General features: G+C 61.3%; 52 protein-coding genes, 1 tRNA gene and 1 pseudogene (2 of these 54 only partly in view). 27 read left to right on the top strand and 27 right to left on the bottom strand.

Annotated features, from left to right (window positions below):
* Window positions 1-279, bottom strand: partial view of an FKBP-type peptidyl-prolyl cis-trans isomerase gene (locus tag GM658_RS10055; RefSeq protein ID WP_155453876.1) — the 5' portion only. Its footprint begins 165 nt before the window's first position; the window shows 279 of its 444 coding nt (coding positions 1-279); its start codon is at window positions 277-279; its stop codon lies beyond the left edge, outside the window.
* Window positions 280-417: 138 nt separating this feature from the next.
* Here GM658_RS10055 and radC point away from each other — a divergent pair, with 138 nt between their 5' ends.
* From radC to rpmG, 3 genes are all read left to right on the top strand, one after another.
* A complete protein-coding gene (radC, locus tag GM658_RS10050) occupies window positions 418-1092 on the top strand; it encodes a RadC family protein (protein WP_155453875.1) in 675 nt (224 codons plus the stop codon).
* 117 nt (window positions 1093-1209) lie between these two features.
* Complete coding sequence (rpmB, locus tag GM658_RS10045) at window positions 1210-1446, top strand: 50S ribosomal protein L28 (RefSeq protein ID WP_008451488.1); 237 nt, start codon at window positions 1210-1212, stop codon at window positions 1444-1446.
* An 11-nt stretch (window positions 1447-1457) separates the two neighbouring features.
* Window positions 1458-1628, top strand: a complete 171-nt coding sequence (gene rpmG, locus GM658_RS10040) for a 50S ribosomal protein L33 (protein WP_028101815.1) — start codon at window positions 1458-1460, stop codon at window positions 1626-1628.
* A 45-nt stretch (window positions 1629-1673) separates the two neighbouring features.
* Here the strand turns inward: rpmG and GM658_RS10035 are convergent, their stop codons facing one another.
* Window positions 1674-2156 (bottom strand): hypothetical protein, encoded by a 483-nt coding sequence (locus GM658_RS10035; RefSeq protein WP_155453874.1) that lies wholly within the window; start codon window positions 2154-2156, stop codon window positions 1674-1676.
* Between the two features lie 25 nt (window positions 2157-2181).
* Here GM658_RS10035 and GM658_RS10030 point away from each other — a divergent pair, with 25 nt between their 5' ends.
* Window positions 2182-3192 carry a creatininase family protein gene (locus tag GM658_RS10030; RefSeq protein ID WP_155453873.1) on the top strand — a complete coding sequence of 337 codons (1011 nt, stop codon included), beginning with the start codon at window positions 2182-2184 and terminating at the stop codon, window positions 3190-3192.
* A gap of 41 nt (window positions 3193-3233) precedes the next feature.
* On the opposite strand, the gene GM658_RS10025 is transcribed toward GM658_RS10030, so the two are convergent.
* From GM658_RS10025 to GM658_RS10005, 5 genes are all read right to left on the bottom strand, one after another.
* Complete coding sequence (locus tag GM658_RS10025; protein WP_155453872.1) at window positions 3234-4430, bottom strand: DesA family fatty acid desaturase; 1197 nt, start codon at window positions 4428-4430, stop codon at window positions 3234-3236.
* Window positions 4431-4516: 86 nt separating this feature from the next.
* Window positions 4517-5830: a mechanosensitive ion channel family protein gene (locus tag GM658_RS10020; RefSeq protein ID WP_155453871.1), complete on the bottom strand. Its 1314-nt coding sequence runs from the start codon at window positions 5828-5830 to the stop codon at window positions 4517-4519.
* 142 nt (window positions 5831-5972) lie between these two features.
* Entirely contained in the window at window positions 5973-7265 is a 1293-nt protein-coding gene (locus GM658_RS10015) for an RsmB/NOP family class I SAM-dependent RNA methyltransferase (protein WP_155453870.1), read from the bottom strand.
* Between the two features lie 16 nt (window positions 7266-7281).
* Window positions 7282-7890 carry a phosphoribosylglycinamide formyltransferase gene (gene purN / locus GM658_RS10010; RefSeq protein ID WP_155454044.1) on the bottom strand — a complete coding sequence of 203 codons (609 nt, stop codon included), beginning with the start codon at window positions 7888-7890 and terminating at the stop codon, window positions 7282-7284.
* Window positions 7891-7970: 80 nt separating this feature from the next.
* Complete coding sequence (locus tag GM658_RS10005; RefSeq protein WP_155453869.1) at window positions 7971-8369, bottom strand: barstar family protein; 399 nt, start codon at window positions 8367-8369, stop codon at window positions 7971-7973.
* A 306-nt stretch (window positions 8370-8675) separates the two neighbouring features.
* On the opposite strand from GM658_RS10005, the gene GM658_RS10000 reads away from it, so the two are divergent.
* From GM658_RS10000 to GM658_RS09985, 4 genes are all read left to right on the top strand, one after another.
* Window positions 8676-9197 carry a glycine zipper 2TM domain-containing protein gene (locus tag GM658_RS10000; RefSeq protein ID WP_155453868.1) on the top strand — a complete coding sequence of 174 codons (522 nt, stop codon included), beginning with the start codon at window positions 8676-8678 and terminating at the stop codon, window positions 9195-9197.
* A 141-nt stretch (window positions 9198-9338) separates the two neighbouring features.
* On the top strand, window positions 9339-10148 hold the full coding sequence (locus GM658_RS09995) for a spermine/spermidine synthase domain-containing protein (protein WP_155453867.1): 810 nt from the start codon (window positions 9339-9341) through the stop codon (window positions 10146-10148).
* A gap of 8 nt (window positions 10149-10156) precedes the next feature.
* Complete coding sequence (tfpB, locus tag GM658_RS09990) at window positions 10157-11920, top strand: type IV pilus assembly ATPase TfpB (RefSeq protein WP_155453866.1); 1764 nt, start codon at window positions 10157-10159, stop codon at window positions 11918-11920.
* Between the two features lie 57 nt (window positions 11921-11977).
* A tRNA-Lys gene (locus tag GM658_RS09985) sits at window positions 11978-12053 on the top strand.
* Between the two features lie 107 nt (window positions 12054-12160).
* Here the strand turns inward: GM658_RS09985 and GM658_RS09980 are convergent.
* Genes GM658_RS09980 through GM658_RS09970 form a run of 3 tightly spaced genes read right to left on the bottom strand, consistent with a single transcriptional unit; the run spans window position 12161 to window position 16032 of the window.
* A complete protein-coding gene (locus tag GM658_RS09980) occupies window positions 12161-13195 on the bottom strand; it encodes a prolyl oligopeptidase family serine peptidase (protein WP_170298757.1) in 1035 nt (344 codons plus the stop codon).
* 22 nt (window positions 13196-13217) lie between these two features.
* Window positions 13218-15149, bottom strand: a complete 1932-nt coding sequence (locus tag GM658_RS09975) for a helicase-related protein (protein ID WP_155453864.1) — start codon at window positions 15147-15149, stop codon at window positions 13218-13220.
* Between the two features lie 43 nt (window positions 15150-15192).
* Window positions 15193-16032, bottom strand: a complete 840-nt coding sequence (locus tag GM658_RS09970) for an AraC family transcriptional regulator (RefSeq protein ID WP_155453863.1) — start codon at window positions 16030-16032, stop codon at window positions 15193-15195.
* 69 nt (window positions 16033-16101) lie between these two features.
* Here GM658_RS09970 and GM658_RS09965 point away from each other — a divergent pair, with 69 nt between their 5' ends.
* A complete protein-coding gene (locus tag GM658_RS09965; RefSeq protein ID WP_155454043.1) occupies window positions 16102-17514 on the top strand; it encodes a cytochrome P450 in 1413 nt (470 codons plus the stop codon).
* Here the strand turns inward: GM658_RS09965 and GM658_RS09960 are convergent.
* From GM658_RS09960 to GM658_RS09950, 3 genes are all read right to left on the bottom strand, one after another.
* Window positions 17465-18253, bottom strand: a complete 789-nt coding sequence (locus GM658_RS09960) for a hypothetical protein (protein WP_155453862.1) — start codon at window positions 18251-18253, stop codon at window positions 17465-17467. The genes GM658_RS09965 and GM658_RS09960 overlap by 50 nt on opposite strands.
* A 118-nt stretch (window positions 18254-18371) precedes the next feature.
* Complete coding sequence (locus GM658_RS09955) at window positions 18372-20372, bottom strand: hypothetical protein (RefSeq protein WP_155453861.1); 2001 nt, start codon at window positions 20370-20372, stop codon at window positions 18372-18374.
* Window positions 20373-20456: 84 nt separating this feature from the next.
* Window positions 20457-21761: a hypothetical protein gene (locus GM658_RS09950; protein ID WP_170298756.1), complete on the bottom strand. Its 1305-nt coding sequence runs from the start codon at window positions 21759-21761 to the stop codon at window positions 20457-20459.
* 87 nt (window positions 21762-21848) lie between these two features.
* On the opposite strand from GM658_RS09950, the gene GM658_RS09945 reads away from it, so the two are divergent.
* Together GM658_RS09945 and GM658_RS09940 are read left to right on the top strand one after the other, a co-directional pair.
* Window positions 21849-22052 (top strand): prolyl oligopeptidase family serine peptidase, encoded by a 204-nt coding sequence (locus tag GM658_RS09945; RefSeq protein WP_229416845.1) that lies wholly within the window; start codon window positions 21849-21851, stop codon window positions 22050-22052.
* A 17-nt stretch (window positions 22053-22069) separates the two neighbouring features.
* The gene (locus GM658_RS09940) at window positions 22070-22453 is read left to right on the top strand and encodes an MAPEG family protein (protein ID WP_155453859.1); all 384 of its coding nucleotides are present in this window, start codon (window positions 22070-22072) and stop codon (window positions 22451-22453) included.
* 13 nt (window positions 22454-22466) lie between these two features.
* On the opposite strand, the gene GM658_RS09935 is transcribed toward GM658_RS09940, so the two are convergent.
* From GM658_RS09935 to GM658_RS09915, 5 genes are all read right to left on the bottom strand, one after another.
* A complete protein-coding gene (locus tag GM658_RS09935; RefSeq protein ID WP_155453858.1) occupies window positions 22467-23774 on the bottom strand; it encodes an MFS transporter in 1308 nt (435 codons plus the stop codon).
* An 88-nt stretch (window positions 23775-23862) separates the two neighbouring features.
* Window positions 23863-24576, bottom strand: a complete 714-nt coding sequence (locus GM658_RS29075; protein ID WP_155453857.1) for a BON domain-containing protein — start codon at window positions 24574-24576, stop codon at window positions 23863-23865.
* Window positions 24577-24659: 83 nt separating this feature from the next.
* The gene (locus tag GM658_RS09925) at window positions 24660-25346 is read right to left on the bottom strand and encodes a hypothetical protein (protein ID WP_155453856.1); all 687 of its coding nucleotides are present in this window, start codon (window positions 25344-25346) and stop codon (window positions 24660-24662) included.
* Between the two features lie 101 nt (window positions 25347-25447).
* Window positions 25448-27148 carry a DUF8614 domain-containing protein gene (locus GM658_RS09920; RefSeq protein WP_155453855.1) on the bottom strand — a complete coding sequence of 567 codons (1701 nt, stop codon included), beginning with the start codon at window positions 27146-27148 and terminating at the stop codon, window positions 25448-25450.
* 105 nt (window positions 27149-27253) lie between these two features.
* Entirely contained in the window at window positions 27254-27856 is a 603-nt protein-coding gene (locus GM658_RS09915) for a short chain dehydrogenase (RefSeq protein ID WP_155453854.1), read from the bottom strand.
* Between the two features lie 101 nt (window positions 27857-27957).
* On the opposite strand from GM658_RS09915, the gene GM658_RS09910 reads away from it, so the two are divergent.
* A complete protein-coding gene (locus tag GM658_RS09910; RefSeq protein ID WP_155453853.1) occupies window positions 27958-28836 on the top strand; it encodes a LysR family transcriptional regulator in 879 nt (292 codons plus the stop codon).
* Between the two features lie 113 nt (window positions 28837-28949).
* Here GM658_RS09910 and GM658_RS09905 read toward each other — a convergent pair whose 3' ends face one another.
* Genes GM658_RS09905 through GM658_RS09895 form a run of 3 tightly spaced genes read right to left on the bottom strand, consistent with a single transcriptional unit; the run spans window position 28950 to window position 33066 of the window.
* Entirely contained in the window at window positions 28950-30368 is a 1419-nt protein-coding gene (locus tag GM658_RS09905) for an efflux transporter outer membrane subunit (protein WP_155453852.1), read from the bottom strand.
* A 14-nt stretch (window positions 30369-30382) separates the two neighbouring features.
* On the bottom strand, window positions 30383-31957 hold the full coding sequence (locus GM658_RS09900) for a DHA2 family efflux MFS transporter permease subunit (RefSeq protein ID WP_211841841.1): 1575 nt from the start codon (window positions 31955-31957) through the stop codon (window positions 30383-30385).
* Complete coding sequence (locus GM658_RS09895; RefSeq protein ID WP_155453851.1) at window positions 31954-33066, bottom strand: HlyD family secretion protein; 1113 nt, start codon at window positions 33064-33066, stop codon at window positions 31954-31956. Before GM658_RS09895 ends, GM658_RS09900 begins: the two co-directional genes overlap by 4 nt.
* Before the next feature lie 151 nt (window positions 33067-33217).
* On the opposite strand from GM658_RS09895, the gene GM658_RS09890 reads away from it, so the two are divergent.
* The 4 genes from GM658_RS09890 to GM658_RS09875 all read left to right on the top strand — a co-directional run bounded on the left by GM658_RS09890 (window position 33218) and on the right by GM658_RS09875 (window position 35242).
* Complete coding sequence (locus GM658_RS09890) at window positions 33218-33862, top strand: TetR/AcrR family transcriptional regulator (RefSeq protein WP_155453850.1); 645 nt, start codon at window positions 33218-33220, stop codon at window positions 33860-33862.
* Window positions 33863-33971: 109 nt separating this feature from the next.
* On the top strand, window positions 33972-34154 hold the full coding sequence (locus GM658_RS09885) for a hypothetical protein (protein WP_155453849.1): 183 nt from the start codon (window positions 33972-33974) through the stop codon (window positions 34152-34154).
* A gap of 94 nt (window positions 34155-34248) precedes the next feature.
* On the top strand, window positions 34249-34566 hold the full coding sequence (locus GM658_RS09880; RefSeq protein WP_155453848.1) for a DUF3144 domain-containing protein: 318 nt from the start codon (window positions 34249-34251) through the stop codon (window positions 34564-34566).
* 115 nt (window positions 34567-34681) lie between these two features.
* Window positions 34682-35242, top strand: a complete 561-nt coding sequence (locus GM658_RS09875; protein WP_155453847.1) for a hypothetical protein — start codon at window positions 34682-34684, stop codon at window positions 35240-35242.
* On the opposite strand, the gene lpdA is transcribed toward GM658_RS09875, so the two are convergent.
* Genes lpdA through aceE form a run of 3 tightly spaced genes read right to left on the bottom strand, consistent with a single transcriptional unit; the run spans window position 35239 to window position 41444 of the window.
* On the bottom strand, window positions 35239-37032 hold the full coding sequence (gene lpdA / locus GM658_RS09870) for a dihydrolipoyl dehydrogenase (protein ID WP_155453846.1): 1794 nt from the start codon (window positions 37030-37032) through the stop codon (window positions 35239-35241). The two genes, GM658_RS09875 and lpdA, sit on opposite strands and share 4 nt — an antisense overlap.
* 10 nt (window positions 37033-37042) lie before the next feature.
* Window positions 37043-38725 carry a dihydrolipoyllysine-residue acetyltransferase gene (gene aceF / locus GM658_RS09865; RefSeq protein ID WP_155453845.1) on the bottom strand — a complete coding sequence of 561 codons (1683 nt, stop codon included), beginning with the start codon at window positions 38723-38725 and terminating at the stop codon, window positions 37043-37045.
* Between the two features lie 22 nt (window positions 38726-38747).
* Window positions 38748-41444, bottom strand: a complete 2697-nt coding sequence (gene aceE, locus GM658_RS09860) for a pyruvate dehydrogenase (acetyl-transferring), homodimeric type (RefSeq protein ID WP_155453844.1) — start codon at window positions 41442-41444, stop codon at window positions 38748-38750.
* A gap of 221 nt (window positions 41445-41665) precedes the next feature.
* Between aceE and GM658_RS09855 the strand changes: the two genes are divergently transcribed.
* Window positions 41666-43465 (top strand): putative bifunctional diguanylate cyclase/phosphodiesterase, encoded by a 1800-nt coding sequence (locus GM658_RS09855; protein WP_155453843.1) that lies wholly within the window; start codon window positions 41666-41668, stop codon window positions 43463-43465.
* A 379-nt stretch (window positions 43466-43844) separates the two neighbouring features.
* Here GM658_RS09855 and GM658_RS09850 read toward each other — a convergent pair.
* Window positions 43845-44486: pseudogene (locus GM658_RS09850) on the bottom strand (AAA family ATPase).
* Between the two features lie 89 nt (window positions 44487-44575).
* Here GM658_RS09850 and folD point away from each other — a divergent pair.
* The 7 genes from folD (at window position 44576) to GM658_RS09815 (ending at window position 51391) form a co-directional block, all read left to right on the top strand.
* A complete protein-coding gene (folD, locus tag GM658_RS09845) occupies window positions 44576-45421 on the top strand; it encodes a bifunctional methylenetetrahydrofolate dehydrogenase/methenyltetrahydrofolate cyclohydrolase FolD (RefSeq protein ID WP_155453842.1) in 846 nt (281 codons plus the stop codon).
* Between the two features lie 10 nt (window positions 45422-45431).
* Complete coding sequence (locus GM658_RS09840; protein WP_155453841.1) at window positions 45432-47504, top strand: M3 family metallopeptidase; 2073 nt, start codon at window positions 45432-45434, stop codon at window positions 47502-47504.
* Window positions 47505-47518: 14 nt separating this feature from the next.
* Window positions 47519-48151: a glutaredoxin family protein gene (locus GM658_RS09835; protein ID WP_155453840.1), complete on the top strand. Its 633-nt coding sequence runs from the start codon at window positions 47519-47521 to the stop codon at window positions 48149-48151.
* 16 nt (window positions 48152-48167) lie between these two features.
* A complete protein-coding gene (locus GM658_RS09830; RefSeq protein ID WP_155453839.1) occupies window positions 48168-48590 on the top strand; it encodes a DNA polymerase III subunit chi in 423 nt (140 codons plus the stop codon).
* A complete protein-coding gene (locus tag GM658_RS09825; RefSeq protein WP_155453838.1) occupies window positions 48590-48973 on the top strand; it encodes a DUF2486 family protein in 384 nt (127 codons plus the stop codon). The genes GM658_RS09830 and GM658_RS09825 overlap by 1 nt, the downstream gene beginning before the upstream one ends.
* A gap of 71 nt (window positions 48974-49044) precedes the next feature.
* Window positions 49045-50187: a branched-chain amino acid ABC transporter substrate-binding protein gene (locus GM658_RS09820; RefSeq protein ID WP_155453837.1), complete on the top strand. Its 1143-nt coding sequence runs from the start codon at window positions 49045-49047 to the stop codon at window positions 50185-50187.
* A gap of 76 nt (window positions 50188-50263) precedes the next feature.
* A complete protein-coding gene (locus GM658_RS09815) occupies window positions 50264-51391 on the top strand; it encodes a branched-chain amino acid ABC transporter substrate-binding protein (protein WP_155453836.1) in 1128 nt (375 codons plus the stop codon).
* Between the two features lie 60 nt (window positions 51392-51451).
* Here GM658_RS09815 and GM658_RS09810 read toward each other — a convergent pair whose 3' ends face one another.
* The gene (locus GM658_RS09810) at window positions 51452-51763 is read right to left on the bottom strand and encodes a c-type cytochrome (RefSeq protein ID WP_155453835.1); all 312 of its coding nucleotides are present in this window, start codon (window positions 51761-51763) and stop codon (window positions 51452-51454) included.
* Window positions 51764-51876: 113 nt separating this feature from the next.
* On the opposite strand from GM658_RS09810, the gene GM658_RS09805 reads away from it, so the two are divergent.
* Entirely contained in the window at window positions 51877-52110 is a 234-nt protein-coding gene (locus tag GM658_RS09805; protein WP_155453834.1) for a TIGR04438 family Trp-rich protein, read from the top strand.
* Here the strand turns inward: GM658_RS09805 and ilvD are convergent, their stop codons facing one another.
* The gene (ilvD, locus tag GM658_RS09800; RefSeq protein ID WP_155453833.1) at window positions 52111-53973 is read right to left on the bottom strand and encodes a dihydroxy-acid dehydratase; all 1863 of its coding nucleotides are present in this window, start codon (window positions 53971-53973) and stop codon (window positions 52111-52113) included.
* A 90-nt stretch (window positions 53974-54063) separates the two neighbouring features.
* Here ilvD and GM658_RS09795 point away from each other — a divergent pair, with 90 nt between their 5' ends.
* Together GM658_RS09795 and lgt are read left to right on the top strand one after the other, a co-directional pair.
* Window positions 54064-54960: a LysR family transcriptional regulator gene (locus GM658_RS09795; protein ID WP_155453832.1), complete on the top strand. Its 897-nt coding sequence runs from the start codon at window positions 54064-54066 to the stop codon at window positions 54958-54960.
* 18 nt (window positions 54961-54978) lie between these two features.
* Window positions 54979-55262 carry the 5' end (the start) of a prolipoprotein diacylglyceryl transferase gene (gene lgt, locus GM658_RS09790; protein ID WP_229416844.1) on the top strand. Its footprint extends 541 nt past the window's final position, so only the first 284 of its 825 coding nucleotides appear in the window; the start codon lies at window positions 54979-54981; the stop codon falls past the right edge of the window.

Raw genomic sequence — 55262 nt, 5'->3', positions numbered from 1 at the left:
GTCCGGATCGGAGTTTTCATCCAGCGTAGCACGGGACACGGCCTGCACCAGGTCCGGGTTGCGCGGGCCGAAGCCTTCGCCCGGCGCCAGCTCGAACACCTTGTGCGTCCCTTCCGGCAGGCCGATCAGCAGCGCTTCCAGGTTCGGCGCCAGCTGGCCCTGGCCCAGCATCAGCGTGGCAGGATTGCCCTCGAAAGTGGAGACGATATTGACGCCATCCATCGAGGCGAGGCGGTAATGCAGGGTGAGGTAGGCCGAAGCGGTGACAACGTTAGACATGGAAACAACTCTGGTGACGGGCAAACCTGTATTGTAAGCCATCGGGCGGCAGGCGGCGCAGGCCGCATTTGCGCAAAACCTGACCCAGCGCAAATTGCCCTCCCCTCCCGGACCAGATAATGGGCGATGGAGGTGACCATGGCGATTTCCGACTGGCCAGAACAGCTGCGCCCACGTGAACGATTGTTAAAAGCCGGCCCGCAAGCCCTGTCCGACGCCGAATTGCTGGCGATCTTCCTGCGCGTTGGGATTCCCGGCAAGGATGCCGTGGCGCTGGCGACCGACCTGCTGGGCCGTTTCGGCTCGCTGCGGGCGATGATCCATGCCAGCCGGGCCGAATTTACCGCCATGCCCGGGCTGGGAGCGGCCAAATACGCCCAGTTGCAGGCTGTTGTTGAATTAGCACGGCGCGCCATTGCCGAAGAGATGTCTTGCGGCGAAGAGATGTCTTCGCCCCATGCCGTGAAAGACTTTTTGCGGCTGTCGCTGGCGGGCCAGCCGTATGAATCCTTCCACGTACTGTTCCTCGACGTCAAAAACCGCCTGATCGAAGCCTGCGAATTGTTTCGCGGAACGCTCACGCATACCAGCGTCTACCCGCGGGAAGTGGTGCGTGAAGCCCTGGCACGCAATGCCGCCGCCGTCATGCTGGCCCATAACCACCCCTCGGGATCGCCCTCGCCCAGTGAATCGGACCTGCTGCTGACAAGGGCCCTGGTGCAGGCGCTGGCCCTGGTGGATATCCGCATCCTGGACCATTTTGTCGTCGCAGGGCACCAGGTGCATTCCTTCGCCGAACATGGGCAAATCTAATTGTTAAATTTTTCCTTTCAATGTGACACAATTGTTTTTCGCAAGTGCTTGAAAATCTTGGGAAATTTCCATATACTCTTGTTTTTCCAATTTCGGAAGTAATTCAAGGAGTGTGCCATGGCACGTGTTTGCCAAGTTACTGGGAAGAAGCCGATGGTCGGCAACAATGTTTCCCACGCAAACAACAAAACCAAGCGTCGTTTCCTGCCAAACCTGCAGAACCGTCGTATTTTTGTTGAATCTGAAAACCGCTGGGTCTCCCTGCGTCTGTCTAACGCCGGTCTGCGCGTAATCGACAAGGTCGGCATCGACGCCGTCCTGGCCGACATGCGTGCGCGTGGCGAGAAAGTTTAATAGGGAGCTGAATCATGGCAAAAACTGGCCGCGACAAGATCAAGCTGGAATCGACCGCTGGTACTGGTCACTTCTACACCACGACCAAAAACAAGCGCACCATGCCTTCCAAAATGGAAATCATGAAGTTCGATCCTAAAGCACGTAAGCACGTGATGTACAAGGAAACCAAGATCAAGTAATCGATCTTCGGTTGGAACAAAAAACCGCCCCTTGGGGCGGTTTTTTTATTGGCAGCCTTCCAGCGTTTGCAGCTGCAGGCGCTTGCCGGCGTCGATCGACACCACCTTACCTTCGCGCATCATGTAGCGGATGGCCAGTTCCCGGTCGCCGGTTACCACCATCAGCCAGTCGGCGTGCTCAGGATGCGGCTTGACCGCGTCGCCGTACAAGCGCTGCAGCTTGGAAAACGGATCGCCGATCTGCACCCTGCGGTCGGTGCCAAAGCCGCCGGAGACATCGACCCGCGCCACAACCTTCTTCACAAAAGTCACCTCCACGCTGGGATAGCGCTTCGAGCGCGCGACGCGGCAGGACTTGTCTTCGCTGATGAATTTGTCAGCTTCCAGGCCGCCAAAGGTCTTGCCCAGGTTTTCATAGCGGGCGCCGACTTTGTATGGCCCCAGCCCTTCAGGTTTGATTTCCCAGCTCGCGGCAGCTTGGGCGCCGCTCGCCAGCAGCATCGCCAGCGTTAAAATTGACCACTTCACAACGTCTCCCGGAGAATATTTTTTCATGGAAACAGTTTACTCCTCTGATAAAAGTGGCGCCAACACTTTTGTGCGCTATCTCTGCATGTTGGCCTTGCTGTTCCCTTTAGTTGCGGCGGCACAGGTATTCAAGGTCGACGAGATGAACGCCAGCCAGCTGGCGGCGCTCGACAAGAACCACACCGCCGTCATCCTGGTCGGCGGGATCATCGAGCAACACGGACCGCACCTGCCATCGGGCACCGATACCATGATGAACGAATGGTGGGCCAGGACACTGGCAGAAGCCATCGCCAAACGGCCGGGCTGGCAGGCGCTGGTGTTTCCCACCGTCCCGCTTGGCACCTCGGGCGCCAATGTGCTTGGCGGACGCTACAACTTCCCCGGCAGCTACACGGTACGCCCGGAAACCGAGCGCGCCGCCTTCATGGACCTGGCCAGCGAGCTGGGCGAACAAGGCTACCGCTGGATTTTCGTGGTGCACAACCATGGCTCGCCGTTGCACAACCTGATGCTGGACCAGGCCGGCGACTACTTCCACGACACATACGGTGGCCGCATGGTCAACCTGGCCGGATTGCTGCTGGGCCCGCCAGCGCCCCGCCCCTTGCGCAGCGCCGAAGCGGCAGCCGAAGACGGCGAATTTGAGGTCCACGCCGGCATGTCGGAAACCAGCCGCATCCTGTTCCTGCGGCCCGACCTGGTCGCGCCGGGCTACGCCAAGGCCGCGCCGCACCGTGCCAACTCCCCTGCCGAGGCGGTCGCCGCTGCCAAGGCGCCGCAATGGGAAGGCTATATCGGTTCGCCGCGCCAGGCCAGCGCCGCCTTCGGCGAGCAGGAGTTGCGGCAGCGGGCGGCAGCCTTCAGTGCCGCCGCCCTGTCCATCCTTGACGGCGCCGATCCGCGCAAGATTCCGCGCCTGTCTGAAATGGCCATGAAGAACCCGGATATCCGGCGCATCGAGGCCGGCACCCAGTCGTATTACGACGGCATCGCCAGCAAACAGGCCGCCTGGCTGGAAAAGCAGAAGCAATAAAAAACGGCCCCGCGGGGCCGTTTTCATTGGGGCGCTTTCGCTTACGCGTAGCTGCGCAGGCGCATCGAGAACTCTTGCAGCGACTTGATGCCCGACGCTTCCGCGCGCTCGCACCAGTCTTGCAGTTTGTGCACCAGCTCATCGCGGCTGAAGTGCGAACGCTCCCACAGCATGCCCAGTTCCACGCGCATATTGTGCATGGTTTCCAGCGCCTTGGAATGCTGGAACAGTTCCACCAGCTGCTGTTTCTGCGGCGCTTCCAGCTTACCCGGCTCGCGCTGCAGCAGCTTGCGCGAAGATTTCGGGAAGCGTGCCTTGAGCTGCGACTTGTCGGTCAGCTGCGCCAGTTCTTCTTTCCAGGCGTGCTTGACGGACTTGGCATACTTGGCCATCACGTCGTAACGGTTAGCGATCACGGACTGCAGGGTCTCGAAGTCGGCCTTCACCTTGGCGGTGTCGAACTTAGGCTTCGGCGGCATCTTCTTCACTTTGGCCATGCCGATCATTTCCATGGCACGGATATAACCCCAGCCGATGTCGAACTCATACCACTTGGACGACAGCTTGGCCGACGTAGCGTAGGTGTGGTGGTTGTTGTGCAGTTCTTCACCGCCGATGATGATGCCCCAAGGGATGATGTTGGTGGCGGCATCGGAGCAGTCGTAGTTGCGGTAACCCCACCAGTGGCCGACACCGTTGATGATGCCTGCGGCGGTCACAGGAATCCACAGCATCTGCACGGCCCACACGGTAATGCCCTTGGCGCCAAACAGGATGAAGTCGATAATCAGCATCAGCGCCACGCCCTGCCAGCTGAACTTGCTGTACAGGTTTTTTTCGATCCAGTCGTCCGGGGTGCCATGGCCGTATTTTTCCAAGGTTTCCTTGTTCTTGGATTCAGCGCGGTACAGCTCGGCGCCTTCCCAGAACACTTTCTTGATGCCCTTGGTGACCGGGCTGTGCGGATCTTCCTCGGTGTCGCACTTGGCGTGGTGCTTGCGGTGGATGGCGGCCCACTCCTTGGTTACCTGGCCGGTGGTCATCCACAGCCAGAAGCGGAAGAAGTGCGACGGAATAGCGTGCAGTTCCAAAGCACGGTGCGCCTGGTGGCGATGCAGGAAGATCGTCACGCTGGCGATGGTGATATGGGTCAGGATCAGCGTGATGCCAACCGTCGCCCAGACACCGACGCCGGTCACGCCATTGCTGATGAAATCGAGAACTGCGCTTAAATCCATTACAACTCCAAGTGATGTGCCACGAATAGGCGCAATTGTACGCGCATTCGGGGGTGATTAGAGGAAGGTTTTCCCTCAGGAACTGATTATTTTTTAGGCAGAGGCTCTGCAACAGGCTCTGGCAGAGGGCCGAGCAGGCGCACCTCGCGTTGCGGGAACGGTACAGAGATACTGTTCTCTTTCAAAGCCTTCCAGATTGCACGGTTGACATCGGAAGTCACGCCGCCGCGGCCGTTTTCCGGATCCTGGATCCAGAAGGCCAGCGCCAGCTCCAGGCCATCGGCGCCGAAAGCCGTCAGCATGCCGGACGGCCCCTTGTCCTTCAGCACGCGGGGAACCGTGAGCGCCGCTTCTTCCATCAGCTTGAGCACGACGTCCACATCGCTTTCGTAGCCGACCGTGACGCGGGTGATGATCACCACGGCAGGATTCGACAGCGAGGAATTCTGCACTGCCCCCGACACCAGCATTTCGTTCGGGATGATGGCTTCCACGCCATCGGTCCCCTGCAATACGGTGTAGCGGGTGTTGATCTGCGTCACCTGGCCGCTGTACTTGTCAACCGTGATGACGTTGCCGATGGTCAGGCTGCGGTCCAGCAGGATGATGAAACCGGAGATGTAGTTGCTGGCGATCTTCTGCAAACCGAGACCCAGTCCGACGCCAAGCGCGCCGCCGAAGACGGACAGAGCGGTCAGGTCCAATCCCACCAGCTTCATGCTGATCAAAATCGCCACCAGCAACAGCAGCGCGCGGCCCATGCGCGCAAAGACGACGCGCAGATTGGAATGCAGCGACTGGATATGCATCAGGCGCTCGTCCAGTGCGGTGCCGGCCCACATGGCCAGCAGCATCAGCACGACGACGGAAACCGCGCCCTGCAGCAAGTCCGCGATGGAAGCCTTGTCGCGGCCCATTGGCACATGGGTAGTTTCCATCCAATGGAAAATGTCGTCCCACATATGCGTGATGTAGAGCACGAAGGCCAGCCAGACCAGCAGCTGGAACACCTTCTCAAAGGTCTGCAAGCCCTCGCCCACCACGCCGCCGCGCACGAACACGCGGCGCAGCATATAGAAGCCGAAGCGGATCGCCGCCAGCGAGCTGAAGATCGGGATAGCCAGCTTGAACAGGTTGGTGTGGAAAGCGTAGTGTTCCAACGCCTTCTGCGAGCCCCACAGCAGCACCACGATGGCCAGCGGACCGACCACGCGGCCGAAGCTCTCCAGCCCAAAGCGCGCCACATCGTTCTGCCCCGCACGCGCCTTCACGCCCCGGAACAGGACCCGCGACAGCGCCCACCCCAGCAAGATGGACAGCACGATCGCCCCCACCTGCCACATCAGGCCCGGATCGCGCAAATCCCCCAGAAGATCATTCAGCAAATTCGCCAACGGCATCGTTCGACTTTCTCCCTATGGTTCAGCCCGTGTCCCACCTTGGGGTCACACCCGTTTCGGGACACGAGCCCAGCATTGTTACGGCCCAGCCCGTGTCCCATTTCGGGTGTGACCCCATGGTGGGACACGGGCTGGGCTGTTGTTACTCTTCGTCGGCCTTGGCTGGCTTGGCCATCGGCTTGCGTTCGAACACGGCGGCGAAGAAGCCGTCGGTCTGGTGCTTGTGCGGCAGCAGCTTCAAATAGTCGCCCATCTCGAGGCCGGCGATCTTCTGTTCTGCCAGCACTTTGCTCATCGGGACCAGCTCGAAGTCGGGGTGGGTGGCGATGAAATTCGCGGCCACGGCGTCGTTCTCTTCGTTCAGCAGCGAGCAGGTGGCGTACACCAGGCGGCCGCCGCCTTTCACCAGACGGGCGGCGCCGTCCAGGATCGAGACCTGCTTTTCGTGCATCTCGGCGATGGCGCTTTCATCCTGGCGCCATTTCACGTCGGGATTGCGGCGCAGCGTGCCCATGCCGGAGCACGGTGCGTCCACCAGCACGCGGTCGATCTTGCCGGCCAGGCGCTTGACCTTGGCATCCTTTTCATGGGCAATCGCGACCGGGTGCACGTTCGACAGGCCGGAGCGCGCCAGGCGCGGCTTCAGCTTGGACAAGCGTTTTTCACTAACGTCGAAGGCATACAGGCGGCCGGTGTTGCGCATCTGCGCGCCCAGCGCCAGCGTCTTGCCGCCGGCGCCGGCGCAGAAGTCCACCACCATCTCGCCGCGCTTGGCGCCGAGGATCTGGGCCAGCAGCTGGCTGCCTTCGTCCTGCACTTCAATCGCGCCGGATTTGAACAGCGGCAGGTTTTGCAGCGCCGGTTTTTTCTTCAGGCGCAGGCCCAGCGGGGCGAATGGCGTCGGCTCGGCGACGATCGGTGCGGTGGCCAGTTCGGCGATCACGGCGTCACGGTCGGTCTTCATGGCGTTGACGCGCAGGTCCAGCGGGGCTGGCGTGTTCAGCGCGTCGGCCAGGGCCAGGGTTTCTTCTTCGCCGTATTGCTCGACCAGCTTGTCGAACAGCCACTTCGGCATGTTCGCGCGCATCGATTTATGCAGCAGGGAGCGGTCGATTTCCAGCTGGCGCTTGAGCCATTCGGACTCTTCTTCGCTCAGGCCCGGCAGCGCGTCGATGCCGACCGCGTCGGCCATGCCCAGCAGCACCAGGCGGCGCATGGTGGCGCCACCGGCGCCCGCTTCTGCGCGGTCGGTGAAGAAGGCTTTGTTACGCAACACGGCGTACACCGATTCGGCGATGGCGCCGCGCTCGCGGCCGCCCAGCTTGGGGTGCGATTTGAAGAAGTGCGACAGCGTGGTGTCGGCCGGCGCGGTAAAGCGCATGATTTCACGCAGCACGTTTTCGGCGCTGGTGAGGACGTATGGGGGCAAACGCATTGTGTTCTTTCTCTATTCAGTTGCGGTCAATATTGACCTTGCCATCCTCGACCTTCAAGCGGCCTTCGACGAACCAGCGGATAGCACGCGGGTACATGATCCATTCCTGTTCCAGCACGCGCGCCGCCAGCACATCGGCGGTATCGCCCGGCAGGACAGGCACGGAGACCTGGTCCACCAGCGGGCCATGATCCAGCTCGGCAGTCACGAAGTGCACGGTGGCGCCGTGCGTCTTCTCGCCCGATGCCAGTGCCTGCTCATGCGTGTGCAGTCCTGGGAACAACGGCAGCAGCGATGGGTGGATGTTCAGCATGCGATTTTCGTAGTGGCTGACAAAGCCCGGCGTGAGGATGCGCATGAAACCGGCCAGCACGACGAGGTCGGGGCTGAAGCCGTCAATGACTTCCTGCAGCGCAGCATCGAATGCTTCGCGGCTAGGGTAATCCTTGTTGCTGACTACTGCGGTCGGGATGCCGTGCGAGGCCGCGAATTCGAGGCCTTTGGCGTCCGCCTTATTGCTGATGACGGCGGCGATGCGGGCTGGCCATTGTTCGGCCTTGGCTGCACGGACCACCGCTTCCATATTGCTTCCGCGTCCGGAAATGAGGATGACGATGTTTTTCATGGCCGCCATTGTACCTGCTCAGGCGAGCCAAGGCGACATTATGCTGCGGCGCAGCAGGCGTGGCAAGGGAAATTTAAGGCTTACTCGAAGGAGTAAAATACGCGGAAAGGTACTTTCTTTTCGGCCCAGAAATCGGCCGCATCGCGGAAAACGTCCAGCAGGCACTCGCGTGCTTCGCGGTCAAACTTTTGCGTGTTTGGCAACTGTTCCAGTACGATCAGGAAGCCGCTTTGCTCGCCAGCCTTGGCCATGGTTTCAGTCAGGGTCTCGCGCAGGGCGTCGAAATTCTTGGCGTGCGGTTTGGGGATGTGGAAAGACTCGGCAATAATGCCCAGGACTTGCTGCTTGGTCAGGCCGGCATGGCAATGCGCATACAAGAAGTGCTGCCCCAGGCGCGCTGCCTCGTCCTGCAGCTCTGCCACGCGGAAGGCGCGAATAGACTGGACTAAATTAGGCGGCACAGTTATCAACAAACTCATCTTTCCCTCAAATCGACCTATCAAGTACAAGCCGCAGGCGGGTCAATGCGCCGGGGCCGGAGCTTTCGTTTCTCCCTGTCAATCTGATTCCACGCCATAAGGGTAACGTGTTGTCCTCTATGAATCAACCCGAAAGTGAGTCCTAACGCAAGTTTTGTTAAAAACTTACCATATTAACCCAAAAGCATGGGGTTACATTTTGTTGCCTTACTTCCCACATGGATACAGGCGGCGGCGTTAATATTTAGGCGTGCAATTCCAACTTAACCCAGTGAACTGCCCAAAAACCAGAACGAGGTAAATAAAATGAAAGCCAAAACTAAATTGTTTTTTGCAGCCTTGAGCCTCGGCGCCCTGCCGCTGGCGCAGGCACAAGCACAAGCGACGAATTTTGAAGACTATGGCCGCGTCACCCGCGTGACCCCGGTCACCGAACAGATCAACCGTCCGCGCCAGGAATGCCGTACCGAGTATGTCCAGGTACAGCAGCCGCAGGAACGCGGTGTTGGCGGTTCCATCATCGGCGGCCTGCTGGGCGCCGCCGTGGGTAGCCAGGTGGGCGCCGGCCACGGCAAGACCGCCGCCACCGCTGCCGGCGCCATTGCCGGCGCCGTGATCGGCGACCGCACCCAGAACTCCAACGCCCAGCCAGGCGCCGTGCAGGAGCAGGCCGTCAAGCAGTGCCGCATGGTCGACGCCTTTGAAACCCGCACCACCGGCTATAACGTGGAATATGATTACCGCGGCCGTAACTACACCAGCTTCATGAGCTACGACCCGGGCCAGCGCATCCGCCTGCGCGTGAATGTGGAGCCAATGAATAACTGATTTCCGGGCCGGTGGCAAAAAAAGGGGACGTACCCCTTTTCCGCATCGCGGAAAAGGGGTACGTCCCCTTTTTTTGCCACCGGCCGGCAGTTTTTGTTTGTGCGCTTGCTTGCAAGCAAGATAACGCGTGATAATGCCGCCATGCTGATCAAACGAAAATCCATCGAAAAAGAAGAATCGCTGCGCCCCGCGTCCAAGCCGGCCGCCAAGCCGGCAGCGCGCAAGCCGAAATTCGCCCCCGTTACGCTGTCCGAACTGGACGGCGTGCGCTACCTGCACTTCGGTACCGAGTGGGTGCAGGGCGCCATGCGCATCCGCAAGCCGGACTGGCCGGAGCTGGAATACGCCCAGCAGATGAATGCCTGGATGCTGTGGAACGATGCCCCGGCCCACATCGCGCAACTGGGGCTCGGCACCGGCGCGCTGACCAAGTTCTGCTACAAGTTCTTCCCGCAAGCGAAAGTGACTGCGGTCGAACTGAACCCGTCGGTCATCAGCATCTGCTATTCCATGTTCAAGCTGCCTGAGAACGACGGCCGCCTGGACGTGGTGGAAATGGATGCCATGGATTACGTCACCAATCCGGACAACCATGGCACGCTGGACGCCTTGCAGGTCGACCTGTACGACGCTACCGCGCGCGGCCCGGTGCTGGATACGCCCGAGTTCTATCAAGCCTGCGCCGCCTGCCTGAATGACAATGGCATCATGACCATCAACCTGTTCGGCGACCATCCGAGCTACGCCAAGAACCTGAAAGCGATGAAGTTCGCTTTCCCGCAAGTCGTTTCGCTGCCGGAGGTGCATGATGGGAACGTGGTGGCGATCGCCTTCAAGACCCGTCGCACGATCGACGTGGAAGCGCTGGCAGAACGCGCCGCGCAAATCGTGGCCGACACCAGATTGCCTGCCAAGTCCTGGCTCAAGGGACTGAAAGCCGCCCTCGCATAAGGTTACACATGGCAAAAGCACTCGATCTTCAAATTGTTTTCACCTGGCTGCTGGCTGATGGAATGGTCGAGAAAGCCGCTGTCAAAGGGCATTACACCCAGGCGCAGGGCATCGTACGCAATACGCCGGGCGCCATGCATCCACTGAGCGCCGTGGCGCACTGCAAGCTCATCTCGGCCAAGACCGGCAAGCTGCTGACGCTCGATGTGCTGTCCGAATGGCTGGCGCAGCGCTCCAAGCTGCCCTTCTACCGCATCGACCCGCTGAAGATCGACTTCACCAAGGTGGCCGACGTGATGTCGGCCAGCTATGCGGCGCGCTTCAATATCCTGCCGGTGGAAATCACGCCGGACACGCTGACTGTGGCCACGGCCGATCCTTTCGCGCTGGAGTGGGAAGCGGAGATTGCCAAGGTTTCGCGCCGCATCATCAAGCGCGTGATCTCGAACCCCCTGGATATCTCACAGTACACCTCGCAGTTTTTCTCGCTGGCCAAATCGATCAAGCAGGCGAACAAGAGTACCGGGCAGGACCTGACGCTGCGCAACAACTTCGAGCAGCTGGTCGAACTGGGCAAGATGAACAAGACAGTCGACGCCAACGACCAGCACGTGGTCAATATCGTCGACTGGCTGTGGCAGTATGCGTTCGAGCAGCGCGCCTCCGACATCCACCTTGAGCCCAAGCGCGACATCGGCGCCATCCGTTTCCGTATCGACGGCGTGCTGCACCAGGTCTACCAGGTGCCGGCCGTGGTGCTGATTGCGATGACCGCGCGCATCAAGCTGCTGGGCCGCATGGACGTGATCGAGAAGCGCCGCCCACAGGACGGCCGCATCAAGACCCGCACTGCCGGCGGCCAGGAAATCGAACTGCGTTTGTCGACGCTGCCAACGGCGTTCGGCGAAAAGCTGGTGATGCGTATCTTCGACCCGGACGTGGTGGTAAAAACCCTGCCGGAACTGGGCTTCCCGCCCGAAGACGCGCAGCGCTGGGACGCGCTGACCAACCGCCCGCACGGCATCATCCTGGTGACCGGCCCTACCGGTTCCGGCAAGACGACGACCTTGTACACCACGCTGAAGGCGCTGGCGACGTCCGAGGTGAATGTCTGCACGGTGGAAGACCCGATCGAGATGGTGGAGGCGTCCTTCAACCAGATGCAGGTGCAGCCCGGTATCGACCTGACTTTCGCCGACGGCGTGCGCGCACTGATGCGCCAGGATCCGGACATCATCATGGTGGGCGAGATCCGCGACCTGGAAACGGCGGAAATGGCGATCCAGGCGGCACTGACCGGCCACCTGGTACTCTCCACGCTGCACACCAACGATGCACCGTCGGCCGTGATGCGTTTGCTGGAACTGGGGGTCCCCTATTACATGCTGGAAGCGACGCTGATCGGCATCATGGCGCAGCGCCTGGTGCGCACCCTGTGCGAAGACTGCAAGGAAGCCGGCGGCGAAATCAACGACGATATCTGGAATGGCTTGAGCAGCGGCTGGAATATCGGGAAGCCGGAAAACGTCTACCGCCCGGTAGGCTGCCCGGAGTGCCGCCAGACCGGCTTCCGCGGCAGGACCGGCATCTATGAGCTGCTCACCACCAGCGAATCCTTCAACTCGCTGATGCAGGAAGAAGCCGATATCAACGCCCTGCGCAAGCAGGCCGTTTCCGAAGGTATGAAGCCGCTGCGCATCGCCGGCGTCCTCAAGGTGCGCGACGGCGTCACCACGGCGGAGGAAGTACTCAAAGTCACCGCAATGGGATGACATGAAAAAAGCCACTTGGCAAACGCACGGAAGCACGTATATAATACGGCCTCTTTCGGGTCGTTAGCTCAGTTGGTAGAGCAGCGGACTTTTAATCCGTTGGTCGCAGGTTCGAGCCCCGCACGGCCTACCAGAATGAACAGAAAAGCCTCGTCTTCGGACGAGGCTTTTTTGTTTCCGCTCGCAAGAGAATTGGAGGGGAATTCTCCGCTCGATCAGCATCAAGTCAGGATGACCGGGTTATTCAGCTGCCGAGACAGCAGCCGGTACGCTCGCAAGCCGGGCCTGGATTTCTGCATTGCTCACGCCGGCCTTGCACCAGCCAGCGACGCGCTGCGCGTCATTGGCGACGTCATGGTGTGTCGGGCCCACCGCTTTGGCCTGCAGCAGGGTCGCCGGGACGCCCGATTCAACCAGGTGCTGCTGGAAAGCGGCCTGGGATTCGAAGGCCACCGCCTGGTCAAGCGGATCCCCGACGATGAATATGCGCCTGTCCCAGTCGGCTTTGATGCCGCGCACATGGTCGATCGGATCATAGACCTGCGAAAGCTTCTGCCCGGTCTGGTCAAATCCGCGCCGCGCCGCAGAAGAATCGAGCAGCTGCGAGCGTAGCTTGACACTGACCACGCCGGAACCGACAACGGCGCAGTCGATATCGGTGCGGCCCAGCGTCAACAGCGCGCCGACAAGCCCTCCTCCGCCGCTCAGGCCCGCCAGCTGGATGCGCGAGTAACCATAGCGGTTCTTGATGGCGGTGACTGCTGCGTCGACCAGGCGGGCCTCTTCCGACATGCGCCGCTGGTGCATATGATCCAGGCCCGTGCTGCCAAACACGCCCGGGCGCGCTATGCGAATGACTGCCAGGCCGACATCTTTCGACGTGCGGGTTGCCCGCGCCACCTGCGCCTTGTAGCTGCCGACCTTTTCATAGTTGCGCTGGTTCTGCTCCAGCGACAGCGCTGGGCTCATTGCATCGCCATGAATGAACAGCAATGCAGTTTGCGCTTGCGCCGCGTCAGGGCTGGGGAAATAGCGAATGCATCCCTCAGCCGAGTGCCGCTTCGACGCCGCGGAACCGGTCTGCTCGAGGCGCTCGTGCCACGATGTCTCCACCCACACGGCATCGCGCGTCTGTTCGCATTGCTCGCGCGTGACGGTCACCGGGTGCAGCAGGTCGGCGACGGGAAATACGTCCGGGTCAGGGCCAGAGCCATGCGCCGTGCCGGCGAGCGTGCCGAGCAAGGCCGCAACATAGTATCGGAAGGTTCGCTTCATCTTACTTTCTTTACCTCGGCAATCAACGGAAACGTTTGGGCTGGCGGCGGCGGTTGGCTGCATTCTGGTCCTGCAGGATGGCGTCGACCCGCTCCGAGGCGGAGCGCGACAGCTCGAGCGCCTGCGCCACGTCGGGGAAGTAATCGGGCAAGCGGTAGCCGATCCAGGCATAGGCGGAATACAGGCGGCACGCGTCTTCCGCTTCCTGCAGGTTCATCCACTGCAGCGGATTCTGCTCCGGGTGCAAATGCGTCACGCGCTGGCGCGACAGCGACACGCACCAATGCTCCCAGGCTTTTTGCAGCGTCACCACGTTAGAGGAAACCGGCACCAGCGACAGGGTGAACTTGTCGGCCACCGACAACGGCAAGGTATCCAGCCATTCGGCGCGTTCGAACTGCTCCTCCGTGATGCGCGGGAAGAAGAAGCCGTCCGGCACGTCGATGTTGTGCACGAAGCGTTTCAGCAAGCGCGCCAGTGAATCCTCTCCAGTGACGGCGGCAATGCGGTGCAGATGCTCCAGCGTCGGCGCGACGGCAAAGCCGGTGGCTTTGATCTGCGGCAGTTTTTCCTTGAGCAGGGAACGCATGACGCCATGCGTTTCGTCGTCGTAACCGGCCACGTGGCCCTCTTCGTGCACGCCGTAGCGCCCGGCCCGTCCGGCGATCTGGCGCGCCAGCGCGGCGGGAATTTCCTCTTCTTCGTAGCCGTTGTACTTGACGGTGGTCGTCATCACCACGCGCTGGATGGGCAGGTTCAGGCCCATGGCGATGGCGTCGGTGCCGACCACCACGTCGGCGTGGCCGTCGCGGAAGCGCTGCGCCTGCGCGCGCCGCACTTCCGGAGACAGGTTGCCGTACACCGTGGCGACCGACAGGCCGGCTTCGGTCACCATATCGCGCCACATCAGCACCTCGCGGCGCGAGAAGGCGATCACCGCGTCGCCTTTGCGCAGGCCTTTGAGCTTGCGCACGGCGGATGGCTCCATTCCCAAGGGCGCCTTGCGCTTCAGGATATGCACCTCAAGATCGCATTCCAGGCGGTCGGCCAGGGCTTCCACTGCGCGCCGCGCTTCGGCCGCTCCCACCAGGTAGACGGTGCGCGCCGGTGCGCCGCACACGGCGGCGGTCCATGCGGCGCCACGGTCGCGGTCGGCCAGCATCTGGATTTCGTCGATCACCGCCACTTCGACCGGGGTGCGGGTGTCGAGCATTTCCACCGTGCTGGCGACGTGGGTTGCGCCTTCCTCGATGCGGCGCTCTTCGCCGGTGATCAGGCTGACTTTCAGGTCCGGATCGGAGGCTTGCAGGCGCTCGTAGTTTTCCAGCGCCAGCAAGCGCAGTGGCGCGAGATAGACACCGCTGCGGGCCTTGGCCAGCGCTTCCATCGCCTTGTGCGTCTTGCCCGAGTTGGTGGGGCCGAGCAACGCGATGAACTTGCGCGGCAGGCGGCGCGCCACGTCGAAGGTATCCGGATACTCGGCCAGGTTGATGCTCTGGCGGGTGCGTTCGGCGTGGCGCTCTTCGCGGTGGCGCTCCACCGCGTGTTCCAGGCGCTGGCGGATGCGATCGAACACAATGCCGGCCGGCTCGGAAGTCTGCATGTCTTCCAGCGCGTGCAGGAAATCCAGTGGCGCCATGCCGTAATCGTCGCACTCTTCGCGCAGTTCGGCGGCGAAGGCCACCACGTCGGCATGCAGTGCGGACTGCGCCGCTTCGCTGCCGCGCTCCTGCAGCAAGGCCGCACGCCCATCGCGTTCCAGCTTGCGCCACTTGGATGGCTTGGCCAGCACGCCTTGCTGCGGCACCAGGTCGTAGGGGATGTGCAGGCCGTCCAGCTCCACCGAACCGGTGAAACGCAGGAAAACACGGCCTTCCTGCTTTGCCAGCCCGATGCCGCGGGCCGCAAGGCCCAGCTCACTCACCAGCTGCTCGTCGTCGTCATAATCTGTCATGGCGAGCCGATTATATCGCCTTGACGAGCCGGCAAGTGCGGCGCTAGTTCCAGATGCGGTAGATCCAGTAAGTCTCGTCTTCCTGCAGGCGCCGCAGGATTTCGCCGGGACTGAGACCGGTCATTTCGCGAGACTCCCGGTTCATGTGCGACTGGTCGGAATAGCCGCCCAGATGCGCCACGTCGCCCAGCGAAAGCTTGCCTTTCAGCGCAGCCTCGCGCGCCGCAAAAAAGGATTGCTCGGCGCGGTAGGAACGGCGCAGGCGGCGCAGCGGCTGTCCCGCCCATTCCCGGATGCGGCGTTCGGCCATGCGCACGCTGCGGCCTATGCCCGCCGCTGCAGCCTGCGCTTCGAGCCTGCGCACCCAGTCGCCGACCGCGCCGTCAAAGGCGCCGCCCCCGCGCACAGCCTGCCAGCGCGGTTCCAGAAATTCCTCCAGCACGGCGATGCGCTCCTCGTCGCCCGACGCCGCCACCATGCGGCCGGCCAGCTGCTGCCAGTCGGTGCTGAGCAGCCCGTCCAGCGGCAGGAACTGGTCGACGATGGTACTCATATCGATTCCCGTCAGCCGGTGCAGCGCGTCGGGGAAGAACAGCACCGTCATGAAGTGCGTGGGGCCGGGATTGCCGCTCACCGTGGGCCGCGACTGGCCACCCGACAGCAGTGCACCGCCTTCCGGGCACACCATCTCCGGCGCCCAGGGTTCGACCATCACGGATTCGCCAAGCAACTGCAGGAAGAGTGCGGGGAATTCGGTGGCCGGGTAGCGGTTATAGCGCTGCTCATCGGGCAGCTCGCAGCCAACGGTGCTGCGCACGACAATCGCCCGCACGCAGGAGGCGAGCGAACGGCGCGGCACGATCAATGTACTAATTGGCAACATGGGAGCCATTGTAGCGCGGTGTCGCAAATGTTCAAGACGGCCCCGCGCGGCCGGCGCATACTGGGCTCCATGGATACCACTACGACCCCGGCAGCGAGCGCGCTGCGTCCACTTTCCACCCTGCCCGGCCCCAGCGGCCTGCCCTTTATTGGCAACCTGTTGCAGCTGCGGCCGCGCAAGGTCCACGCCGACGTGGAAACGATCGCGCAGCGCTATGGACCGCTGTTCCGCATGAGCGTGGGACGGCAGCCAATCCTGGTCGTCACCGATACGGCGCTGATCAGCGCCGTGCTGCGCGATCGTCCGGACGGCTTCCGCCGGCCCAGCGTCACCGCCGAGGCGTCCGATGAACTGGGCGGCGAGCGTGGCGTCTTCCTGGCGGAGGGCACTGCCTGGCGCAACCAGCGCAAGATGGTGATGCAAGCCTTTGCGCCGCACGCGATCAAGGCCTATTTCCCTTTGCTGGCCCGCGTAGGCGCGCGCTTGCAGGCGCGTTGGCTGCAGGCGGCGCAAGAGGGCCGCAGCATCGCCTTGAATGCGGACCTGAAGCGCTACACGGTAGACGTGATTGCAGGGCTGGCCTTCGGCGAGGAAGTCAACACCATCGAGCACGGCGACGACGTGGTGCAGCAGCAGCTGGAACTGATCATGGAAGGCATGTCGCGCCGCTCGCTGATCCCTTTCCCCTACTGGCGCTATGTCAAGCTGCCCTTCGACCGCCGCCTGGAGGCCGCGGTGCTGGCCATGCGCGAGGCGACCAACGGCTTCATCGCCAAGGCGCGCCAGCGCATGCAGGACGATCCTTCGCGCGCCGCCAAGCCGCAGAACATGCTGGAAGCGATGCTCGCCGCGGCGGACCAGGAAGGCAGCGGCATCGACCAGAATGCGGTGATAGGCAATGTCAGCACCATGCTGCTGGCAGGCGAAGACACCACGTCCAGCGCGCTGTCCTGGCTGGCGTGGCTGCTGGCGCAGCACCCGTCTGCGCTGCAGCGCGCGCAGGAAGAGGTAAGGCGCGTCGCGCCAGATCCCGCAAACTTCACCATCGAACAGATGGACCAGCTGGAGTTCGTCGACGCCTGCGCGCATGAGGCGATGCGCCTCAAGCCGCCTGCGCCCTTCATTCCGCTGCAGGCCAACCGCGACTGCGCAGTGGGCGACGTCCAGGTGCCGAAAGACAGCGTGGTGTGGTGCGTGCTGCGGCACGACAGCGTGGCGGAGTCAAAGCTGCACAATGCGGCCGGCTTCGATCCCCAACGCTGGCTGGATAGCGGCAATGTGCGCCAGCTGGCTATGCCTTTCGGTTCCGGCCCGCGGCTGTGTCCCGGGCGCTATCTGTCGCTGTTGGAAATCAAGGTGGCCATGGCCTGCCTGCTGGGACGCTTCGACATCGATTCCGTCGGGGGCGACAGCCAGGAATACCATGGCTTCGTCATGCAGCCAGGCGCCTTGACGATGCGGCTTTCACCAGCAGCTGGATAGTCAGCGCGAACACGAAGGCGCAGAAGAAGGATACCGCCACCGGCTGCGCACGCAGCAGCAGCGCGATCGCCACGCAGAAGGCGGCGAAGGCGAAGTAACCGAGGATCATCCCGCGCAGCAGCTGCACCGCGCTGTTGCGGCCGGACTGCACGTGGGTGAAGCCAACCAGCACCGTGCCCATTACCGGGAACATGGCGAAAAAGCCACTCAGGCGCGGACCCAGTTGCGCAGCGGCGGCGCTGACCGACATCACCAGCAGCGCTCCCGCCAGCATGCGCCACGGCAGGTCGCCGCCGCGCCGGGCGGCCGCATTTGGTGCCGCCGGCTCGGCAGGCGCCGCCTGCTCGGGGAACAGGCGCGGCGCCGCGATCAGCGCCGCGGCAACAGCCAGCGCTGCAAACGGCAACGGCAAGTGCAGCGCCTGCAAGAGCGCCACCGCCAGCGCCCACGCCGCCAGTGCAAGCGGCATCGCTCCCGCCACGCCAAGGCGACCGGACGACCACGCATACGCCAGCGCGAAGACGATTGTCGCCAGCACAGCCATCAGTGTCCCTTCCGCCGCTGTGGCGGCAAACGCCGCTCCCTGCTCCAGCGAAATCGTCAGCAGGATCGGACCCGCCACAATGGGAAACGCCGACAGCCAGCCGGCGACGGCGGGTCCCCAGCGCCGCCCAGCCAGCGTGACAGCGTAAATCAGGAAAGGGACGAGGAAAAGCTTCAGGGCGAGCACGGAATTCATGGGCCGCGAGTCTATCACGCGCGCCCTTTGTATGTGCTAAGTAAACCGCAATTGACAGGGAACAGCCGATTCCTCACTATCCCCGCGCCTCACTTCCCTGCTGCCCCCGTTTGTTTGGTTAATTCCAAAGTTCGGAGAGGTAGCGGCGTGCCGAAGCCGTGACGGGTACGGATGTGATCTTGGCATCATTCAGTTGCATTACTACGCCTGGTAAGAAAGTTTCGACATTAGTGCAGAACCTGACAGTCGTGCCGGGCTTTAATACCAGGGGAATCGCCCAAGTGCCGTCATATGCCGCTGGCGGCGGCAAGGAAATGGCAGCGTCCCCCGGCCGATCTGAGGAGGCAATGAGCCGCGGTGTTTGCCCCATTATTGGCAACTTGTTCCATGGATTGGTTAAGGAGTAGTCCAAGCTTAATTCGAATACCCCACCATCTCCTTTACTGTCCGTCACCGCGACGCAGTTGGCACCTGCTTTCGTCAGTGCTGCTTGCTGTTCGGACGCCGGCGGCATCGGGACCGGCTTCCAAAGCGTGGCCATGTTGTCTTCGCCGGCGATCTCATAGCCAACGAACACCCGACGGTAAAAATTCCAGTTTGACGTTATCAGCCAGCGCCCGTACGCCCAGGTTCGGGCGTTATCGAGACGTACAAGGGCTGGCTTTGCAGTGTCGAACGCGGCCGCATAGCGTTCCCGGTTCCTGGGGCCAAGCGCATGAATGATGTAATCAAACGAAGGCGAAAACTGTGCGCGGGATGCCTCTGGCAACCCAGCGTAGACAGACCAGACAGTCCCCTGCGGTGTCAAGCGGTCAATGGTGGCCAGGTGCTCGCGCCAATATGGGGAGAGAAATTCTCCTGCAACCGGGCGGGAGGCAGGCCAGACGTGGGCAATGTCAGTCCGTCCTGCATATCCAAACACTAGTATAGCCACCAGGCTGCCCAAGGCCACTGCTGCTGTGGAGAATTTCCTGTTGAGTCCCACGACGCCAAAGATCCAGAGCAGTATCAATGCGCGATCCGACCCCTGCAGATTTTCCGTTGCCAGGTAGCCAAACTGAGAAACTGTGCCAAACGTTGCGTAAACGAATAGGAAAATCGCAGGCATGGCGAATGGGGACCTGACGCGCCAAAGCTTGGCGGCAACCATTAATCCCACAATCCAGAGGGAGGCGAATGTGAGATATCCTGGGGAAAATAGGACAAGCCAATCTTCCGGCAAATACTCGTTGGGGCGGACGCCAAAGTACCAGAATTGGTCAGTCGGTATGTCCCGCAAGGCGTAATGAATGTTCGGCGCAACTCTTCCCTGCGAGGCAGCCCCCAGTACCAGCAGATAGATTGCACAACCAGCGGCGGTCATGAGAAGGAAACGGGTGAACGCCATAGTCCTCTCTTGGCTCAACAGTGCTATGGCAGCGCAAATTCCAAGTGCGACGATAGTTGCAATGCCATGCTCCAGGCTGACAAGCAGTGCCGCACCGGCAAGCAACGCGATCCGCAGCCAACCACAACCGCCAGCTAAAGCGAGGGCAACGAAAATCGGGAACGCGCTTCGCGTCCCGAGCAGGGAGTTCTGCGGAAAGAATACCCAGCCAAGCGCGAACGCAGCGGCAATGAAAAACAGCATAGCTATTACAACGGAAGTCCAGCTATCAGCATGTTTGCGCAAGACAGTTGCCAACCATATGCTCGCGAAGCCATGGAGCATTGGAGATACCACAAAGCGCGAAAGCTCGGACGCCTGCAAATCCTGGCCGAAGAGCAGATAGATTGGCAAATGGAGCCACACAGCGCCAATCCCGTGGAAAACAAAAAAATCCTGGCCGGGCACCTGACCGTCCATGACACGACGCAGCGGATTCAGCAGCTGAAATGCGCCGTTAGCAAAGAAACCATCGAAATACAGGTAGTGTCCGATCGCTACATACAGCCAGCCAACCAGGGCGGCGACCACTGAAGTTGCGGTGCACCACATCGCCAGCTTTTTTAGTTGCCGGGACTGCGCGGGCTCTGGCTCCGAAGTTGAAAGGAGAACCAAATGCGGCTTCGTCGCTTCACGGCGTTCCGGCTCGTTGGCGTTCTCTGTGCTTGGGATTTCTGCAAGTCTGCTTTTCATGTGATTATTCGACAGGCGCCCGAATCCAATCTACCCCGGCTAGTTTGAAATACATTTTTTCCGCGATTTTCGATTTCGTTATGTTCAAAGGGTAATACCAGTTCGATAAACGCGTTTTTCTTCAACCGCCAGTCGATTAAAAGATAATACGGCCAAACAAACCATAATCAACGAACAAAAGTACGAATAATACAAATACCGGAAATCGGATGCCGGAACAATAAAAAAATGAGGCGCGATAAATGCGAATGAAGAGCCAAGGACCGCAGCTGCAAGGGACCTATGTGTCTTCTTCAAAAATGACGCCGCAGCTGCAATAAGTGTCAGCAAGTGGTAAACCCAAGGATAGAAAATCCAAGGGTGTGTGAGCGGCATTACGGAAAGATAATCGGAAATTCCGTTGGAATCAAACTTGATGTGAAACTCATTTTGAACTACTGCAGGACTTGCAACAAACGCTGCGGTTGAGTGCCCAATCCTGAGTAACGAAAGAAAATTATCCCACCTATGGGTAAGATAACTTACCGGGTGATCTTTGATAGCTTTAAGCCACGAATCTTGAAGCTTCGTTGCTTCATCCAGCGATGGGGCGCGCAGCCCTACCAGATCCTTCGTATATCCGTAGAAAAGGCGATCATTTTGGCCGACAACGTAAGTTTTTTCCAGCTCATCTTGCGACAGATTAATTCGCTCATTAATATACCGTGGCAGCAAGTTTTGCCGTGTTTTTACAGATATTGCAAGCAAGTCATACACCTGAGTGTACTGCAACGGATTGTCCAGCTTGACTTCAAGCGAACGCGTCATCGTAAAGGGAACCAGAACTGAGGCTGAAAAAATGGTGAACGTCAGCGCCACCAACCTTATTCCTCGGCCGACACCGTCGTTATTCAACCAAAAAAATATAAGAAACGGAATAGCGACAATTCCGTTGGTCTTTACGCCAGCTGCGAAGACCAACAAGATGACTAAGATACCTTTCTCCAGCGTGGAGGTCTTTCTCTGCCAACAATACGCATTAATAACAATCGCCCAGGCCATGAACATGCTACATGCGAACGCAACGTCTTTCCAGATTTCGCCTAGCACGAAGAATAGCGCAGGCCACAGGCCAAATATCGGGACAATATAGGCTAAACGCCCCGCGTTCCGCCCAATCGCTTTTGTCAGCAGGCCTATCCCGCACCAATACATTATTAAGTTCTGGAATAAGAATGGCGCAGGACCTTGGTAAAGATGATCCAATTGCCTCCACCACCATGCCATCAATATGGGGTGCCAGCTATTGAATGCGCCGGCACGCGCCTCTCGGTACTGGATCAGTGAGTCGTTACTCATCCAACCGGGAAAGAAAGCCCAACCGCTGACCACAATTCCCAAAGCTATCATCAGATAGATTGGCCGGACGGAAGACGGAGAGGCAGCAGGTGGCATGCAGAACCAGGACCAAAAATCCGTGATTATAATCCACGCCTCATGCTGGAGTTCTTGTGCAATGTGGGGCGACCGGCTTGCTGCCCCGTCAACAACGCGCTGATGAACTTCGCGGCACAACAGCGTTTGAATACCCCGAGCAAGCTGGTAGTATTCCCGGACGAAAACCACTGGATCCTGAAAGGTGAAAACAGCCGCTACTTCTACAACGAGGTGCACGGCTGGCTCGCCAAATACCTTCAATAAAAGAGGAGAAGTAGAAGATGACGCTTGCAAACTGGTGCATCGCAGCAGCCTGCATCCTGCCGATGGCGGTGGCATTGACACCAAAAGTAGCTTCGGTCAAATCCAGGGACCGCTACGACAATGCCGCGCCGCGCGAATGGGCCGGCCGCCAGGATGGCTGGGCCAAGCGCGCCATCGCCGCGCACCAGAACGGCTTTGAAGCGCTGCCGCTGTTCATCGCAGCCGTCATCCTCGCGCAACAGGCCCACGCGAACCAGGACCGCATCGACATCCTGGCGATGACCTTCGTCCTGATCCGCGTGATCTACAGCATCATCTACATCAGCAACCTGGCCACGCTGCGCACGGTGGTGTGGTTTGCTGGAATCGGCGTCAGCCTGGCGATCCTGGCACAGGCTTAATCCGCAGCAAAACTCACGCCGCCTTGGCGATGTCCGGCGCCGCCACGGCCGCCGGACGATGCCGCACAGCCAGCACCATCAGTCCGGCCGCCAGGCAAGCTACGCCAGCGGTGAACAAGGCCGGGTTATATGTGAGCAGCAGCGTACGTACCTGGCCCGCGCCAAATGCGGCAACCGCGGCGCCCAGCTGGTGGGCGGCGAAAATCCATCCAAACACCATGCCGGCCTTCTCCTTGCCGAAGGTGGTAGCGACCAGCCGCACCGTCGGCGGCACCGTAGCGATCCAGTCCAGGCCATAGAACATGGCGAACAGCGACAGCCCGTACAGCGTGAATTCGGAATAAGGAAGCCACAGCAGCGACAAGCCGCGCAGGCTGTAGTACCAGAACAGCAGCTTGCGGTTGTCGTAGCGGTCGGACAGCCAGCCGGAAAGCACCGTGCCAACCAGGTCGAAGGCGCCCATCATCGCCAGCACCGAAGCGGCAGGCACGGGGCCCAGGCCAGCGTCGCCGCATAGCGAAATGAAGTGGGTCTGGATCAGGCCATTAGTGCTCAGGCCGCAGATGAAGAAGCTGCCCGCCAGTAGCCAGAACGTGACGTTGCCCGATGCTTCGCGCAGGATGCGGAACGGGGTTGCGAAGCCAATCACCATTGCCGGGGCAGGCGTGGCAGGCACGGCGCCCGATTGCGGCGCACCGAACGGCGCCAAGCCCAGGTCCGCCGGCCGGTTGCGCATCAAGGCAAATACCGCAACCGCAACGAGGCCGCACGCCACCAGGACCGGCAGCACCGCCATGCGCCAGCCGAAATGCTCCGCCAGCCAAGCCCCAACCGGCAGGAAGATCAATTGCCCGGTCGCTGAACTGGCCGTCAGCATGCCCACTACCAGCCCACGGCGGGTTTCGAACCAGCGGTTGGAGACCACAGCGCTTAGCACCAGCGCCGTCATCCCCGAACCCACGCCCAGCATCACGCCCCACAACAGCACCAGTTGCCAGAACTGCGTCATGCCGAACGCCAGCAGCGATCCCGCCGTGACCAGCCCCAGCGCCGTGACCACCACGTTGCGCAGGCCGAAGCGCTCCATCAGGATGGCCGAGAACGGCCCCATCAGCCCAAACAAGGCAAAGCGCACCGCCAGTGCCGACGACACCTGGTCCACGCCCCAGCCGAATTCTCGGCTCACAGGCTGCAGCAGCGCGCCCGGCAAGCCGAGTGCAGCCGAGGACGTCAGCCCTGTCAGGAAGGTCAAGGCAACGATGACCCACGCGTAGTGGATGCCGCGCCGTTGCAAGCGCTGGGAGAGAGTATTTGCAATCATGCAGTCCATCTTAGATGATGCTCGTCATTTATGCAAGGAAAAGAAAAGCCGGCGGTTTTGCCGGCTTTTCATCAGCGCCAGGCGCCGCTTACTTCTTGATCTGGATGGAAGACTTCACTTCCTGCACGCCCTCGACTTTGCGGGCGACTTCCACAGCTTTGTCAGCTTCTGCCTTGGTTGGCACAAAACCGCTCAGCATGACGATACCCTTCTGGGTTTCTACGTGGACGTCCATGGCCTTGACCACAGGATCGGCTGCCATTTCAGCCTTCACCTTGGTGGTGATCATGGTGTCGGACATCGCAGTACGGGTGTCGGCGGTTTTTTCGCGGGCGGTGTTGGACAGGTTGGTGCCGGCTTCACGCGTATTCTGCGCTATAGCGCCGGTGGTGGTGGTAGCCGTTGCGTTAGGATTCTCGGCGGCCGCAATGGCATCCTTCTTGGCTGCCTTGGCATCTGCCTTGCAGGCCGACTTCTGCGAACCGCTCATGTCGTCGCAACGTTCCTTGGCCAGGTCATATTCGGCGTCGGCCAGTTTTTTCTTGGCATGCTCCACGTCCTTAGGCGTGTTCTGGTACTGCGTGGTTGCATCCAGTTCGGCACGCCGTTGTGCCACTTTAGCTTCTTCCTTGCAGATGTCCTTGGCGTTGTGCTTCAGGCTCTTGCAATTGTCCTTCGCTACCTTGTAGTCGGACTCGGCCTTATCCTCGGCGGCTTTATACGCATTGCGGTCGACGTTCTGCGCCAGTGCAACCGAAGAGCTGAACAGTGCTGCCAGCGAAATACACAAGATTTTCTTCATGGTTGGTCCCCTTTAGGATGGTTTGCAAGAGGATTACACGCCTCCCGGGGACTAATTTCTGTGCGCGACCGAACACAGTTGTGCTATTGCTCGTCTTTAAGTAAGCCTTTGCCCCACAGCACGCGCGCCTGCTCGAAGGGGTTTTGTTCGCTATCGAACACAGTGGCGCTGCTGGCCAGTTGCAGCCACGCACGGGTATTGTGCGAACCGTGCGCAACCGGCTGGCGCACCTGCATCAGCCAGGCATGCACCTGGGCATATTGCGCGGCGTTGGCGCGCTGGGTCCAGGCCAATGCGACCAGGTCGGAGAAAGCTTCTTCACGGCGGGTCTCGCGCATTTCATCTGACAAAGCCTGCAGTTCCGGATTGTCGAGTTGCTCATGCGGGCCTTCTACAAAACCGGACGGCAGCGCATGCCAGCTTCCGTGCGCCTGGCGCCAGCAGTGCCCAACCTCGTGCGCAGTCATCGCTTCAATCAATACTTTCTGCTGCTCGGCAGGGACGCCCGCCAGCACCTGCTCGGCTTGCGGATTGCCGCGCATGGAAAATACCAGCTTGCAGCGGCCATCGGCAAAGCCCATGGCCAGCGGCACGTCATTCGGGCCGGCCTGCGGCTGCACGACGATATCGATGGGAAGTTGAAGTTCCTGCTTGGCGTAGGCCAGAACGGGGGAGCCGGCTTGCAGCCAGCGTGTTTCAGCTTCGGTCAGCTGTGCAGCCCCTGCGGAGGCAGCGAAGAAAGACAGCAGGAAAGGCAAGCTCAGCTTCATTTCAAACTCCGGTAACTTACTTCAACTATACATGCCTTACGGCAAGCAGTTACCGGAGTTTCAGGGCTGTTACAAAATTTTGGCTGAGCTCGTGGACAACTTTATTTTGCGAGCAAGGAATTGGCAGTTGGGAAAGATGGACGAATGTCGTTCGGCACTTTCTTCATCTTGTCCAAAGCCTTCTGCACATCCGGACGGATCACGACGTACTTCGCCATCATTTCCTTGGCGCGAGCGTAATCGCCGGTGGCTTCGATGGTGAGGAACTCGCGGTCAAGATCCATCACCGCTTGTTTGATCTTCTTGAAGTCGACCGAGAACGTGCCGTCGCCGTGCGAAACAAAGCCGCCCTTGTCCAGCAGGTAGTTGACCTGGATCGCCATGCCGCGCGCGTGCGAGTCGGTCAGGCCGAAGTGCAGCGTGCGGAAGGCCGAGGCCAGGAAGGAGATGTGCAGCTTGCGCTCCGCCGCCTCGCCCTGCCCCAGCGTATCTTTCAATTGGCCTTTCTCCATCATGGTCATCAGCGCATACAGGCCGGTAATGTCGGCCTTCGCTTCTTCGATGGTGGAATAAGCTTCCTTCAAGTCCTGGCGCGGGGTGGACTCGGTCGCGCCCGTTTTGGTGATGTGCGGGCCCAGGCCGTGCGTGATCTCATGCGCCAGGATGTGCGTGAAGAAAGAGTTGAAGTCCAGGTCCTTCTGGTCTTCCTTGCGCAGCACCAGCTTGGCGATCGGCGTCAGCGTGGCCTTGAATTTTTCCTCCTGCACGTTCTTCAGCATGATGCGCTTGGAACCGCGCTGGCTGATGATGCGCTCGTCGTTCGGCAGGTTGTAGGCCGCGGTCTGCACGCCCATATTGCCGTCGCCGGCGCCGTACACCTGGTTCACCACCACCATCGGCGCCACCGCACCGACTTTGGGGTTGCGGTATTGCGCGTCGAGCGGCAGGTTATCTTCCAGCTCCTGCATATGCTTGGCGAAGAAATCGAGCTTGCGCGTTTCCTTCTCATCGCGGATGTTCACGTACGCTTCGAAGGCGGCCTTGTAGCCAAACAGTTCGTCGTTATAGGTTTCGTACGGGCCGATGGTGACGTCGACCGGCGAATCCAGGTCCATCCAGGCGAAATCGGAAGGCAGGTAATCGTTGGACAGGAAAGCGTCCGCGCGCAAGTCGAGGAACTTCTTCAGCGAGGCGTTGCTGGTCGCGGCAGCGGCTTCCTTCAGCAGCTTCGACAGCTTCTCCAGCTCCGGCTTGTATTCCTCCGAGTATTTGACGATTTTGAACTTGCCGTCATCGCCCTTGCGGATGGTGGTGAAGAACCATTGCGCATCCTGCTTCTGTGCCGCGGGCAGGCCATTGATCCAGGATTCCAGTTCTTCCTTGGTGGCGCCTTCCGGATAGAAGTTCGCGGCGGCTGGCTTATGGTCAGGCACTTTGATGCCCGCCACTTCCGCCGGCAAGAAGGACTGGTTGTCGTCCAGGATGGACCATGGCCCCTTGTTCAGCCAGAAATACTCGGCGCGCGCCTTGCCCAGTGGCGACTGGTCCTTCTGCAGCGCCGCGTACAAAGCTTCGTTACCCGACCAGCGCTGGCGCAGTTGCAATGTATCGACGACCTTCGCGGCCTCGATCAGCTTCTTGATGGCCAGGCGGTCGCCGGCCGACAGCTTGGACGCATCGGCCTTCAATTGCACCGGCGCGTAACGCTTGGTCATCTTTTGCAGCTCGTCGAGATTTGCCGGAGCAGCAAAAGCAGTAGTGCTGGCAAGCGCCAGCACCAAAGGAGTCAGGAGGTTTTTCATGTGGCCTTTACTCGTGTTGAAAGGAAGGCCACATTGTATGCCTGCGTTTACAAGGCGCGGAAAGTTTTTCCGCCTTCTGCGCCTTCCACGCAACGGCAGCAGGTTTTACCAGACGCGGTAGTTCTTGCCGTTTTCCGCCCCTTCCACGCTGCGGCTGTAGGCCAGGGCTACGCGCTTCACGGGCACGGTCTCCATGCCGTAGAAGTAAGGGCCGTATGCTTCCACCGATTCGTCCACCAGGGTCGGGCTGATGACGTTGATGCGCAGGCCGCGCGGCATTTCAACCGCAGCGCCAGTGACAAACCCTTCCACCGCACGATTGACGGTGCTGGCGTTGGCGCCGTAGCGGATCGGATTTTCGGAAACGCTGCCGCTGGTCAGGGTGATCGAACCGCCATCGTTCAGGTATTTTTGCGCAGCCAGTGCCACGTTCACCTGGCCCATCAGCTTGGAATGAAGGCCGACATAAAACTGTTCCGCAGTCATTTCAGCCAGAGGACCGAAATGCAGGTCGCCCGCAGCAACGACCACGCCATCAACTTTGCCGACTTGCTTGAACAGCGCCTCGACGGAGGCAGGATCTTCGATCTTTACCTGGAACTGGCCACTATTGCGGCCGACCGTGATGACTTCATGGCGCAGGCCCAGTTGTTCCACGATGCCTTTGCCGATGGTGCCGGAAGCGCCGATAACGATGATCTTTTTCATGTTGAATCTCCTGTTGGGTTTTGAAGTGGAGCCAGTATGCTCTCCGTCACCACAGGAATAAATGAGCTATTATTTAATTCATTCAAAACCCAAGGTTAGCAATGGACAAATTACGCAGCATGGAAGTGTTCGTCGCCGCCGTGGACAGCGGCAGCTTCACCTCCGCCGCCGAACGCTTCGGCATTTCCGCAGTCATGGTGGGCAAGCACGTGCGCGAACTGGAACAACGGCTGGGCGCAGCGCTGCTGACGCGCACCACGCGGCGCCAATCGCTGACCGAGATCGGGCGCCAGTACGCAGAGCAATGCCGCGCCATCCTGGCCCAGATCGATGCCGCCGAACGGGGCGCGGAATCGCTGCGGCTAGCGCCGCGCGGCGTGTTAAAAGTATCGTGCGCCGTTTCCTTCGGCATGGAATGGCTCGCGCCGATGATCGCCGACTACCTCGAGCAATACCCCGAAGTCAGCATCGACCTGAACCTGAACGACCGCATGATCGACATGGTGGAAGAAGGATTCGACGTCGCCGTGCGCATCGGCCCACTGGAAGATTCGTCGCTGGTGGCAAGGCCGCTGGGGCCATATGGCGTGGTGATCTGCGGCTCGCCCGATTACCTGGCGCGGCGCGGCGTACCGAGAGTGCCGGCCGACCTGGCGCAGCACGAATGCCTGGAATTCAGCGGCTGGGTTCCGCAAGCGCGCTGGCGCCTGAAGGGCGAAAAAGACGCCCGCAACGTGCCGCTTAGCCGGCTGCGCGCCAACAACAGCTACGCGCTGAAGCAAGCCGCACTGGCAGGCTTCGGCCTAGTGATGCAAGCCGAAGTGATCCTCGCGCAAGACATCGCCGCCGGACGCCTGGTGCGCGTGCTGGATGACTACCTGCCGCTCCCCCGCCCCATGCACCTGCTCTACCCGCGCTCCCGCCAGCCGACGCCAAAGCTGACCAGCTTCATCGACTTCATGCTCTCCCGTTTCCAATAAAAAAGCCGGAGGCGGTGAAAAAGGGGACGTACCCCTTTTTCGAAGACAAAAGGGGTACGTCCCCTTTTTCACCCCCCTCTTTTTCACCGCCTCCGACTTTTATGCCTTGAGGCTTACGGGGCTTGCCAGCCGCCGCCGAGGGCGCGGGCGAAGCTGACGGTGGCCAGCATGCGCTGGGTTTCGATTTGTACCGCGGCGCGGTCGGCAGCCAGGGCGCTGCGCTGGGCGTCGGTGACGTCGAGGTAGGTGCTGATGCCGCGCTCGTAGCGGGCGCGCGCTACATCATATGCGCGGGTCGCGGCTTCGCGGGACGTTGCCTGCACCTTGCCTTGCTGCGTACGCTGCTGCACGTCCGACAGGGAGTCTTCCACCTCGCGCAGTGCAGTCAGCAGCTTGCCTTCGTGGTTGGCGACCGCTTCTTCATATTTTGCTTTGGCGATCGTCAGGTTGGACTGGTTGCGGCCGCCGTCGAAAATCGGCAGCGACAGCGCGAGCGGGCCGAAGCTGAAGGCGCGCGAGCCGCTCTTGCTGATGTCGCCCAGGCTCTCGGACGCGTAACCGAAATTGCCGGTCAGGCTGATCGACGGATAGAAAGCGCCTTCCGCTACACCGACGTTGGCATTCGTTGCGCGCAGAGTTTGCACGCTTGCGGCCAAATCGGGACGATGCGCCAGCAGGTTCGCCGGCAGGCCGGCTGGAATGACTGGCGGCGCAGGCAGTTCGGTGGCGGTGGCTGGCTCCAGCTGCATACTGGACGGCGAGGCGCCGACCAGCACGGCCAGTGCATGCTCCAGCGTGTTGCGCTGGCGTTGCACTTCTTCCAGGTCTGCTTCGGCGTTGGCGCGTTCGATGCGGGCGCGCGAGGTATCGAGCTCGTTCGACAAGCCGGCGTTGAAGCGGGCATTCACCAGGTCTTCGGTTTCCTTGCGGGTGGCCAGGGCGTTGCGCAGGATCGCCATTTCGGCATCCAGGCCGCGCAGCTGCCAATAGCTGGTGGCAATCTGCGAGGACAGCAGCAACAGCACGCCGTCGCGGTCATGGCTTGCGGCCAGCGCTTGCGCATCGGCCGATTCCACCGAGCGGCGCACGCGGCCGAACAGGTCCAGCTCATACGAGAAGCCTGCGGCGACCGAGTAGTTGTTGCCGTGGATCGAGCGGTGGCCCAGCGCGATACCTTGCGAGGTGTTGGCCGATGTACGCGAGTTCGATACGCCGGTGCTTACCGTGACGCTTGGCAGCTGGCTGGAGCGTACCAGGCCCAGTTGCGCTTCGGCCTGGAACAGGCGCTGCGCCGCCGCCTTGACGGTCGGGCTGTCGCGCAGGGCCTGGTGCTCAAGCCGGTTCAGCGTGTCATCGCCGAACACGGTCCACCACTGCGCCGGCAGTTGCGCTTCGCTCACCGCGCCTTGCGGCGCGTGGCGGAAACCTTGCTCCTGCACGTTGGCCGGCGCTTTGAAGTCGCTGCCGACGGTGCCGCAGCCGGCCAATACCGCCGCTGCGCTAACTGCCAATGCAATCATTTTGATGTTCATATTCTTTCTCTCTTTCAGTGCGCACCAGCGCCGCCGCCCGAAGGGGACTTCACTTTGTCGGACAGCCACAGGATCAGGATGCAGGACAGCAGGATGCCGCCCACGATCAGGAAGCCGTCGTTGTATGCCATCACAAAGGATTCGCGCCGTACAATGCTGTCTACTGCCTTCAATGCTTTATCCGATGCTTCAACCGGGTCGAAGCCCTTACCGATAAAGGACTGCGTCAACTGGTCCAGGCGCAGCTGTGTCGCGGCCGAGAAGCTGTTCACTGCCTCGCCCAGGCGGGCCGAGTGGAAATGCTCACGCTGCGTCAGCTGGGTTGCCAGCAGGGCGATGCCGATGGAGCCGCCCAGGTTACGGATCATGTTGAACAGGCTCGATGCCGATGCGGTGTCTTTCGGTGCAATGCCATTCATCGCGAAGTTCGACAGCGTCAGCATGACGAAAGGCTGGCCCAGCGCACGCACGACCTGGGAGAACAGCAGCTGGTCGTAGCCGGTAGTGGCGTCCATGTACGCATTCATGATGCAGGACACGCCGAACAGCCCCAGGCCAATCGAGCACAGGATGCGGTTGTCGATCTTCATCGACAGCTTGGCCGCAAACGGCATGATGAACAGCTGCGGCAAGCCGGCCCACATGATCACTTCGCCGATCTGCATCGGCGAGTAGCCGGCGATCTGGCCCAGGTACAGAGGCAGCAGGAAGGACGAGCCGTAAAGGCCCATGCCCATCACCGCAGCCAGCGCAGACGCCACCAGGAAGTTACGCTGTGCGAACAGGCCCAGGTTGACGAATGGATGCGGACGCATCGCGCTCGTCACCACCCAGCCCAGCAAGCCAACAATCGACAGGCCGGCGAAAGCGATGATGAAGCCTGACTCGAACCAGTCCTTGCTGTTGCCCTCTTCCAGGAAGATGGTCAGGCAGCCCAGGCCCAGCGCCATGAAGGCGATGCCCAGCCAGTCGGCGTTGAACAATTCACTGAGCTTGCGGTCTTCGTGATCCAGGCCATACGCCACGCCGGCGATCAGCAGCACGCCAGGCACCCAGTTGATGTAGAAGATCGACGGCCAGCCATACAGTTCGCTCAAGTAGCCGCCCAGCGTCGGGCCCATGGAAGGCGCCAGCGTTGCCGTCAGGCCGAAGATCGCCATGCCGACTGCGCGCTTGGAAGCGGGCAGCTTGGCCATCACCAGGGTCATCGCCATCGGAATCAGCGCGCCGCCGGTAAAGCCCTGCATCATGCGGAAGAAGATCATGCTTTGCAGGTTCCACGCCGCGCCGCACAGGGTGGAGAACACGAGGAACAGGCCGGTGGTGCCCATCATGTAGCCGCGCATGCCAAAGGTGCGCGTCAGCAGCGCAGTCAGCGGGATCACGATAATTTCAGCCACCAGGTAGGCGGTCGAAATCCACGAGCCCTCTTCCTGCGTTGCGTTCAGTGCACCGAGGATGTCGCGCAGCGAGGAGTTGGTGATCTGGATGTCCAGCACCGCCATGAAGGCGCCCAGCATGCCCGCAGCCACCGCGATCCAGGTGCGGCCGGAAACTCGTCCTTCCGGCACCATCATTGGCGCGCTCATTTTGCAGCGGACTTGATGCTGACTTCAGCGATTGCAGACATGCCCGGCACCAGGCGGCCTTCGTAGGCCTTCAGGTCTTCCGGCTTGAAGGTGATTTTCACCGGCACGCGCTGCACGATCTTGGTGAAGTTACCGGTGGCGTTATCGGCCGGCAGCAGCGCAAATTGCGCGCCGGAGGCGGGCGAGAACGAATCCACGCGGCCAACCAGTTCCTTGCCTGGCAGTGCGTCGATGGTCAGGCTCACTTGCTGGCCCACCTTCATGTCGGCGAGCTGGGTTTCCTTGAAGTTGGCAGTGACCCAGACGTTATCCTGCACCAGGGCCACCAGTTGCTGGCCCGGCTGCACGCGCTGGCCCACTTCCAGGGTGCGCTTGCCGACGCGGCCATCGACCGGGGCGATGATGCGGTTGTATGCCAGCTGCTGCTGCGCGTCTTTCAGCTGCACTTGCAGCACTTTGACTTGCGCCTTCAGTACTTCACGCGAAGCGGAGGCGGCACCGATTTGCGCTTTCGCTGCAGCGGCGCTGTCCTTGCGCGCTGCGACGTCGGCGGTGGCGCTGGCGCGGGCGGCGGTGGCGGCATCCAGTTCGGCTTTCGACACGGCCTTCATCTGGCTGGTGTACAGCTGGCCGTAACGCTCGGCGTCCTGCGAAGCGCGCAGCTGGTTGGCTTGCGCCTGCGCCACTTGCGCGGCGGCGGCGCTGGCTTGTGCGTTCACTTGGGCGACCTGGGCATCGGCCTGCAGGATCTGCTGCTGCACGCTGGCGATCTGCGCCTGGATCTGCTCTACCTTCACCTGCTGGTCGAACGGATCCAGCTCGGCGATCACGTCGCCGGCCTTCACCAGCTGGTTGTCTTCCACCAGCACCTTGGTCACCACGCCGGAAATGCGCGAAGACACCGGATGCACGTGGCCTGCCACGTAGGCGTTTTCCGTTTCCACATAATGGTGGGCGCGGTACCACATGCGGCCGCCGGCGCCCAGGGCTGCCAGGGCGATCAGGCCGGCGATCACGAGGACGCGACGGTTAGGAGGTGTGGCAGCTGGCGCAGCGGTTTCCGGTACGGCGCTGAGCACTTTTTGTTCGGCTTGGTTGTGCTGGGACATTTGGAGTAACTCCATAAAATGAAATGAGTTCAGTGCATTATTCGTCAAGGAATGAACAAAGTCAAGAAATGAAACGATTGCATTTCATTTTGATTTGGCATAAAGTGAGGGCTATCTGCTAGCCTTTGAGCATTACGTACGGTCTTCAATCATGTCTGTTGAACAACTTCCTGAGCCAATCAAAGCTGGACGCCCCAAGGCGGCCGAAGCGGAGGCGCGCCTGAACGACCTGATGGATACGGCGGCCCGCCTCCTCCTGGAGAAGGGTTATGGCAAGGTCAGCCTGGAAGCGATTGCGAAAGAAGCACGGGTTGCCGTGCGCACGATTTATGTGAAGTTCGGCGGCAAGGCCGGCTTGCTGAAGGCCATCCTGCAGCGCGCCCGCGCCGGCGCCTTCGATCCTGCCGGCATGGAAAGCCTGCACCGCCCGGTGCGCGACACCCTGCTCGAATTCGGCTTGCGCTTCCACCGCATGGTCAGCACGCCTGCCGCCACAGCGCTGTACCAGATCGTCGTGGCCGAGGCGCATGCCAATCCAGACCTGGCCGAAGCATTCTGGGATGCCGGCCCGCGCCAGACCCGCGAGCTGCTGGCACGCTACTTCGCCCGTCCGGATATCGCCGCCCAACTGGACACTGACGCGCCGCCGGAGCGCCTGGCTATCCACCTGATGAACTGCCTGATGGGCGACCAGCTGCACCGCTTCCTGTTCGAATCGCGCTGCGGCGTCGCCACCACGCCGGAGGAAATCGAGCGCGGCGTCGACCTGTTCCTGCGTGGGGTGTTGAAGCGTTAAGCAGGCCTTAAGCGTGCGCAACAGCGTGTGTGCGCTGGCGCACGGAGGCCTGTTGGCTAGCTGCCGGATACTGACCTTCTCGAGAACCAAAATATGAGTAGGAGGTTGTATGAGCAAGGTCGATCGGCTCGAGTGGAGCAGGAAAATTGCGACACTTAATGAGCGCATCAAAGGTTTCCAGGAAAACCCGAACAAGGAGCACCTGGATGCGGCGATCAGTGAACTCAAGGCCTATGCGGACGCTGCCAACAGCGGCGGCATTGAAATTCCAGAACGCTTCATAGCGAGCTAACAACAAACCGGGCAAAAGCCCGGTTTTTTATTGCGGCAAAGCGATTCCTGTGTCACGATGCCCACCCCTAGTGTCAACTTTTTGGTAGTGAAACATGACCGAACAACAAGTAACTGAACAGCAAAAGATCGACGACCAGAAGTTCTTCGAGAATATCGACGCCTACATCGCCCTGGCAAATGCCCACGAAAACGCCAACAAAGGCGCGCCACAGCTGGTAGGCGCCAGCCTGTTGTTCGCGGCAGCCCGCTACAACATCTTCCTGGTAGCCCGCGCCCAGCCGGACCGCGCTACTTTCGACAGCAAGAAAGAAGAAGCCAAGTCCTACTTCATGGACCAGTTCAGCAAGATGTTTGACGATAACTGGGAAGACTACGGCAAGCACTTCGACCAGTACAGCGGCCAGAAGTAATCATCAAGCCCGCGGGGCCGACGTGGCCCCATGAAATATGCTGGGGATGGCCCTGTCCGGGCAACCGTGCCGAGATTAGGATTGTGTAACTCTTCTCGACGCCCGGACCATCACCATGAAAACCGCCCTCCTTGCGCTTCTGGTCTTCTCCTCCCACATCGCATTCCCCGCTGCTGCAGCTCCAGTGATTGATGGTCAACAGGACTTCAATTGGGAAATAGGGGTCTGGCAAACCAAACTGCAGCGCCTCAAGCAGCCACTTAGCGGCAGCCAGCAATGGCTGGAATATAGCGGCACCACCACCGTCACCCCACTGCTGGACAAACGCGCGAACATCGTCGAGTTGGACGTGCAAGGCCCTGCCGGAAGGATCGCTGGAGTATCCCTGCGCTTGTTCCAGCCCGCGACCGGGCAATGGAGCCTTCACTTCGCCAATCTCGCCAACGGTTCGATGACCGAACCGATGCAGGGCAGCTTCAAACAGGGACGCGGCACCTTCTTCGGCCACGATGAGCTGGACGGACGCAAGATCCTGGTGCGCTTCCTCATCATTCCGGTGAGCGCGGCGCAATGGCGCTTTGAGCAGGCCTTCTCCGCCGATGATGGAAAAACCTGGGAGGACAACTGGATCGCGGTCGATACGCGCCAGCCGCCCTCCCCTTCGGCCAAGCCTTAACGCTTGCGCGGTGGCGGCAGGTCGGTGCAGACGCCTTCGTAGGCTTCGGCGGCCATGCCGATCGATTCGCCCAGGGTTGGGTGCGGGTGAATCGTTTTGCCGATGTCGATGCCGTCGGCGCCCATTTCGATTGCCAGGGCGATTTCACCGATCATGTCGCCGGCATGGGTGCCGACGATGGTGCCGCCGATGATGCGGTGCGTCTCTGCATCGAACAGCAGCTTGGTGAAGCCCTCATCACGGCCGTTCGCAACGGCGCGGCCGCTGGCGGCCCATGGGAAGTGGCCTTTTTCAACCTTGATGCCCTTGGCTTTCGCTTCGTCTTCGGTGATGCCGGCCCATGCCACTTCCGGATCGGTGTAAGCCACCGATGGAATGATCTTGGCGTCGAAGTAAGCCTTCTCGCCATGGGCTGCTTCCGCTGCGACGTGCGCTTCGTGCACGGCTTTGTGGGCGAGCATTGGCTGGCCGACGATGTCGCCGATCGCGAAGATGTGCGGCACGTTGGTGCGCATCTGGCCGTCGACGTTGATGAAGCCGCGGTCGGTGACGATCACGCCGGCTTTGTCGGCGGCGAGCTTCTTGCCGTTCGGGCTGCGGCCGACTGCTACCAGGACCATGTCGTACAGCTGCGGTTCCGGTGCGGTGGCGCCGGCTTCCGCCGCTTCGAAGGTGACCTTGATCCCTTCCGGCAGCGCTTCCACGCCGACGGTCTTGGTCTTGGTCATGATGCGGTCGAAGCGCTTTTCGTTGTACTTCTGCCAGACCTTGACGGCTTCGCGGTCCGCGCCCTGCATCAGGCCGTCCATCATTTCGACCACGTCGATGCGTGCGCCGAAGGTGCTGTAGACGGTGGCCATTTCGAGGCCGATGATGCCGCCGCCGATGACCAGCATCTTCTTCGGCATGAAGCGCAGTTCGAGTGCGCCGGTGCTGTCGACGATACGCTTGTCTTCAGGGACAAATGGCAGCTTCACCACGCTGGAGCCGGCGGCGATGATGGCTTGCTTGAACTGGACTACTTTCTTGCTGCCGTCGGCTGCGGTGACTTCGATGTGGTTAGGGCTGAGGAACTGGCCGACACCCTGCACAACGTTCACCTTGCGCATCTTGGCCATGCCGGCCAGGCCGGTCGTCATCTTCTTGATGACGCCTTCCTTGTAGCTGCGCACCTGGTCGATGTCGATGGCCGGCTTGGCGAAGGTGACGCCGTTCTTGGCCATGTGGCTGGTTTCGTCCACCACTGCAGCCAGGTGCAGCAGGGCTTTCGATGGAATGCAGCCGACGTTCAGGCAGACGCCGCCCAGGGTCGCGTATTTCTCGACCAGCACGGTGTTCATGCCCAGGTCTGCGGAACGGAAGGCGGCGGAGTAGCCGCCAGGGCCGCCACCCAGGACCATCATGTCGCAGCTGATGTCGACTTGACCGGCATAGCCGCCGGCAGCCGGTGCGACCGCAGGTGCTGCCGGCGCGGCCGCTGGCGCAGGAGCCGCTGCTGGTGCCGGCGCTGCTGCAGCAGGAGCCGGCGCTGCGGCGGCAGGAGCCGCTGCGGAACCAGCAGCTTCCTCCAGCACCATCAGCGCGGAGCCTTCGCTCACCTTGTCGCCGACCTTGATCTTGAGTTCCTTGATCACGCCAGCGTGAGTCGATGGAATTTCCATCGATGCCTTGTCGGATTCGACCGTGGCCAGCGACTGGTCGACCTTGACGGTATCGCCAACCTTGACCAGCAGTTCGATTACTTCAACGTCCTTGAAGTCGCCGATGTTCGGTACTTTAACTTCGATCATCGCGGCCTCCTTACAGCAGGATCTTGCGCATATCGGCCAGCACTTCGGCCAGGTATGCAGCGAAGCGGGCACCGGACGCGCCGTCGACCACGCGGTGGTCGTAGGACAGCGACAGCGGCAGCATCAGGCGCGGCACGAACTGCTTGCCGTCCCAGACTGGCTTCATGGAGGACTTGGACAGGCCGAGGATCGCCACTTCCGGTGCGTTCACGATCGGCGTGAAGGCGGTACCGCCGATGCCGCCCAGCGACGAAATGGTGAAGCAGGCGCCCTGCATGTCGGTCGGCTTCAGCTTGCCTTCGCGGGCAGCCAGCGACAGTTCGCCCATTTCCTTGGCGATCTGGGTCACGGACTTCTGGTCGGCGTTCTTCACGACCGGCACGACCAGGCCTTGCGGCGTGTCGGCTGCGAAACCGATGTTGTAGTACTTCTTCAGGATCAGGTTCTCGCCCTTTTCGTCCAGGGACGAATTGAAGGTCGGGAATTTCTTCAGCGCGGTCACGGAAGCCTTGATCACGAACGCCAGCATGGTGAGCTTGGTGGCGTCCTTGTTCTTGGCGTTGGCGTTGTTGCTGTCGACGCGGAACTGCTCCAGGTCCGTGATGTCGGCGTCTTCGAACTGCGTCACGTGCGGGATCATCACCCAGTTGCGGTGCAGGTTCGGGCCGGAGATCTTCTTGATGCGCGGCAGCGGGGACAGTTCGGTTTCGCCGAACTTGCTGAAGTCCAGCGATGGCCATGGCAGCAGGTTCAGGCCAGCGCCGCCACCGGCGGCAGCTGGTGCTGCGCTCGGTGCTGCGACTGCGCCGGAGACGATGCCCTTGACGTAGTTCTGCACGTCCTGCTGGGTCACGCGGCCTTTCGGGCCGGTGCCGCCAACGCGGGTTACGTCCACGCCCAGTTCGCGGGCGAACTTGCGGACGGATGGGGAGGCGTGGGCGAGTTTGCCGTTTACCGCTGGTGCGGCTGGCGCCGAGGATGCTGCGGGCGCTGCGGCGGCGGCGCTGACGGCCGGAGCGGCCGCTGGAGCAGCGGCGGCGGCCGGAGCGGCGGGTGCTGCTGCGGCAGGCGCGGATGCGGCAGCAGGGGCGGCGGAACCGCCGGCTGCTTCGACGACCAGCACCAGCGAGCCTTCAGCGACCTTGTCGCCTACCTTGACCTTGATTTCTTTCACCACGCCGGCGTGCGACGACGGGATTTCCATGGAGGCTTTGTCGGATTCGACGGTCACCAGGGACTGGTCCTTGGCGATGGTGTCGCCAACCTTGACCAGCACTTCGATGACTTCAACTTCCTTGAAGTCGCCGATGTCGGGGACTTTCACTTCGACCGGGCCAGTGGCGGCCGCTGCCGGGGCAGGCGCGGCAGCGGCAGGCGCTGGGGCAGCGGCGGCTGCCGGTGCTGCAACCGGAACGGCAGCGGCTGCGGGGGCGGCGCCCGGAGCAGCGCCAGCGCCGGAAGCTTCGACGATCAGCAGCAGCGAGCCTTCGGCCACCTTGTCGCCGACCTTCACTTTGATTTCCTTGACGACGCCGGCTTGCGACGAAGGGATCTCCATCGATGCCTTGTCCGATTCAACGGTCACCAGCGACTGGTCAACCTTGATCGTGTCGCCTACCTTGACCATCAGTTCGATGACTTCAACTTCCTTGAAGTCGCCGATATCGGGGACTTTCACTTCAACCATGCTCATAGTGTTTGCTCCGTCTTCTTATTTATTGGGTCACCGGATTTGGCTTGTTCGGGTTGATGCCGTACTTCTTGATGGCGTCTTCCACCACCGACATCGCAATCTTGCCTTCGTCCGCCAGGGCGCGCAGGGATGCGACGGTGATGTAGTAACGGTTCACCTCGAAGAACTCGCGCAGCTTGGCGCGGCTGTCCGAACGGCCAAAGCCATCGGTGCCCAGCACTTTGTAGGTGCGGCCGGCAGGGATGTATGGACGGATCTGCTCAGCGAAAGCACGCATGTAGTCGGTGGTTGCAACGATCGGGCCGGTGCTGTCCTTCAGCAGGCCGGTCACGTAAGGCACGCGCTGTTCCTTGGTCGGGTTGACCATGTTCCAGCGGTCGCAGTCCTGCCCATCGCGAGCGACCAGGGTCAGCGAAGGAGCGGACCACACGTCGGCGGCGATATTCCAGTCGTTCTTCAGCAGTTCCGCGGCGAAGATCGATTCGCGCAGGATGGTGCCCGAGCCGACCAGCTGCACGCGCTGCTTGGCTTTCTTGTCGCCCTCTTGCAGCAGGTACATGCCCTTCAGGATGCCCTCTTCCTGGCCGGCTTTCAGGCCTGGGTGGGCATAGTTCTCGTTCATGATGGTGATGTAGTAGAACACGTCTTCCTGCTCACCCACCATGCGGCGCAGGCCGTCCTGCATGATCACGGCCAGTTCATGGCCGAAGGTCGGGTCGTACGGCACGCAGTTCGGGATGGTCGCGGCGACGATGTGGCTGTGGCCATCTTCGTGCTGCAGGCCCTCGCCGTTCAGCGTGGTGCGGCCGGCGGTGCCCGCCATCAGGAAGCCGCGTGCGCGCATGTCGCCCGCAGCCCATGCCAGGTCGCCAACGCGCTGCAGGCCGAACATCGAGTAGTAGGTGAAGAACGGGATCATCACGCGGTTGTTGGTCGAGTACGAGGTCGCAGCAGCGATCCACGAGCTCATGCCGCCCGCTTCGTTGATACCCTCTTGCAGGATCTGGCCGGCCTTGTCTTCGCGGTAGTACATCACCTGGTCCTTGTCGACCGGCTCGTACAACTGGCCTTGCTGGTTGAAGATACCGATCTGGCGGAACAGGCCTTCCATACCGAAGGTACGGGACTCGTCGACCAGGATAGGCACCACGCGCTGGCCCAGGGACTGGTCGCGCAGCAGTGCGGTGATGATACGCACGTAAGCCTGGGTGGTGGAGATCTCGCGGCCTTCCGGCGTCGGGTCGGTCACGGCCTTGAAGGCTTCCAGGCCTGGCACCACCAGCTTCTCGTCGGCCTTGGTGCGGCGCGATGGCAGGTAGCCGCCCAGTGCCTTGCGGCGTTCGTGCAAGTACTTCATTTCAGGCGCGTCGTCGGACGGCTTGAAGAACGGAATGTCTTTCAGTTGGTCGTCCGGAATCGGGATGTTGAAGCGGTCGCGCATTTCGCGGATCGCCTCGTCGTCCAGCTTCTTGGTCTGGTGCGCGGTGTTGCGCGCTTCACCGGATTTGCCCATGCCGAAGCCCTTGACGGTCTTCACCAGCAGCACGGTTGGCTTGCCGACCGATTCGTTGGCCTGCTTGAATGCAGCGTAGATCTTGTGCGGATCGTGGCCGCCGCGGGTCAGGCGCCAGATGTCGTCGTCGGACATGTTGGCGACCATCTCCAGCAGCTTTGGATGCTTGCCGAAGAAGTGCTTGCGCACGTAGGCGCCGTCCTTGGCCTTGTAGTTCTGGTATTCGCCGTCCACGGTTTCCATCATCACGCGCTGCAGGATGCCTTCCTTGTCCTGTGCCAGCAGGTTGTCCCAACCCGGGCCCCAAATGACCTTGATGACGTTCCAGCCGGCGCCGCGGAAGTCCGCTTCCAGCTCTTGGATGATCTTGCCGTTGCCGCGCACAGGGCCGTCCAGGCGCTGCAGGTTACAGTTGACGACGATGTTCAGGTTGTCCAGCTGTTCGCGGGCAGCCATGCCGATCGCGCCCATCGATTCCGGTTCGTCCATCTCGCCGTCGCCGCAGAAGGCCCAGACCTTACGGCCTTCGGTGTTGGCGATGCCGCGTGCATGCAGGTACTTCAGGAAGCGCGCCTGGTAGATCGCCATCAGGGGGCCCAGGCCCATCGACACGGTCGGGAATTGCCAGAATTCCGGCATCAGTTTCGGGTGCGGGTAGGAAGACAGGCCCTTGCCGTCGACTTCCTTGCGGAAGTTCAGCAGTTGTTCTTCGCTCAGGCGGCCCTCCAGGAAGGCGCGTGCGTAGACGCCAGGGGACGAGTGGCCCTGGATGTACAGCAGGTCGCCGCCGTGTTCTGCGCTTTCGGCTTTCCAGAAGTGGTTGAAGCCGATGCCCAGCATGTTCGCCAGCGAGGCGAAGGAGGACAGGTGGCCACCCAGGTCGCCGTCGGCGCGGTTGGCCTTGACGACCATCGCCATCGCGTTCCAGCGCATCCACGAGCGCAGGCGCTCTTCATATTCCAGGTTGCCTGGGCAGTGGGCTTCTTTGTGGGCGGGGATGGTGTTGACGTAGGCGGTGTTGGCGGAGAACGGGATGTCGGCGCCGCGGCGGCGGGCCAGGTCGACCAGGCGCTCCATCAGGTAGTGGGCACGGTCAGGGCCTTCGTTTTCCAGGACGGCTTCCAGCGCCTCCAGCCATTCTTTGGTTTCCTGTGCATCAGGATCGTTGGCGGTTTGTGCCGTGACCTGGTCAAGTTGAGCTGACATGTAACGAGTCTCCTATCGATTGAAGGCGCCCCACCCTGTGTGTCCCGGACGGTGCAGGTGATTATTTCTTAAGACTTTGGCTAAGTGTGAAGGATTCTATCAGCGAATTCCGCGTTTTTCAAATTGCGAAAGAACATTTTATATTGTGAAACGCGTTGCAGATCTACAAATGGTTTCAAAGGGTAATTGTCGGTAAGAAATTTCCTACCTATACTCGGTGCATGGAAAATGCGCCCTATGCCATCGCAACACGCACCCTGCAACGCGAACGCGCCGCCCGCAAGGAGGCGGAGTCTTTGCTTGAGCAAAAAAGCCGCGAGCTCTATGAAAAGAACCAGTTCCTGCAGGAGAGCGAACTGCGCTACCGCAACCTGGTGGAATTGGCGCCGGACGCCATCTGGATCCATAGTGAAGGCCGCCTCACCTTCCTGAACCAGGCCGCCTTGCGCCTGTTCGGCGCCACCTGCCAGGAACAGTTGCTGGGCACACCGGCCATGGACCGGGTGCCCGAACAATTCCGCAGCACGGTCGACGCCTGGACGTCGATCGAGCTCAATAAAGTCCACCAGGGCCCGCGCAGCGGACTGCAATTGCTGCGGCTGGACGGCACGCTGGTCGAGGTGGAATTCTATGGATGCTCGATCCGTTTCAATAATCGCGATTCGGTGATGCACGCGGCGCACGATGTCACCGAACGCCTGCAGCAGGTCGCGATCCGCCATCGCGCCACACACGACGAATTGACCGGCCTGGCCAACCGCGCCTATCTCCTGGAGCGGCTGGGCGAGGAGATCGACAAGGCCCGTTGTGCGGGCACCTCGCTGGCGGTGGCCTTTGTCGACCTGGACAAATTCAAGCAGATCAACGACACGCGCGGCCACGCTGTGGGCGACGAGCTGTTGCGCGTGGTGGCCGATGTCCTGCGCAGCTGCGTGCGCGACGGGGATGTGGTGGCCCGTCTCGGCGGCGATGAATTCGTGCTGCTGCTCGACAGCTCGACCGGCCAGCTGACGCCAGCCATGCTGGCCGAGCGCATCAGCGAACGGCTGGCGGAGCCGGTCATGCTGGCGGGCCAGCAGCACATCATTACCGGCAGCATCGGCTTGAGCGTTTATCCCGACGATGGCCAGCATCCGGAAGAACTGCTGCGCCAGGCCGATATCGCCATGTACCACTGCAAAGGCCAGCGCTGCAGCGGCGTGCAATTCTTCACCAAGGATATGCAGCGCCGACTCGATGCGCGACTGACCATGGAGCAGGGTTTGCTGCGCGCGCTGAAGCGCGAGGAATTCGTGCTGCACTTCCAGCCGCAGGTGGATTTGCGTAGCGGCGCCATCATCGGCCTGGAAGCGCTGCTGCGCTGGCAGTCGCCGGACCTGGGGCTGGTGCCGCCGATGGAATTCATCCCCGTGGCGGAAGAAACGAAGCTGATTGTCGATATCGGCAAGTGGGTGCTGGAGAAGACTTGCGCCACCTTGCGCGAGTGGCAGGATGCGGGCGTGCCGGTGGTGCGGGTGGCGGTCAATATCGCCGCCTCCCAGTTCGCGCGGCACGATTTCGACACCACGGTGGAAGATGCGCTGGGCAAGCACGGCCTCGACCCGGGCTTGCTGGAGCTGGAGCTGACTGAAAGCCTGTCAATGGAAGACCCGAAAGGCTCCATCGCGCTGATGCAGCGCCTGCGTGCCATCGGGATCAATATGGCGATCGACGACTTCGGCACCGGCTATTCCAACCTCAGTTACCTGAAGCGCTTTCCGGTGGACCGGCTCAAGATCGACAAGAGCTTCACCTCGGGCCTGGCCACCAACTCCGAGGACCACGCCATCGTCACCGCCGTCATCAGCCTGGCGCACAGCCTGGGCCTGAAGGCCATTGCGGAGGGCGTGGAAACCGAAGACCAGCTGCAACTGCTGCGGGCGGAAGGCTGCGACGAAATCCAGGGCTACTACTTTAGCAAGCCCCTGCCGGAAGCGGCAGCACGCGAGATGCTGCTCAAGCGGCCCTGCCTTCACTGTTAAAATTGCAAGTTTCGCATTCTCGTGCCTGCCGAATGAAAAACCTATTCGCCGCAATCGCCGCGGCCACCTGCCTTTCCGGTTGCTATACCGTCTACCAGGGCCCCTCTTCAGGTCCGTACGCAATACGAATTATCTGAATGGCGTCCAGACTTATAACGTTGCCGGAACCTGCACTGACAGGGTAATCCTGATCGTACGTTTACCCCTTGTAGCTGGGGAGGTTTATGAAACCTGGCCCGAAGTTGGCGAACACGGTTGTTCGATCCAATTAAAGCGCCTGGACGGCCCAAGCCGCACGCCGGTCGCGTACATGGACCGCGAATGGCGACGCGCATTCAATAACGCCGGTTCTTTCTGCAAACCGTTATGACCATCTGATTCAGGGCTTTAAAAGCTCCTTGAGCATGCGGCGCGGGTTGGCCATGAAGCCGTGCATGACTTCATAGTGTTCCGTGTCTTCGTACGCTCGCTGGCGGATGCCGTCGGGCGTGCAAACGAAAATTGACGCTAGGCCATCAGGATTGGCGAGTGGGTGGCAATCACGAATTGCGAGCTGCCCTGCACCAGTTGGTGAATGCGCTTCAGTGCTGTCAGCTACCGTTGCGGCGACAGCGCGGCCTCCGGCTCATCGAGAATGTACTGGCCTTTGCCGCCAAAACGCTTTTCCAGCAGCGCGAGGAAGGATTCGCCGTGCGACTGCTCGTGCAGCGAGCGGCCGCCGTAGGAGTTGATGACCGGCGGCGCAGCGCACTGAATCTGGTCCATGTTCTCGATTTCTGTGGCGACGTTGAAGAAGCTCTCGGCGCGCAGGAAGGAACCGTCTCTCGGCCGAGTGCGATCACCAAGCCCTCCAGCAAAGTCGACTTGCCCGAGCCATTTTCGCCGAAGATAAACGTCACGCCGGGTCGAATTCGAGCTTGCCGAGGCAGCGCACGGCGGGCAGGCAGAAAGGATAGGCCGAAAAGTCCGGCTCCCTGTCGGGGCGCAGCTGGATGTCAATCAGGAACTGGGTAGAGATCATTTGTTATCAAGATTACAACCATGTGCAGTGCAGCACAAGGCCGCCAGCATTTATAATGGCGACTTTCCATCCCACCCATCCAAGTAACCATGTCTGCACAACTGATCGACGGAGTAGCGCTCTCCCAAAAACTGCGCGCCGAAATCGCTTCCCGCGCCGCCGCACTGACCGCCAAGGGCAAACAGCCTGGCCTGGCAGTGATCCTGGTCGGCGACGACCCGGCCAGCCATGTCTACGTGCGCAACAAGGTCAAGGCTTGCGAAGACGCCGGCATCCGTTCGGTGAAGGAGCAGTACCCGGCAGACATGACCGAGCAGGCCCTGCTCGAGCGCATCGCCACCCTGAATGCCGATCCGAGCATCCACGGCATCCTGGTGCAAATGCCGCTGCCAAAGCATATCGACTCGCACAAAGTGATCGAAGCCATCGCCGCCACCAAGGATGTGGACGGCTACTCAGTGCTGAGCGCCGGCGAACTGATGGCCGGCCTGGAAGGCTTCCTGCCATGCACCCCGTACGGCTGCATGAAGCTGATCGAATCGACCGGCGTCTCGCTGAAAGGCAAGCACGCTGTCGTGATCGGCCGCTCCAATACCGTCGGCAAGCCAATGGGCCTGCTGCTCTTGCAAGCTAACGCCACCGTCACCATCTGCCATAGCGGAACCGCGGACCTGGGCTATCACACCCGCCAGGCGGATATCGTGGTGGCTGCAACTGGCCGCCGCAATACCCTGACTGCTGATATGGTGAAACCGGGCGCCATCGTGATCGACGTGGGTATCAACCGCGACGAAAACGGCAAACTGTGCGGCGACGTGGACTTTGCGGGCATCAAGGAAGTGGCTTCGCATATTACGCCGGTGCCGGGTGGCGTGGGTCCGATGACCATTACCATGCTGCTGATGAACACCATTGAATCGGCGGAACGCGTTTAAAGGAAAACAAATGACTGACAATCCCCTGCTGGACTTTAGCGGCTTGCCGCGTTTCGATGCGATCAAGCCCGAACACGTCACTCCCGCCATCGAGCACCTGCTGGAGAAGAACCGCGCCGCCGTGGCGCAACTGGAAGCGCCAAGCGATAACGTGACCTGGGATAACTTCGTCACGCCGCTGGAAAATTCCACCGAGCTGCTGGGCCGCGCCTGGGGCATCGTCAGTCACCTCAACAACGTGGTGGACACGCCGGAACTGCGTGCCACCTACAACGACAACCTGCCGAAAGTGACCGAGTTCTGGACCGCCCTGGCCCAGAACGAGGCGCTGTTCGCCAAATACAAAGCACTGCGCGCCAGCGCGGAATTCGCCACCTTGTCGCCGGCGCGCCAGCGCATCATCGACAACGCGATCCGCGATTTCCGCATGGGCGGCGCCGAACTGCCGGCCGATAAGAAGGAACGCTTCGCCGAGATCCAGGAAGAACACGCCGCCACCTCGACCCGTTTCAGCGAGAACGTGCTGGACGCGACCAACGACTGGAAACTGCTGGTGGAAGACGAGTCCGAGCTGCGCGGCTTGCCCGACGACTCCAAGGCCGCCGCCAAGGCGCTGGCCGAAAAGGACGGCAAGCAAGGCTGGCAATTCACGCTGCACTTCCCTTCCTACTATCCGATCCTGCAGTTCTGCGACAACCGCGCGCTGCGCGAAAAGGTGTACCGCGCCAACGCCACCAAGGCCTCGGAACTGGGCGACGCCTTCAGCAAGCGCGAAGACTGGGACAACACCGGCAATATCGCCACCCTGCTGAAACTGCGCGCCGAAGAAGCCCACCTGCTCGGCTACAGGAACTTCGCCGAAGTGTCGCTGGTGCCGAAAATGGCCAAGTCGCCGGAACAGGTGATCGAATTCCTGGAAGACCTGGCCAAACGCGCCCGCCCGTTCGCCGAGAAAGACCTGGCGGAACTGCAGGCCTACGCCAGCAAGGAACTGGGCATCAAGGACCTGCAATCCTGGGACCTGCCTTACGCCTCCGAAAAGCTGCAGCAGCATCTTTACTCATTCTCGGCGCAGGAAGTGAAGCAGTACTTCCCCGAGCATAAGGTGATCGACGGCCTGTTCAAGCTGGTGCAAACCCTGTTCGGCGTGAGCATCAAGCCGGACAGCGCACCGGTCTGGCACAAGGACGTGCGCTTCTACCGCATCGAACGTGACGGGATCCTGGTCGGCCAGTTCTACCTCGACCTGTACGCCCGCGAAGGCAAGAGCGGCGGCGCCTGGATGGACGATGCGCGCGGCCGCCGCATCAAGAACGGCCAGCTGCAAACCCCGGTCGCCTACCTGACCTGCAATTTCACCGAGCCCCTGGTGGTGGACAATGTGCCGCAGCCATCGCTGTTCACCCACGATGAAGTGATCACCCTGTTCCACGAATTCGGCCACGGCCTGCACCACATGCTGACCCAGGTCGAGGAGCTGGCGGTATCCGGCATTTCCGGCGTCGAATGGGACGCGGTGGAACTGCCGTCCCAGTTCATGGAAAACTTCTGCTGGGAGTGGGATGTGCTGAGCCACATGAGCGCCCACGTGAAGAGCGGCCTGCCGCTGCCGCGCGCCCTGTACGACCGCATGCTGGCGGCGAAAAACTTCCAGTCCGGCCTGCAGACCCTGCGCCAGGTGGAATTCGCCCTGCTCGACATGCTGCTGCACTACGACTTCCAGCCGTCCGGCGCCCAATCGGTGCAGGACCTGATCGACGACGTGCGCCGCAAATTCGCCGTTATCATCCCGCCAAGTTTCAACCGCTTCCAACATTCCTTCGGCCATATCTTTGCCGGAGGCTATGCGGCGGGATACTATAGCTATAAGTGGGCTGAAGTCCTGTCTGCCGACGCTTACGCTGCCTTCGAGGAAGCGGCGGCGCTGGATGGCGGCAAACTGTCCACCGATACTGGTAAACGCTTCCAGCAGGAGATCCTGGCCGTCGGCGGTTCGCGCCCGGCGCTGGAATCGTTCACCGCCTTCCGCGGCCGTGAGCCGACGATCGACGCCCTGCTGCGCCATAGCGGCATGGCGGCTTAAAGGAGAAAGAGAGAATGAAACGCGCTGCACTGCTTTTGATGCTGCTGACTGCCAGCGTGGCGCAGGCCCAGATGTATAAGTGGAAGGACGACAAGGGCGTCACCCACTTTACCGACACGCCGCCGCCAGCCACCGCCAAGAAGGCGGAGATGAAGAGTTACAACACTGGCGGTACCGGCAGTGTCGACCTGCCGCCGGAACTGGCCGAAGTGGTACGCGCCAGTCCGGTCGTGCTGTTCACCACCGCCAGTTGCGGCGCCGGCTGCGACAGGGCCCGTGAACTGCTGGCCGCGCGCGGCATTCCCTATCGCGAAAAGACCGTGAATACGCCGGAAGATGCTGCAGTGCTGAAAAAGGCCGGCAGCGACGGCCAGTTGCCGCTCCTGCTGGTCGGCCGTGCGCGCCAGATCGGTTTCGAGCAGGGCGCATGGGATGGTGCATTGACCGCAGCGGGCTACCCGACCGTCAAGTCGCTGCCGCCAGGTTATTCGAACCCTCCGCCAACCTCGGCCGCGCCGCCGAAAGGCCCGAGCGCTGCCGAACAAGCGCGTGCCAAGGCCGAAGCCGAGCGCGCAGCGGCGGCCGAAGAAGCAGCCCGCCGCGAACGCGAGACGCCCAAAAATGCCTCGCCGGACTTCCGCTTCTGATTTCCCTTCCTGATCGATGACGCAGATTGATTTTCACAGCGGCGTGCCGGACAAGGTAGCCTATGCCTGCCGCCTGCTGCGCAAGGCCTACGCCAGCACGCCCCGCATCGTGGTCATGACCGAGGATGCCGCCCAGCTGGCGGAACTGGACCGCGCACTGTGGACCTTTTCCGCCACCGATTTCCTGCCGCATGCCCATGCCAACGATCCGCTGGCGCCCGATTCTGCCATCGTGCTGGCCGACAGCGACGCCACCGAACTGCCGGAGGCGGCCTTGCTGGTCAACCTGGCGCGCCGCGCGCCGGCCCAGTTTGAGGCATTTCCGCGACTGATCGAAGTCATCTCCGCCGACGAAGAAGATGCGGCGGCGGGCCGCCTGCGTTATGCTGCCTACAAGCGGCAGGATTTCCCGCTCAAACATCTCACGGTAGGTAAGTAATGAACCAGGCTTTTGACGCCAGCATCCCGGTCCTGACCGAAATCATGCCAGACGAGGCGCCGGCCGCTGTTAGCGCTCCCGTCGCCGCCGAGCCGGCGCCCGCGGCCGAAGCAGGCGCCCTGCCCGCGCCGGACGACGACGAAGCATGGGAGGCGCTGGAACGCCGCCTGTCCGACCGCGTTCTGCAGCAGCTGTCGAACCGCGTCGATTTCGTGCTCGAACAGCGCATCAAGGACAGCATCAGCGAAGTGCTGGACCACGCCCTGCACGCCCTGACGGTGGAAATCCGCGAAGGCCTGCATGACACCATCGGCAAGATCGTCGCCCGCGCCGTACAGCAGGAAATCACCCACCTGCAGGCCAGCACCGGCCGCCGCAAATAATTCCCTCTTTGCCAATCGGTTTTTTTGCTGTATTTTCTCTGGCGTACATGAATAATTGACTGGAGACCCCGATGCAGTTCAAGACCAAGTTCATTTCCGCCGCCCTTGCCCTGGCATTTGCCGGCAGCGCCTTCGCCCAGGACGTCATCAGGATCGGCCACGTGTCGCCGGTATCGGGCCCTAATTCCCACCTTGGCAAGGACATGGAAAACGGCGCGAAAATGGCCGTCGAGGACCTGGCCGCCAAAGGCGTGAAAATCGGCGGCAAGCCAGTCAAATTCGTGGTCCAGTTCGAAGACGACGGCGGCGACCCGAAACAGGGCACCACCGCCGCACAGAAGCTGGTGGACGCCAAGGTACAAGGCGTGATCGGCCACCTGAATTCCGGCACCACCATCCCGGCCTCGAAGATTTACTACGACGCCGGCATCCCGCAGATTTCGCCGGCCGCCACCTCGCCGGTGTACACCAAGCAGAAATTCAACACCGCCTTCCGCGTGGTCGCCAACGACAACAAGCTGGGCGGCACTCTCGGCGCCTACGCCGTGCAGAAACTGGGCGCCAGGAAGATCGCCGTGATCGACGACCGCACCGCTTACGGCCAGGGCGTGGCCGACGAATTCCTCAAGGGCGCCAAGAAAGCCATGCCGGGCGTTCAAGTGGTTGGCAAGGAATTCACCAATGCCAACGCCACCGACTTCAACGCCATCCTGACCAATATCAAATCAAAGAATCCCGACCTGGTGTTCTTCGGCGGCATGGACTCGGTGGGCGGCCCGCTGCTGCGCCAGATGAAGGCCCTGGGCATCAACGCCAAATTCATGGGCGGCGACGGCGTCTGTACCGATGCGCTGTACCGCCTGTCCGCCGGCGCCGCAGCAGACGGCGTGGTGACCTGCGCCGAAGCCGGCGGCGTGACCGCGGAAATGCAGAAGAACATGGACGACTTCCGCGCCCGCTACAAGAAGAAGTATGGCCAGGAAGTACAGCTGTACGCACCGTATGTGTACGACGCCATCATGACCATGGCCGACGCGATGGAGAAAGCCAATTCGTCCGAGCCGGCCAAGTACCTGCCGGTGCTGGCCAAGATCAAGCACCAGGGTGTGACCGGCCTGATCGAGTTCGATCCATATGGCGACATCAAGGACGGCGCGCTGACTCTGTTCACCTACAAGGGCGGGGTCAAGACCAAGATGGAAGTGATCAAGTAACACACGAATAAATCGGGGGGGAGCCCGTGGGCCGCCAGCCAGCATGGCGGCCCTTTTCGTTTCAGGAGAAAGTGCAATGCAAACCAAAACCATCATCGCAGCCATCGCCCTGGCCTTTGCTGGCGCCGCGGGCGCCCAGGAAGTGGTCAAGATCGGCTATGTCGGCCCGCTGTCCGGCCAGTCCGCCCACCTGGGCAAGGACAACCAGAGCGGCGTGCGCATGGCGGTGGAAGACTTGAACGCCAAAGGCTTCAAGATCAACGGCAAGGCGGTCAAGTTCGAAATGGTGTCCGAAGACGACGCCGGCGATCCTAAACAGGGCACGACAGCCGCGCAGAAACTGGTCGACGCCAAGGTCCAGGGCGTGATCGGCCACCAGAATTCCGGCACCACCATTCCGGCCTCGAAGATTTATTATGACGCCGGCATTCCGCAGATTTCCGCATCGTCCACCAGCCCGGTGTACACCAACCAAGGCTTCAATACCACCTTCCGCGTCGTATCCAACGACTTCAAGCTGGGCAGCTCGCTGGGCAAATACGCCACCCAAAAACTGGGCGCCAAGCGTATCGCCGTGATCGACGACCGCACCGCCTACGGCCAGGGTGTAGCCACCGAATTCCTGAAGGAAGCCAAGAAAGGCGCCGGCGTGCAGATCGTCGACAAGCAGTTCACCACCGACAAGGCGACCGACTTCAACGCCATCCTCACCAGCATCCGCTCCAAGAATCCCGACCTGGTCTTCTTCGGCGGCATGGACTCTGTCGGCGGTCCCCTGCTGCGCCAGATGAAGCAGCTGGGTATCAAGGCCAAGCTGATGGGCGGCGACGGCATCTGCACCGAAGCGCTGCCCAAGCTGTCGGGCGGCGCCGACGATGTCGTGGTCTGCGCGGAAGCGGGCGGCGTGACGCCGGAGCAGGAAAAGAAGCTGGACGAATTCGCCGCCCGCTTCAAGAAGCGCTACGGCTACGAGGTGCAGGTGTACGCACCATATGCCTACGACGCGACGATGGCAATCGCACACGCCATGGCGGACGCCAAATCGGCCGATCCCGCCAAATACCTGCCCTTCCTGAAGAAGGTCAAGCATGACGGCATCAGCGGCACCATCGCCTTCGATGCCAAGGGAGATATCAAGGACGGTGCGCTGACGCTGTTCACCTACAAAGGCGACAAGAAGACGCGCATTGAGGTGATCAAGTAAAAAAAAGCGCGAGAAAAAAGGGGACGTACCCCTTTTTTCTCGCCCTTTTCTTCTTTTACATTATTTCTGGGACAGGACCCATTTCACCAGGGTCTTGGCTTCCGCCTCGGTCACCTGTGGGTTGGCTGGCATCGGGACTGCGCCCCACACGCCGGAACCGCCCTTCATCACTTTCTGGACCAGCTTGGCTTCGGCATCTTTCTGGCCGGCGTATTTGGCGGCGACATCCTTGTAAGCCGGGCCAACCAGCTTGGTCGCGATTGCGTGGCAGCCCATGCAATTCTTGGCCTTGGCCAGGTCAGCGTTTGCAAAAGCGGCCTGCGACGAGAAAGCTGCGGCGACCAGGACACCAACCATCAGGGAACGTTTCATTTTTTCATCTCCAAGAAAAAAAACTGACACAATTCTACTCCACAACGCACGCTTCGTATTATGGGTTGACCGATAGCTGGATATTGCTATGATGGAATACCAAGGAGTGTTCCATGCCCATTATTCTATTGATAATTGCCCTCGTGGCGCTGAAGTACTTTGAAGTCTGGAAGTTCGCCGATCTGTCGTGGATCTGGATCGTTCTCATCATGGGCGTCGCCTTCGTCTGGTTCGAAATCCTTGAGCCAATGCTGGGCCTCGACAAACGCAAGGCCCACAACGTCGACGAGCAGCGCCGCAAGGACCGCATCAAGAAAAACTTCGACGATCTCAAGAAGCGCAAATAATCAGCGCTTCAGCTGCGACAGGTCGCGCACGGCGCCGCGGTCGGCGGACGTCGTCAGCGCGGCGTACGCTTGCAGTGCCTGCGAGACGTAGCGCTCGCGATTGACCGGCTGCCAGGCGTCGGCGCCGCGTGCTTCCATGGCGGCGCGGCGCGCTGCCAGCGCTTCCGGCGTCACGCGCAGGTTGATCGTGCGCGATGGGATGTCGATGTCGATCATGTCCCCTTCTTCCACCAGGCCGATGGCGCCGCCTTCCGCGGCTTCCGGCGAGGCGTGGCCGATTACCAGGCCCGATGAGCCGCCCGAGAAGCGGCCGTCGGTGAACAGCGCGCACGCCTTGCCCAGGCCTTTCGATTTGATGTACGAGGTCGGGTACAGCATTTCCTGCATGCCGGGGCCGCCTTTCGGGCCTTCGTAGCGGATGATCACAACATCGCCTTCGTGCACGGTGTCGCCCAGGATGCCTTCCACCGCCGCGTCCTGGCTTTCGAACACGCGCGCCTTGCCGCTGAATTTCAGGATCGATTCATCCACGCCGGCCGTCTTCACGATGCAGCCCTTCTCGGCGATATTCCCGTACAGGACCGCCAGGCCGCCGTCTTTCGAGTAGGCGTGCTCCAGGTCGCGGATGCAGCCGGTGCTGCGGTCCAGGTCCGACGAGGCGTAGCGCTCGGATTGCGAGAACGCCACCTGGGTCGGCACGCCGCCCGGCGCCGCGCGGAACAACTGGTGCACGGCCGCGTCGTCGCTGCGCTTGATGTCGTATTTTTCGATGGCGTGGCCCATGGTTGGGCTGTGCACGGTGTGCTGGGTGGTGTCCAGCAGGCCGGCGCGCGCCAGTTCACCGAGGATCGAGACAATGCCGCCGGCGCGATGAACGTCTTCGATGTGGAACTTGTCGGTCATCGGCGCCACCTTGCACAGGCATGGCACTTTGCGCGAGATACGGTCGATGTCGGCCATGGTGAACGGTACTTGCGCTTCATGCGCGGCGGCCAGCAGGTGCAGCACGGTGTTGGTGGAGCCGCCCATCGAAACGTCCAGCGCCATGGCGTTTTCAAACGCTTCCTTGGTGGCGATGGAACGCGGCAGCACGCTGTAATCGTCCTGCTCGTAGTGGCGCTTGGTGATTTCCACGATCAGGCGGCCGGCGCGCAGGAACAATTCCTTGCGGTCGCTGTGGGTGGCGACGATGGTGCCGTTGCCAGGCAGGGACAGGCCCAGCGCTTCGGTCAGGCAGTTCATCGAGTTGGCGGTGAACATGCCGGAGCAGGAACCGCAGGTCGGGCAGGCGGAGCGCTCGATTTCCGCCACGTCGGCGTCGGAGACGCTGCGGTCGCCGGCCTTGATCATGGCGTCGACCAGGTCCAGCTTGATGATCTTTTCGCCGCCGTTGACGGCCTTGATGACCTTGCCCGCTTCCATCGGGCCGCCGGAAACAAAGATCGCCGGGATATTCAGGCGCATGGCGGCCATCAGCATGCCGGGTGTGATCTTGTCGCAGTTGGAGATGCACACCATGGCGTCGGCGCAGTGCGCGTTGACCATGTATTCGACGGAGTCGGCGATCAGGTCGCGCGATGGCAGCGAGTACAGCATGCCGCCGTGGCCCATGGCGATGCCGTCGTCCACGGCGATGGTATTGAATTCCTTGGCGACGCCGCCGGAGGCCTCGATTTCGCGAGCAACCAGCTGGCCCAAGTCCTTCAGGTGCACGTGGCCCGGCACGAATTGGGTGAACGAGTTGACCACGGCGATGATCGGCTTATTGAAATCGCCATCTTTCATGCCGGTGGCGCGCCACAGGGCACGAGCGCCCGCCATGTTGCGGCCTTGGGTGGTGGTGTAGGAACGGTATTGCGGCATGGTGGGTTCTCCTCAGTAAGAGTCTAAGGTTGCCTTTACCATGGCGAGTTGTCAAATATATGATGACCTCTGCTGTGATATGCTTTGCGAATGAATATCGAACTTCGCCAGCTGCGCTATTTCGCCACCGTCGCCGAGGAGCTGCACTTTGGCCGCGCCGCGCGGCGCCTGCACATGACACAGCCGCCCTTGTCGCAAACCATCATGGCGCTGGAAGAGATGCTGGGCGCACCGCTGTTTGAGCGTAACCGGCGCGGCGTAGCGCTGACCGCAGCCGGGGAAGCATTGCTGCCAGAGGCGCGCCGCCTTCTTGAGCAATCGGCCGGGTTGGCGGAGCTGGTGCAGCGCGCTGCCACCGGCGCCAGCGGGCGCCTGTCACTGGCCTTCGTATCGTCCGCCGACTACAGCGTGCTGCCGCCCACCCTGCGCGCCTACCGCGCCGAATATCCGCAGGTCGAGATCACGCTGAAGGAAGCTACTTCCGACCTGCAGCTGGACGACTTGCTGGAAGGCCGGGTCGATGCCGGCCTGCTGATCCCTCCCCTGCCCGACCGCGCGCGCCAGGAGCTCGATTACCTGCCGGTGCTGCGCGAACCTTTGGTGCTGGCCGCGCCAGCCGGCCTGCCGGCCTTGGCGCGCGCCAAGGCCGCCGATTTGCGCAAGCTGGCCGGCATCCCGCTGATCATCTTCCCGCGCCATATTTCGCCGGGTTTGTACGACGCTATCCTGTCCGTATTCCGCGAAACCGGCATCACCGCCGAGGTGGGGCAGGAAGCCATCCAGATGCAGACCATTGTGAGCCTTGTATCCGCTGGCATGGGATTGGCACTTGTGCCACAATCCGTGTCGAATTTGCGCCGGCCGGGCGTGGAGTACCTGCCCCTGGTCCAGAACACGCCGCTGGTGGAAACCGGGCTGGCCTGGCGGCGCGACAATGCCTCGCCCGTGCTGCGGGGCTTCCTCGAGTTAATGAGAAAGAGAATCTGAATGCCGCTAACGCATCCAATGCCTAATCCGATCGCGTTCCAGATTGGGCCAATCTTCGGCATCGGCCCTTTGTCGATCCACTGGTACGGCCTGATGTACGTGCTGGCCTTCGCCATGTTCATCGTGCTGGGCCGCGTGCGCATCAAGCAGCCGCATATCGCCGCCCAAGGCTGGACCAAGGAGGACCTGGACGACATGCTGTTCTACGGCATGCTAGGTGTGATCGTGGGCGGCCGCCTGGGCGAAGTATTCTTCTATCAGCCGGACATGCTGCTCGCACCATGGCGCATTATCCGAGTATG

This window comes from Massilia eburnea (genome assembly GCF_009720745.1).
GTDB lineage: Bacteria > Pseudomonadota > Gammaproteobacteria > Burkholderiales > Burkholderiaceae_D > Rugamonas > Rugamonas eburnea.
This window is presented reverse-complemented; position numbering and strand designations above follow the sequence as displayed.

What these genes read in the sequence shown, in the direction of transcription:
- GM658_RS09920 (WP_155453855.1), bottom strand. Translation starts at nt 27,148, where the DNA reads ATGAAAAACCTCCTGACTCCTTTGGTGCTGGCGCTTGCCAGCACTACT.
- GM658_RS09915 (WP_155453854.1), bottom strand. Translation starts at nt 27,856, where the DNA reads ATGAAAAAGATCATCGTTATCGGCGCTTCCGGCACCATCGGCAAAGGC.
- GM658_RS09840 (WP_155453841.1), top strand. Translation starts at nt 45,432, where the DNA reads ATGACTGACAATCCCCTGCTGGACTTTAGCGGCTTGCCGCGTTTCGAT.
- GM658_RS09950 (WP_170298756.1), bottom strand. Translation starts at nt 21,761, where the DNA reads ATGATAGCTTTGGGAATTGTGGTCAGCGGTTGGGCTTTCTTTCCCGGT.
- GM658_RS09805 (WP_155453834.1), top strand. Translation starts at nt 51,877, where the DNA reads ATGCCCATTATTCTATTGATAATTGCCCTCGTGGCGCTGAAGTACTTT.
- GM658_RS09875 (WP_155453847.1), top strand. Translation starts at nt 34,682, where the DNA reads ATGAAAACCGCCCTCCTTGCGCTTCTGGTCTTCTCCTCCCACATCGCA.
- GM658_RS09895 (WP_155453851.1), bottom strand. Translation starts at nt 33,066, where the DNA reads ATGTCCCAGCACAACCAAGCCGAACAAAAAGTGCTCAGCGCCGTACCG.
- GM658_RS09995 (WP_155453867.1), top strand. Translation starts at nt 9,339, where the DNA reads ATGCTGATCAAACGAAAATCCATCGAAAAAGAAGAATCGCTGCGCCCC.
- GM658_RS09835 (WP_155453840.1), top strand. Translation starts at nt 47,519, where the DNA reads ATGAAACGCGCTGCACTGCTTTTGATGCTGCTGACTGCCAGCGTGGCG.
- tfpB (WP_155453866.1), top strand. Translation starts at nt 10,157, where the DNA reads ATGGCAAAAGCACTCGATCTTCAAATTGTTTTCACCTGGCTGCTGGCT.
- folD (WP_155453842.1), top strand. Translation starts at nt 44,576, where the DNA reads ATGTCTGCACAACTGATCGACGGAGTAGCGCTCTCCCAAAAACTGCGC.
- GM658_RS09910 (WP_155453853.1), top strand. Translation starts at nt 27,958, where the DNA reads ATGGACAAATTACGCAGCATGGAAGTGTTCGTCGCCGCCGTGGACAGC.
- GM658_RS09955 (WP_155453861.1), bottom strand. Translation starts at nt 20,372, where the DNA reads ATGAAAAGCAGACTTGCAGAAATCCCAAGCACAGAGAACGCCAACGAG.
- GM658_RS09900 (WP_211841841.1), bottom strand. Translation starts at nt 31,957, where the DNA reads ATGAGCGCGCCAATGATGGTGCCGGAAGGACGAGTTTCCGGCCGCACC.
- aceE (WP_155453844.1), bottom strand. Translation starts at nt 41,444, where the DNA reads ATGTCAGCTCAACTTGACCAGGTCACGGCACAAACCGCCAACGATCCT.
- radC (WP_155453875.1), top strand. Translation starts at nt 418, where the DNA reads ATGGCGATTTCCGACTGGCCAGAACAGCTGCGCCCACGTGAACGATTG.
- GM658_RS09980 (WP_170298757.1), bottom strand. Translation starts at nt 13,195, where the DNA reads ATGAAGCGAACCTTCCGATACTATGTTGCGGCCTTGCTCGGCACGCTC.
- GM658_RS09960 (WP_155453862.1), bottom strand. Translation starts at nt 18,253, where the DNA reads ATGAATTCCGTGCTCGCCCTGAAGCTTTTCCTCGTCCCTTTCCTGATT.
- ilvD (WP_155453833.1), bottom strand. Translation starts at nt 53,973, where the DNA reads ATGCCGCAATACCGTTCCTACACCACCACCCAAGGCCGCAACATGGCG.
- GM658_RS10020 (WP_155453871.1), bottom strand. Translation starts at nt 5,830, where the DNA reads ATGCCGTTGGCGAATTTGCTGAATGATCTTCTGGGGGATTTGCGCGAT.
- lpdA (WP_155453846.1), bottom strand. Translation starts at nt 37,032, where the DNA reads ATGATCGAAGTTAAAGTACCGAACATCGGCGACTTCAAGGACGTTGAA.
- GM658_RS09975 (WP_155453864.1), bottom strand. Translation starts at nt 15,149, where the DNA reads ATGACAGATTATGACGACGACGAGCAGCTGGTGAGTGAGCTGGGCCTT.
- GM658_RS29075 (WP_155453857.1), bottom strand. Translation starts at nt 24,576, where the DNA reads ATGAAGAAAATCTTGTGTATTTCGCTGGCAGCACTGTTCAGCTCTTCG.
- purN (WP_155454044.1), bottom strand. Translation starts at nt 7,890, where the DNA reads ATGAAAAACATCGTCATCCTCATTTCCGGACGCGGAAGCAATATGGAA.
- GM658_RS09905 (WP_155453852.1), bottom strand. Translation starts at nt 30,368, where the DNA reads ATGAACATCAAAATGATTGCATTGGCAGTTAGCGCAGCGGCGGTATTG.
- GM658_RS10000 (WP_155453868.1), top strand. Translation starts at nt 8,676, where the DNA reads ATGAAAGCCAAAACTAAATTGTTTTTTGCAGCCTTGAGCCTCGGCGCC.
- GM658_RS09820 (WP_155453837.1), top strand. Translation starts at nt 49,045, where the DNA reads ATGCAGTTCAAGACCAAGTTCATTTCCGCCGCCCTTGCCCTGGCATTT.
- GM658_RS09890 (WP_155453850.1), top strand. Translation starts at nt 33,218, where the DNA reads ATGTCTGTTGAACAACTTCCTGAGCCAATCAAAGCTGGACGCCCCAAG.
- GM658_RS10030 (WP_155453873.1), top strand. Translation starts at nt 2,182, where the DNA reads ATGGAAACAGTTTACTCCTCTGATAAAAGTGGCGCCAACACTTTTGTG.
- GM658_RS09885 (WP_155453849.1), top strand. Translation starts at nt 33,972, where the DNA reads ATGAGCAAGGTCGATCGGCTCGAGTGGAGCAGGAAAATTGCGACACTT.
- GM658_RS10005 (WP_155453869.1), bottom strand. Translation starts at nt 8,369, where the DNA reads ATGAGTTTGTTGATAACTGTGCCGCCTAATTTAGTCCAGTCTATTCGC.
- GM658_RS09940 (WP_155453859.1), top strand. Translation starts at nt 22,070, where the DNA reads ATGACGCTTGCAAACTGGTGCATCGCAGCAGCCTGCATCCTGCCGATG.
- GM658_RS09880 (WP_155453848.1), top strand. Translation starts at nt 34,249, where the DNA reads ATGACCGAACAACAAGTAACTGAACAGCAAAAGATCGACGACCAGAAG.
- GM658_RS09810 (WP_155453835.1), bottom strand. Translation starts at nt 51,763, where the DNA reads ATGAAACGTTCCCTGATGGTTGGTGTCCTGGTCGCCGCAGCTTTCTCG.
- GM658_RS09795 (WP_155453832.1), top strand. Translation starts at nt 54,064, where the DNA reads ATGAATATCGAACTTCGCCAGCTGCGCTATTTCGCCACCGTCGCCGAG.
- GM658_RS09815 (WP_155453836.1), top strand. Translation starts at nt 50,264, where the DNA reads ATGCAAACCAAAACCATCATCGCAGCCATCGCCCTGGCCTTTGCTGGC.
- GM658_RS09965 (WP_155454043.1), top strand. Translation starts at nt 16,102, where the DNA reads ATGGATACCACTACGACCCCGGCAGCGAGCGCGCTGCGTCCACTTTCC.
- GM658_RS10015 (WP_155453870.1), bottom strand. Translation starts at nt 7,265, where the DNA reads ATGCGTTTGCCCCCATACGTCCTCACCAGCGCCGAAAACGTGCTGCGT.
- GM658_RS09970 (WP_155453863.1), bottom strand. Translation starts at nt 16,032, where the DNA reads ATGTTGCCAATTAGTACATTGATCGTGCCGCGCCGTTCGCTCGCCTCC.
- GM658_RS09935 (WP_155453858.1), bottom strand. Translation starts at nt 23,774, where the DNA reads ATGATTGCAAATACTCTCTCCCAGCGCTTGCAACGGCGCGGCATCCAC.
- GM658_RS09855 (WP_155453843.1), top strand. Translation starts at nt 41,666, where the DNA reads ATGGAAAATGCGCCCTATGCCATCGCAACACGCACCCTGCAACGCGAA.
- GM658_RS09830 (WP_155453839.1), top strand. Translation starts at nt 48,168, where the DNA reads ATGACGCAGATTGATTTTCACAGCGGCGTGCCGGACAAGGTAGCCTAT.
- GM658_RS10025 (WP_155453872.1), bottom strand. Translation starts at nt 4,430, where the DNA reads ATGGATTTAAGCGCAGTTCTCGATTTCATCAGCAATGGCGTGACCGGC.
- GM658_RS09825 (WP_155453838.1), top strand. Translation starts at nt 48,590, where the DNA reads ATGAACCAGGCTTTTGACGCCAGCATCCCGGTCCTGACCGAAATCATG.
- aceF (WP_155453845.1), bottom strand. Translation starts at nt 38,725, where the DNA reads ATGAGCATGGTTGAAGTGAAAGTCCCCGATATCGGCGACTTCAAGGAA.
- GM658_RS09925 (WP_155453856.1), bottom strand. Translation starts at nt 25,346, where the DNA reads ATGAAGCTGAGCTTGCCTTTCCTGCTGTCTTTCTTCGCTGCCTCCGCA.
- GM658_RS09945 (WP_229416845.1), top strand. Translation starts at nt 21,849, where the DNA reads ATGCTGGAGTTCTTGTGCAATGTGGGGCGACCGGCTTGCTGCCCCGTC.
- rpmB (WP_008451488.1), top strand. Translation starts at nt 1,210, where the DNA reads ATGGCACGTGTTTGCCAAGTTACTGGGAAGAAGCCGATGGTCGGCAAC.